The 55,425-nt window shown below is 67.1% G+C and carries 51 protein-coding genes and 2 tRNA genes (2 of these 53 running past the window's edge); 24 read left to right on the plus strand and 29 right to left on the minus strand.

Annotation, left to right across the window (positions count from 1 at the left end; translation table 11 throughout):
• A protein-coding gene (locus tag ACN6PJ_RS07085; RefSeq protein ID WP_427995167.1) for an acyl-CoA dehydrogenase crosses the window boundary here: on the minus strand, positions 1–458 show its start. It extends 1,810 nt beyond the left edge of the window; the window shows 458 of its 2,268 coding nt (coding positions 1–458); the start codon lies at positions 456–458; the stop codon falls past the left edge of the window.
• A gap of 131 nt (positions 459–589) precedes the next feature.
• On the opposite strand from ACN6PJ_RS07085, the gene ACN6PJ_RS07090 reads away from it, so the two are divergent.
• Positions 590–1,819, plus strand: coding sequence for a nucleoside recognition domain-containing protein (locus tag ACN6PJ_RS07090; RefSeq protein WP_427995168.1), 1,230 nt, complete (start codon positions 590–592; stop codon positions 1,817–1,819).
• Positions 1,820–1,856: 37 nt separating this feature from the next.
• Here ACN6PJ_RS07090 and pyk read toward each other — a convergent pair whose 3' ends face one another.
• Positions 1,857–3,299: a pyruvate kinase gene (pyk, locus tag ACN6PJ_RS07095; protein WP_427995169.1), complete on the minus strand. Its 1,443-nt coding sequence runs from the start codon at positions 3,297–3,299 to the stop codon at positions 1,857–1,859.
• 105 nt (positions 3,300–3,404) lie between these two features.
• Between pyk and ACN6PJ_RS07100 the strand changes: the two genes are divergently transcribed.
• Positions 3,405–4,547, plus strand: a complete 1,143-nt coding sequence (locus ACN6PJ_RS07100) for a glycerate kinase (protein ID WP_427995170.1) — start codon at positions 3,405–3,407, stop codon at positions 4,545–4,547.
• A gap of 27 nt (positions 4,548–4,574) precedes the next feature.
• Here the strand turns inward: ACN6PJ_RS07100 and rsmA are convergent, their stop codons facing one another.
• From rsmA to ACN6PJ_RS07115, 3 genes are read right to left on the minus strand one after another with little or no spacing between them, the layout of a single operon-like run.
• Positions 4,575–5,366, minus strand: coding sequence for a 16S rRNA (adenine(1518)-N(6)/adenine(1519)-N(6))-dimethyltransferase RsmA (gene rsmA / locus ACN6PJ_RS07105; RefSeq protein WP_427995171.1), 792 nt, complete (start codon positions 5,364–5,366; stop codon positions 4,575–4,577).
• Between the two features lie 18 nt (positions 5,367–5,384).
• Positions 5,385–6,995 carry a peptidylprolyl isomerase gene (locus tag ACN6PJ_RS07110; RefSeq protein ID WP_427995172.1) on the minus strand — a complete coding sequence of 537 codons (1,611 nt, stop codon included), beginning with the start codon at positions 6,993–6,995 and terminating at the stop codon, positions 5,385–5,387.
• On the minus strand, positions 6,992–9,388 hold the full coding sequence (locus ACN6PJ_RS07115) for an LPS-assembly protein LptD (RefSeq protein WP_427995173.1): 2,397 nt from the start codon (positions 9,386–9,388) through the stop codon (positions 6,992–6,994). Before ACN6PJ_RS07115 ends, ACN6PJ_RS07110 begins: the two co-directional genes overlap by 4 nt.
• Positions 9,389–9,556: 168 nt before the next feature.
• Between ACN6PJ_RS07115 and ACN6PJ_RS07120 the strand changes: the two genes are divergently transcribed.
• The 6 genes from ACN6PJ_RS07120 to ACN6PJ_RS07145 all read left to right on the plus strand — a co-directional run bounded on the left by ACN6PJ_RS07120 (position 9,557) and on the right by ACN6PJ_RS07145 (position 14,548).
• Positions 9,557–10,597, plus strand: a complete 1,041-nt coding sequence (locus ACN6PJ_RS07120) for an aminoglycoside phosphotransferase family protein (RefSeq protein ID WP_427995174.1) — start codon at positions 9,557–9,559, stop codon at positions 10,595–10,597.
• Positions 10,597–11,283: an N-acetylmuramate alpha-1-phosphate uridylyltransferase MurU gene (murU, locus tag ACN6PJ_RS07125; RefSeq protein ID WP_427995175.1), complete on the plus strand. Its 687-nt coding sequence runs from the start codon at positions 10,597–10,599 to the stop codon at positions 11,281–11,283. Before ACN6PJ_RS07120 ends, murU begins: the two co-directional genes overlap by 1 nt.
• 147 nt (positions 11,284–11,430) lie before the next feature.
• Positions 11,431–12,129 (plus strand): DUF6776 family protein, encoded by a 699-nt coding sequence (locus ACN6PJ_RS07130; RefSeq protein ID WP_427995176.1) that lies wholly within the window; start codon positions 11,431–11,433, stop codon positions 12,127–12,129.
• Positions 12,130–12,249: 120 nt separating this feature from the next.
• The gene (locus tag ACN6PJ_RS07135) at positions 12,250–13,872 is read left to right on the plus strand and encodes an FAD-dependent monooxygenase (RefSeq protein WP_427995177.1); all 1,623 of its coding nucleotides are present in this window, start codon (positions 12,250–12,252) and stop codon (positions 13,870–13,872) included.
• Positions 13,869–14,096: a hypothetical protein gene (locus ACN6PJ_RS07140; RefSeq protein ID WP_427995178.1), complete on the plus strand. Its 228-nt coding sequence runs from the start codon at positions 13,869–13,871 to the stop codon at positions 14,094–14,096. The genes ACN6PJ_RS07135 and ACN6PJ_RS07140 overlap by 4 nt, the downstream gene beginning before the upstream one ends.
• Complete coding sequence (locus tag ACN6PJ_RS07145) at positions 14,093–14,548, plus strand: MarR family winged helix-turn-helix transcriptional regulator (RefSeq protein ID WP_427995179.1); 456 nt, start codon at positions 14,093–14,095, stop codon at positions 14,546–14,548. Before ACN6PJ_RS07140 ends, ACN6PJ_RS07145 begins: the two co-directional genes overlap by 4 nt.
• 4 nt (positions 14,549–14,552) lie before the next feature.
• On the opposite strand, the gene ACN6PJ_RS07150 is transcribed toward ACN6PJ_RS07145, so the two are convergent.
• From ACN6PJ_RS07150 to ACN6PJ_RS07160, 3 genes are all read right to left on the minus strand, one after another.
• Positions 14,553–14,879 carry a 4a-hydroxytetrahydrobiopterin dehydratase gene (locus ACN6PJ_RS07150; protein WP_427995180.1) on the minus strand — a complete coding sequence of 109 codons (327 nt, stop codon included), beginning with the start codon at positions 14,877–14,879 and terminating at the stop codon, positions 14,553–14,555.
• 97 nt (positions 14,880–14,976) lie between these two features.
• Positions 14,977–15,624, minus strand: a complete 648-nt coding sequence (locus ACN6PJ_RS07155) for an OmpA family protein (protein WP_427995181.1) — start codon at positions 15,622–15,624, stop codon at positions 14,977–14,979.
• A gap of 127 nt (positions 15,625–15,751) precedes the next feature.
• Positions 15,752–16,408 (minus strand): HAD family hydrolase, encoded by a 657-nt coding sequence (locus ACN6PJ_RS07160; RefSeq protein ID WP_427995182.1) that lies wholly within the window; start codon positions 16,406–16,408, stop codon positions 15,752–15,754.
• A 280-nt stretch (positions 16,409–16,688) separates the two neighbouring features.
• On the opposite strand from ACN6PJ_RS07160, the gene ACN6PJ_RS07165 reads away from it, so the two are divergent.
• The 5 genes from ACN6PJ_RS07165 (at position 16,689) to ACN6PJ_RS07185 (ending at position 21,283) form a co-directional block, all read left to right on the plus strand.
• Positions 16,689–17,057 carry a hypothetical protein gene (locus ACN6PJ_RS07165; protein ID WP_427995183.1) on the plus strand — a complete coding sequence of 123 codons (369 nt, stop codon included), beginning with the start codon at positions 16,689–16,691 and terminating at the stop codon, positions 17,055–17,057.
• Positions 17,054–18,166 carry an FKBP-type peptidyl-prolyl cis-trans isomerase N-terminal domain-containing protein gene (locus ACN6PJ_RS07170; RefSeq protein WP_427995184.1) on the plus strand — a complete coding sequence of 371 codons (1,113 nt, stop codon included), beginning with the start codon at positions 17,054–17,056 and terminating at the stop codon, positions 18,164–18,166. Before ACN6PJ_RS07165 ends, ACN6PJ_RS07170 begins: the two co-directional genes overlap by 4 nt.
• A gap of 116 nt (positions 18,167–18,282) precedes the next feature.
• Positions 18,283–19,050: a FadR/GntR family transcriptional regulator gene (locus ACN6PJ_RS07175; protein WP_427995185.1), complete on the plus strand. Its 768-nt coding sequence runs from the start codon at positions 18,283–18,285 to the stop codon at positions 19,048–19,050.
• Positions 19,051–19,080: 30 nt separating this feature from the next.
• Entirely contained in the window at positions 19,081–19,986 is a 906-nt protein-coding gene (locus tag ACN6PJ_RS07180) for an amidohydrolase family protein (RefSeq protein ID WP_427995186.1), read from the plus strand.
• A gap of 67 nt (positions 19,987–20,053) precedes the next feature.
• A complete protein-coding gene (locus tag ACN6PJ_RS07185) occupies positions 20,054–21,283 on the plus strand; it encodes an MFS transporter (RefSeq protein ID WP_427995187.1) in 1,230 nt (409 codons plus the stop codon).
• A 38-nt stretch (positions 21,284–21,321) separates the two neighbouring features.
• Here ACN6PJ_RS07185 and ACN6PJ_RS07190 read toward each other — a convergent pair whose 3' ends face one another.
• The 8 genes from ACN6PJ_RS07190 to ACN6PJ_RS07225 all read right to left on the minus strand — a co-directional run bounded on the left by ACN6PJ_RS07190 (position 21,322) and on the right by ACN6PJ_RS07225 (position 30,658).
• Positions 21,322–22,044, minus strand: a complete 723-nt coding sequence (locus ACN6PJ_RS07190; protein WP_427995188.1) for an SDR family NAD(P)-dependent oxidoreductase — start codon at positions 22,042–22,044, stop codon at positions 21,322–21,324.
• Between the two features lie 2 nt (positions 22,045–22,046).
• Positions 22,047–23,090 (minus strand): histone deacetylase family protein, encoded by a 1,044-nt coding sequence (locus ACN6PJ_RS07195; RefSeq protein WP_427995189.1) that lies wholly within the window; start codon positions 23,088–23,090, stop codon positions 22,047–22,049.
• 30 nt (positions 23,091–23,120) lie between these two features.
• Entirely contained in the window at positions 23,121–24,719 is a 1,599-nt protein-coding gene (locus tag ACN6PJ_RS07200) for an ABC transporter ATP-binding protein (protein WP_427995190.1), read from the minus strand.
• 3 nt (positions 24,720–24,722) lie between these two features.
• A complete protein-coding gene (locus ACN6PJ_RS07205) occupies positions 24,723–25,559 on the minus strand; it encodes an ABC transporter permease (protein WP_427995191.1) in 837 nt (278 codons plus the stop codon).
• The gene (locus ACN6PJ_RS07210; protein WP_427995260.1) at positions 25,556–26,533 is read right to left on the minus strand and encodes an ABC transporter permease; all 978 of its coding nucleotides are present in this window, start codon (positions 26,531–26,533) and stop codon (positions 25,556–25,558) included. Before ACN6PJ_RS07210 ends, ACN6PJ_RS07205 begins: the two co-directional genes overlap by 4 nt.
• Before the next feature lie 15 nt (positions 26,534–26,548).
• Positions 26,549–28,138 carry an ABC transporter substrate-binding protein gene (locus tag ACN6PJ_RS07215; protein WP_427995192.1) on the minus strand — a complete coding sequence of 530 codons (1,590 nt, stop codon included), beginning with the start codon at positions 28,136–28,138 and terminating at the stop codon, positions 26,549–26,551.
• Between the two features lie 79 nt (positions 28,139–28,217).
• Positions 28,218–29,498 (minus strand): aspartate aminotransferase family protein, encoded by a 1,281-nt coding sequence (locus ACN6PJ_RS07220; RefSeq protein WP_427995193.1) that lies wholly within the window; start codon positions 29,496–29,498, stop codon positions 28,218–28,220.
• Positions 29,499–29,554: 56 nt separating this feature from the next.
• A complete protein-coding gene (locus ACN6PJ_RS07225) occupies positions 29,555–30,658 on the minus strand; it encodes a phosphotransferase (protein WP_427995194.1) in 1,104 nt (367 codons plus the stop codon).
• A 317-nt stretch (positions 30,659–30,975) separates the two neighbouring features.
• On the opposite strand from ACN6PJ_RS07225, the gene ACN6PJ_RS07230 reads away from it, so the two are divergent.
• The gene (locus tag ACN6PJ_RS07230; protein WP_427995195.1) at positions 30,976–31,683 is read left to right on the plus strand and encodes a GntR family transcriptional regulator; all 708 of its coding nucleotides are present in this window, start codon (positions 30,976–30,978) and stop codon (positions 31,681–31,683) included.
• A gap of 223 nt (positions 31,684–31,906) precedes the next feature.
• On the opposite strand, the gene ACN6PJ_RS07235 is transcribed toward ACN6PJ_RS07230, so the two are convergent.
• Positions 31,907–31,982 (minus strand) — tRNA-Lys (locus ACN6PJ_RS07235).
• Between the two features lie 120 nt (positions 31,983–32,102).
• Positions 32,103–32,849, minus strand: coding sequence for a 3-oxoacyl-ACP reductase family protein (locus ACN6PJ_RS07240; RefSeq protein WP_427995196.1), 747 nt, complete (start codon positions 32,847–32,849; stop codon positions 32,103–32,105).
• A gap of 116 nt (positions 32,850–32,965) precedes the next feature.
• On the opposite strand from ACN6PJ_RS07240, the gene ACN6PJ_RS07245 reads away from it, so the two are divergent.
• Positions 32,966–33,592 carry a TetR/AcrR family transcriptional regulator gene (locus ACN6PJ_RS07245; RefSeq protein ID WP_427995197.1) on the plus strand — a complete coding sequence of 209 codons (627 nt, stop codon included), beginning with the start codon at positions 32,966–32,968 and terminating at the stop codon, positions 33,590–33,592.
• An 11-nt stretch (positions 33,593–33,603) separates the two neighbouring features.
• Complete coding sequence (locus tag ACN6PJ_RS07250) at positions 33,604–35,193, plus strand: sensor domain-containing diguanylate cyclase (protein ID WP_427995198.1); 1,590 nt, start codon at positions 33,604–33,606, stop codon at positions 35,191–35,193.
• A 6-nt stretch (positions 35,194–35,199) separates the two neighbouring features.
• On the opposite strand, the gene ACN6PJ_RS07255 is transcribed toward ACN6PJ_RS07250, so the two are convergent.
• Positions 35,200–37,275: an AsmA family protein gene (locus ACN6PJ_RS07255; RefSeq protein WP_427995199.1), complete on the minus strand. Its 2,076-nt coding sequence runs from the start codon at positions 37,273–37,275 to the stop codon at positions 35,200–35,202.
• Positions 37,276–37,626: 351 nt separating this feature from the next.
• Here ACN6PJ_RS07255 and ACN6PJ_RS07260 point away from each other — a divergent pair, with 351 nt between their 5' ends.
• Positions 37,627–39,540, plus strand: a complete 1,914-nt coding sequence (locus ACN6PJ_RS07260) for an LTA synthase family protein (RefSeq protein ID WP_427995200.1) — start codon at positions 37,627–37,629, stop codon at positions 39,538–39,540.
• Here the strand turns inward: ACN6PJ_RS07260 and ACN6PJ_RS07265 are convergent.
• A complete protein-coding gene (locus ACN6PJ_RS07265) occupies positions 39,524–40,129 on the minus strand; it encodes a DNA-3-methyladenine glycosylase I (protein WP_427995201.1) in 606 nt (201 codons plus the stop codon). The genes ACN6PJ_RS07260 and ACN6PJ_RS07265 overlap by 17 nt on opposite strands.
• A gap of 193 nt (positions 40,130–40,322) precedes the next feature.
• On the opposite strand from ACN6PJ_RS07265, the gene ACN6PJ_RS07270 reads away from it, so the two are divergent.
• A complete protein-coding gene (locus ACN6PJ_RS07270; RefSeq protein ID WP_427995202.1) occupies positions 40,323–40,784 on the plus strand; it encodes a YkgJ family cysteine cluster protein in 462 nt (153 codons plus the stop codon).
• Between the two features lie 41 nt (positions 40,785–40,825).
• Here ACN6PJ_RS07270 and ACN6PJ_RS07275 read toward each other — a convergent pair whose 3' ends face one another.
• Positions 40,826–41,605: a helix-turn-helix domain-containing protein gene (locus tag ACN6PJ_RS07275; RefSeq protein ID WP_427995203.1), complete on the minus strand. Its 780-nt coding sequence runs from the start codon at positions 41,603–41,605 to the stop codon at positions 40,826–40,828.
• 105 nt (positions 41,606–41,710) lie between these two features.
• Here ACN6PJ_RS07275 and ACN6PJ_RS07280 point away from each other — a divergent pair, with 105 nt between their 5' ends.
• From ACN6PJ_RS07280 to ACN6PJ_RS07290, 3 genes are all read left to right on the plus strand, one after another.
• The gene (locus ACN6PJ_RS07280) at positions 41,711–42,151 is read left to right on the plus strand and encodes a transcriptional repressor (protein ID WP_427995204.1); all 441 of its coding nucleotides are present in this window, start codon (positions 41,711–41,713) and stop codon (positions 42,149–42,151) included.
• A complete protein-coding gene (locus ACN6PJ_RS07285; RefSeq protein WP_427995205.1) occupies positions 42,148–42,567 on the plus strand; it encodes a hypothetical protein in 420 nt (139 codons plus the stop codon). The genes ACN6PJ_RS07280 and ACN6PJ_RS07285 overlap by 4 nt, the downstream gene beginning before the upstream one ends.
• Before the next feature lie 143 nt (positions 42,568–42,710).
• The gene (locus tag ACN6PJ_RS07290) at positions 42,711–42,998 is read left to right on the plus strand and encodes an MSHA biogenesis protein MshH (RefSeq protein ID WP_427995206.1); all 288 of its coding nucleotides are present in this window, start codon (positions 42,711–42,713) and stop codon (positions 42,996–42,998) included.
• Positions 42,999–43,013: 15 nt separating this feature from the next.
• On the opposite strand, the gene ycaC is transcribed toward ACN6PJ_RS07290, so the two are convergent.
• Positions 43,014–43,640, minus strand: a complete 627-nt coding sequence (gene ycaC / locus ACN6PJ_RS07295) for an isochorismate family cysteine hydrolase YcaC (RefSeq protein ID WP_427995207.1) — start codon at positions 43,638–43,640, stop codon at positions 43,014–43,016.
• Positions 43,641–43,848: 208 nt separating this feature from the next.
• Here ycaC and ACN6PJ_RS07300 point away from each other — a divergent pair, with 208 nt between their 5' ends.
• Positions 43,849–44,769 carry a LysR family transcriptional regulator gene (locus ACN6PJ_RS07300; protein ID WP_427995208.1) on the plus strand — a complete coding sequence of 307 codons (921 nt, stop codon included), beginning with the start codon at positions 43,849–43,851 and terminating at the stop codon, positions 44,767–44,769.
• 51 nt (positions 44,770–44,820) lie between these two features.
• Here ACN6PJ_RS07300 and ACN6PJ_RS07305 read toward each other — a convergent pair.
• From ACN6PJ_RS07305 to mnmD, 6 genes are all read right to left on the minus strand, one after another.
• Positions 44,821–44,896 (minus strand) — tRNA-Lys (locus ACN6PJ_RS07305).
• Between the two features lie 127 nt (positions 44,897–45,023).
• On the minus strand, positions 45,024–45,821 hold the full coding sequence (locus ACN6PJ_RS07310) for a MetQ/NlpA family ABC transporter substrate-binding protein (protein WP_427995209.1): 798 nt from the start codon (positions 45,819–45,821) through the stop codon (positions 45,024–45,026).
• Between the two features lie 39 nt (positions 45,822–45,860).
• Complete coding sequence (locus tag ACN6PJ_RS07315; protein ID WP_427995210.1) at positions 45,861–46,514, minus strand: methionine ABC transporter permease; 654 nt, start codon at positions 46,512–46,514, stop codon at positions 45,861–45,863.
• Entirely contained in the window at positions 46,471–47,559 is a 1,089-nt protein-coding gene (locus tag ACN6PJ_RS07320; protein WP_427995211.1) for a methionine ABC transporter ATP-binding protein, read from the minus strand. The genes ACN6PJ_RS07315 and ACN6PJ_RS07320 overlap by 44 nt, the downstream gene beginning before the upstream one ends.
• Before the next feature lie 247 nt (positions 47,560–47,806).
• The gene (locus ACN6PJ_RS07325; RefSeq protein WP_427995212.1) at positions 47,807–50,032 is read right to left on the minus strand and encodes a glycoside hydrolase family 31 protein; all 2,226 of its coding nucleotides are present in this window, start codon (positions 50,030–50,032) and stop codon (positions 47,807–47,809) included.
• A gap of 271 nt (positions 50,033–50,303) precedes the next feature.
• Positions 50,304–52,187 (minus strand): tRNA (5-methylaminomethyl-2-thiouridine)(34)-methyltransferase MnmD, encoded by a 1,884-nt coding sequence (mnmD, locus tag ACN6PJ_RS07330; protein WP_427995213.1) that lies wholly within the window; start codon positions 52,185–52,187, stop codon positions 50,304–50,306.
• Between the two features lie 148 nt (positions 52,188–52,335).
• Between mnmD and ACN6PJ_RS07335 the strand changes: the two genes are divergently transcribed.
• The gene (locus ACN6PJ_RS07335) at positions 52,336–53,211 is read left to right on the plus strand and encodes an inositol monophosphatase family protein (protein ID WP_427995214.1); all 876 of its coding nucleotides are present in this window, start codon (positions 52,336–52,338) and stop codon (positions 53,209–53,211) included.
• A 10-nt stretch (positions 53,212–53,221) separates the two neighbouring features.
• On the opposite strand, the gene ACN6PJ_RS07340 is transcribed toward ACN6PJ_RS07335, so the two are convergent.
• The gene (locus ACN6PJ_RS07340; protein WP_427995215.1) at positions 53,222–54,919 is read right to left on the minus strand and encodes an AMP-binding protein; all 1,698 of its coding nucleotides are present in this window, start codon (positions 54,917–54,919) and stop codon (positions 53,222–53,224) included.
• A gap of 78 nt (positions 54,920–54,997) precedes the next feature.
• On the opposite strand from ACN6PJ_RS07340, the gene ACN6PJ_RS07345 reads away from it, so the two are divergent.
• Positions 54,998–55,425, plus strand: partial view of a M20 aminoacylase family protein gene (locus tag ACN6PJ_RS07345; protein ID WP_427995216.1) — the start only. Its footprint extends 769 nt past the window's final position; 428 of the gene's 1,197 nt are visible here — the first part of the coding sequence; it begins with the start codon at positions 54,998–55,000; its stop codon lies off the right edge, out of view.

Below are 55,425 nucleotides of genomic sequence, written 5' to 3' on the forward strand. Positions count from 1 at the left end.
CCCGGGCCCAGCGAGTTGGGCACCATGACCGTGACGCCGGCCGTGATGGAATAGGCCGAAATGCGGCGCACGACTTCGGAATGCGCATAGGGAGAGAACCCGAGCCCGCCGTAGCGCCGCGGAATGATCATGCCGAAGAAGCGTTCCGCCTTCAGGAAGGTCCAGACCTCGGGCGGCAGGTCGCGCCGGTTCCAGGTGATGTCCCACTCGTCCAGCATGGCGCACAGGCGGGCCACCGGGCCGTCGATGAAGCGCTGCTCTTCCGGCGTCAGCACCGCGGCGGGCACGGCGAGCAGCTTGCGCCAGTCGGGGTTGCCTGTGAACAGGTCGGCGTCCCACCAGGTGTCGCCGGCTTCGATGGCCTCGCGCTCGGTGGCCGACATCGCCGGCAGCGCATTGCGCGCCCAGCGATACGCGGGTTCCGAGATGCGGCGCCGGCGCCAGGCATTGAAATCCATGAGTGTCTCTCACTGTTATGTGTTATCGCTCTGCGACCAAAGTACCAGAATTGGCGAGCCCGGGCCAAGCTGCGGCTTGCCGGGATGCGACAATGGGCGGCGCAACGAATCGCTATCCGGGCACTTTCCGCATGCTGAACAAACTCTGGCTGGGCTTCTTTCTTACCGCGGCCGCGGCCGCGCTGTACCGCTGGCTTGCCATGGGCGACCCCGAGGTCTTCCGCCTGATGGTGGCCAGCCTGTTCGACATGGCTCGCGTGTCCGTGGAAGTGATGGTGCTGCTGTTCGGCACCCTGACCCTGTGGCTGGGCTTCCTGCGCATCGCCGAAGGCGCCGGCCTGGTGGAAAAGCTGGCGCAGATACTGGGCCCGCTGTTCGCGCGCCTGATGCCCGAGGTGCCGCGCAACCATCCCGCCATCGGCCTGATCACGCTGAACTTCGCCGCCAATGGCCTCGGGCTGGACAATGCCGCCACGCCGATCGGGCTGCGCGCCATGCGCGAATTGCAATCCCTGAACCCCACGCCCGAAACCGCCACCAACGCACAGATTCTCTTTCTGGTGCTGAACGCCTCGTCGCTGACCTTGCTGCCGGTCACGCTGTTCATGTTCCGGGCGCAGCAGGGCGCGGCGGACCCGACGCTGGTGTTCCTGCCGATCCTGCTGGCCACCAGCGCCTCGACCCTGGCCGGCTTTCTTGCGGTGGCGGCCTGCCAGCGCCTGCGCCTGGCGGACCCCGTCGTCATGCTCTGGCTGGGCGGCGCGGCCCTGCTGATGGGAGGCTTCATGGCGCTGCTGGCGGGCATGTCCGCCGCCGCCATTGCTTCGCTGTCTTCGTTGATGGGCAACCTGAGCCTGTTCGGCATCCTGATCGCATTCCTGATCGCCGGCGCCTGGAAAAAAGTGCCGGTCTACGAGGCCTTCATCGAAGGCGCCAAGGAAGGCTTCGACATCGCCAAGAGCCTGCTGCCCTACCTGGTGGCCATGTTGTGCGCCGTCGGCGTGCTGCGCGCGTCCGGCGCGCTCGACTTCCTGCTCGACGGCATCCGCTGGATGGCCCACCACGCGGGCTGGGACACGCGCTTCGTGGACGCCCTGCCCACCGCCCTGGTCAAGCCCTTCTCGGGCAGCGCCGCCCGCGCCATGATGCTGGAGACGATGACGCATTTCGGCGTGGACAGTTTCCCCGCGCTGCTCTCTGCCGTCGTCCAGGGCAGCACCGAAACCACCTTTTACGTGCTGGCGGTGTATTTCGGATCGGTCGGGATCCTGCGCGCGCGCCACGCCGTGGGCTGCGCCCTGATCGCCGACCTGGCCGGCGTGATGGCGGCCATCGGCGTGTGCTACTGGTTCTTCGGCTGAGGCCCGCGGCCGGGATCGCGCCCCGGCCGCCGCGGCGTCAGTCCACCAGCAGGATCTTCATGCCGTTGGTGCCGCCGCTATCGCGGTAGAAATCGCCCTTCGTCAGGATCACCCAGTCGCCGGTCTGCACCAGGCTGCGGCGGCGCAGTTCGTCGATGGCGGCGTTGCTCAGATCGGCGGGCTCGTAGTCCGACGGCGCGAACGGGATGGTGTAGACGCCGCGGAACATCGCCACCCGGTTCTGCGTGACGCTGTGCGGGCTATAGCAGTAGATCGGCACGCCCGAGCGGATGCGCGACATGATCAGCGGCGTATGGCCGCTTTCGGTCAGCGAAATGATCGCCTTCACGCCCGGGAAATGGTTGGCCGCGTACATGGCGGCCAACGCGATGGTCTCGTCGCAGCGGGAGAAGGTCTCGCCCAGGCGGTGGTGCGACTTCGTCGAAGTGGGGTGTTTTTCGGCCCCCAGGCACACACGCGCCATGGCCTGTACCGTTTCCACCGGGTACTGCCCCGATGCGCTCTCCGCCGACAGCATGACGGCATCGGTGTAATCCAGCACCGCGTTGGCCACGTCGGACACTTCGGCCCGCGTCGGCATGGGGCTGGAGATCATGGACTCCATCATCTGCGTCGCGGTGATGACGACCTTGTTCAGGGTGCGCGCATGCTGGATGATGCGCTTCTGGATGCCCACCAGCTCGGCGTCGCCCACTTCCACGCCCAGGTCGCCGCGCGCGACCATCACGCCATCGCTCGCGCGAATCAGCGCGTCCAGCGCTTCGTCGTCCGCCACGGCTTCCGCGCGCTCGATCTTGGCGATGATCCACGCCTGGCTGCCCGCCGCCGCCAGCAGCGTGCGGGCCTCGTCGATATCGCTGCCATAGCGCGGGAACGACACCGCCACGTAGTCCAGTTCCATTTCGGCCGCCAGCTTGATGTCGACCCTGTCCTTGTCGGTCAGGCTGGGCGCCGACAGGCCGCCGCCGCGCCGGTTGATGCCCTTGTTGTTCGACAGCGGGCCGCCCACGGTCACGGTGGTGTGGACCTCGTCGCCTTCGACGCGGTCCACCACCAGCACCACGCGGCCGTCGTCGAGCAACAGCTCGTCGCCCACGCGGCAGTCCTGCACCAGCTCGGGGTAGTCGATGCCCACGATACTGCTCGTGCCGGCCTCCTTGGGATGCACGCGCGACAGCGTGAAGGGCTGGCCCGCCTGCAACTGGACCTGTTTGTCCGTGAAGCGCGCAATGCGGATCTTGGGTCCTTGCAGGTCGCCCATGATGGCCACGAAGCGCCCTTGCCTGGCGGCGATCTCGCGCACCAGCCGGGCGCGCGCGCGATGGTCATCCGCGCTGCCGTGCGAGAAGTTCAGGCGGGCGACGTCCAGGCCCGCGCGGATCATCGCTTCGATGCGCTCGGGCGTCGAAGTCGAGGGTCCCAGGGTGGCGACAATTTTGGTGCGGCGCAATACGGGCATGACGATCCACTCTCGCTAAAACGACGGAAGCGTTATGGTACGCCGCCCGCGCACGCCCGGGTATCATGGGCATCCAGCCATCCCTCAACCAACCCGTTCGAATCCGTGAAAATCGTCATCGCTCCCGACTCTTTCAAAGAAAGCGTTTCCGCGCCCGACGCGGCCGCGGCCATTGCGCGCGGCGTCAAGGCCGCCTTCCCCGGCGCCCATACGGTGTGCATCCCGATGGCCGACGGCGGCGAAGGCACGGTCGAGGCCGTGCTGGCGGCAACCGGCGGCAAGGCGCGGCAGCTGACGGTGAACGATGCGCTGGGCTACAAGGTCGACGCGGCCTGGGGCCTGCTGGAGGATGGCACGGCGGTGATCGAAATGGCCGCGGCGGCCGGCCTGGAGCTGATCCCCCCCGCCCGGCGCGATCCGATGCGCGCCAGCAGCCACGGCGTGGGCGAGCTGATGCTCGCCGCCTTGAACGCAGGCGCCAAGCGCATCATGCTGGGCCTCGGCGGGTCGGCCACCAACGACGCCGGCGCCGGCATGCTGACGGCGTTGGGGGTGCGCCTGCTCGACGCGGACGGGCGCAGCCTGCCTCCCGGCGGCGGCGCGCTCGGGAAACTGGCCAGCATCGACGCCAGCGGGCTGGACCCGCGTCTGGCGAGCCTGCCCATCGATATCGCTTCGGACGTGGACAACCCGTTATGCGGTCCGCAAGGCGCGTCGCATGTCTTCGGCCCGCAAAAGGGCGCCACGCCGGAACAGGTGCTGGCCCTGGACCAGATGCTGGCGAATTTCGCCGACGTGTGCGCGAAGCACCTGGGCGCGGACCACCGCCATGAACCCGGCGCAGGGGCGGCCGGCGGGCTGGGTTTCGCGGCCAAGGCCTTCCTGAACGCCCGCTTCCGGCCCGGCGTGGAGATCGTGGCGGAGCTTGGCGGCCTGGCCAAGGCCGTCGAAGGCGCCGCGCTGGTCTTCACCGGCGAAGGCCGCATGGATGCGCAGACCCTGCGCGGCAAGACGCCCGCCGGCGTCGCGAAAATCGCGCAGCGCGCGGGCGTGCCCGTGGTGGCGCTGGCCGGCTCGCTGGGCGACGGCTATGAAGCGCTGCATGCGGGCGGCATCAGCGCCGCATTCAGCCTGGCGCCCGGCCCGATTACGCTGCAACAGGCCCTGGCGGACGCCGAGAAATTGCTGAGCGATCGCGCCCGCGACGTCATGCAGCTCTGGATGGCGGCGCAAAAGCGCATGCTGTAGGAACCGAAAAGCCCGCTGACGCGGGGCTCAGCCGGCCTGCAGGACGCCGGCGTCGACGAGCGCGTCGGACAGGCGGATATACCGGTCCACCGAAATGTCCTCGGCACGCGCGGTGGGCGGGATGTCCAGTGCCTCCCAAGGCACCTGCGGGGCCCAGTCGGCCAGAACGCGGCGCAGCATCTTGCGCCGCTGCGAGAATGCGCGCGCCACGACCGTCTCGAACGCGCGCTCGCTGGCCGGGCGCAGGCGCTCGGCCGGCAAGGGCACCATACGCACGATCGCGGACACCACCTTGGGCGGCGGATCGAAGGCTTCGGGCGGCACGTCGAAAAGCTTGTGCATGCGGTAGCGCGATTGCAGCATCACCGAAAGCCGGCTGAAGTCGCCCGAGCCCGGCTGCGCCACCATGCGGTCGATCACCTCCCGCTGCAGCATGAAATGCTGGTCGCGGATATGGTCGGCCCATGTCATCAGATGGAACAGCAAGGGGCTGGAGATGTTGTAGGGCAGGTTGCCCACGACCCTCAGCCCGCCGCCGAACCGGGAAAAATCCACGGTCAGCGCGTCCGCCTCGACCACGGTCAGGCGGCTTTCGTCGAACTGCTTGCGCAGGCGGGCGGCCAGATCGCGGTCGATCTCGACCGCGGTCAGGTGATCCAGGCGCTCGAGCAGCGGGCGGGTCAGCGCGGACAGGCCCGGCCCGATCTCGACCACGACGTCGTCGCGGGCGGGGGCAACCGCCCGGACGATCGACTCGACGACGCTTTCGTCGGTCAGGAAGTTCTGGCCGAAGCGCTTGCGCGCCTGGTGTTGAGACATGTAAAGCCCGTAATGCGTTTAGCGGTTGTTCTGCTGGATCTTCTGCTGCTTTTCCAGGCGGTTGTCCACATACGCCTGCGCGCGCAGCTGCTCCAGCCAATCCTCGAAGGCCGGCTGGGCGCGGCGTTCGAACAGCGTCTGGCGGGCCTTCATGCGCGCCATGTCGTCGGAGGCGTCATGCTGGCGGCGCTCTTCCACCTGGATCAGGTGCCAGCCGAAAGGCGACTGCACCGGCTGGCTGATCTCGCCCGGCTGCAACGCGTTCATGGCGGCCTCGAACGGCGGCACGGTTTCGCCCGGGTTCAGCCATCCCAGTTCGCCGCCTTGCGGGGCGGTTGCGTCCTGCGAGTACTGGCGGGCCATGTCCTCGAACTTGGCCCCGCCGCTCACCAGCCGCTGGCGCACCTGTTCCAGGCGCTGGCGGGCCAGGTCATCGCTCATGACGGTGGAGGTCTTGATCAGGATGTGGCGCGCGCGGGTCTGCACGACCTCCACCGGCCCCTGCTGCGCCTGCGGCGCGCGCGCGGCGGGCTGCGGCGCGGGCGCCGGGGCAGGCGCCGGAGCGCGGGCCGTGCGGTTGGGCGCGGGCTGCGCCGTTCCGCGGTCCATCACTTTGACGATGTGGAAGCCGTTGCCGCTCTGGATCAGGCCGCTGACCTGCCCTTTCTGCAGACCGCTGATGGCCTTCACGAACAGGTCGGGCCAGCCGTCCAGCGGACGCACGCCCATGACGCCGCCCTGCAGGGCCTCGGGGCCGTCCGAAGCGGCCGCGGCCAGGCTGGCGAAATCGTCGCCGCGCTTGGCTTGCGCCAGCAGGCCCTCGGCCTTCTTGCGCAGCACGGCCAGTTGCTCGGGCGACGACCCTTCGGGCACGCGCACCAGGATCTGGGCCAGGGCATAAAGCATCGGCCCCGCCGGCGCGGCCGCCTGTTCAGGCGCGGGTTGCGGCTGGGCCTGCGGCTGCGGCTGCGCGGCCGGCGCGGCGGCGAATGCCGGATTGCGCCGCTGGTCCTTCAGGAATGCGTCGACTTCGGCATCGGAAATGACGATGGTGGAGTCCACCGCGCGCTGGCGCAGGCGATCCGTGCGGATCTCGTCGCGCAGCGACTTGCGATAGGCATCCCAGGAGGTGCCGGATTTCTCGATTTCCTGGCGCAGCTGGGCCACGCTGATCTTGTTGCGGCCGGCGATGGTCTGGATAGCCATGTCGACCTGAGCGTCGTCCACGCGGATGCCCATGCGGTCCGCCTCGTGGCGCTGCACGCGCTCCATGATCAGGCGCTGCAGCACCTGATGCTGGAGGGTCTGGTCGTCGGGCACCTGGATGCCGCGAGACTTCAGTTCGCCCGCGATGCGCTGGGAAGCATCGCGCAGCTCGCGCAGCGTGATCACGTCCTTGTCGACGACGGCGGCGATTCCGTCCACGAATTGCTCGCCCTGCGGGGCAGGAGCGGCATCCTTCTGCGCGGGCGAGGCCTTCGCGCCCTTCTGTGCGGAAGCGGCCTTGGCGCCGTTGTTCGAGCCCTTGCCGTTCTGCTCGGCCGCATACGCGGCAGGCAAGCCGGCGCACACGGCCAGCAGCAACGCATTGCGGGAGAGGCGGCGCAAAGAGTGCAACCTACGCATCATTCATACCTTTCAAATGTGGTCCCGGCAGGCACGGGCGGAGTAACGCGCGAGTAGCCGGGGATACTTCTGTTCAGCAGGTTCATCGGGTCGGTTCCCAGGGAACCCAGGCCGGTCAGCTCAAGCTGCAGGAACACTGCGGAGTTGGCGTCCGTCGCCGAAACGGCGTAACGCTGGTAGACCACGCGGCCCACCCAGCAGCAGTCCCCTTTGTACTCCAGGCCGGCGATGGCCTGCGTCACGCGCGGGGATTCCGTCGTGTTGGCGACCGTGCTGGAGGGCCCCGAACGCAAGGAGTAGTCGATACGGCCCACGCCGTACCAGCGCTTGCTGAACGGCCACTGGAGCGCCAGACTGACCTGGTTCTGGCCCTGCGGCTGGTAGGCGACGCCGGGTTGCGGATCGCGCTGGTAGCGGTAGGACAGCGCCACCGTGGTCAGGCGCTGGGGCGTCCAGCGCGCGCTCACCAGCCCGCGCGACCAGTTGTTGTCGTACGGGTTGTATTGCGCCGCGATCTCGGTGGAGAGGGTGTCGGTCAGGGCCGCGCTGGCGCCCACCAGAAAATCGGAGCGCACGTTCTCGCGCGGCGTCTCGCCGGGCAGCGTGACCTTCTGGTCCGCGAAATACAACCGCTGCGCCACGGCCAGCGACATGCGCTCGAAACCGGTGTTGGCGTCCAGCCAGCGCGTGGTCAGCGCGGCCGTGAGCTGGTTCGCGTTCGAGATGCGGTCCCAGCCGCCGGTGTAGATGTTTTCCTCGAAGGCCTGGGAAAAGCTGAAGTCCGCCAGCGAGGTGTCGTAGACGGGCAGCTTGGACTGGTCGCGGTACGGCACGTACAGGTAGTACAGGCGCGGTTCCAGGGTCTGCGTCGAGGCCTTGCCGAACAGCGAGGTATCGCGCTCGAAGATCAGGCCCGCGTCCAGGGACATGATGGGCACCGTGCGCGACTGCGACTGCGGATAGCCGAAGGAGGTGCCGGCGTTCGGCGTGTTGGCATTGAGGCCCAGCCAATCGCGGCCGTACCAGTTGGTCTGGTATTGCGTGTAGTTCACGCCGGCCTTGGGGATGATAAACCAGCCCGGCCTTACGATCGGATAGGAAACGGTCGGATAGCTTTGGAGACGATCGCCCTGCGGCCCCTGGCGGGCGCCCCCCACCGTGGGAATGCTGAAACGCACGGCGGTGGAAGTCCAATCGACGTCGAAGCCGCCCCAGTCGTAGCGCGCGCCGCGCAGGTAGAGCTCAGGCACCTTGTCGTACGGCGGCACCAGCGGCGCGTCGGGATCCTGCAAAGTCTGATACTTGTAGACCTGTGCGTATGCGCTCCAGTACTTGGAGCCCCAGCCCACTCGCGCGCGCTGCGGCAGATAAGTGGTGGACGCCTGGTTCAAGCCCAGCTGGGAAATATCGCGGAAGTAATCGTCGTCCGAAACCTTGGCTACGTCCCAGTCCGCGTAGAACCCATGGGAAAGTATCTGCTGGTGGCGCCACCAGTACATCCAGCGGTCCTCGCCCGTGACGTTGTCATTGGGCAGGTAGGTACCATTCAGCGTGCCACTATAGCTCGACCCCAGATAGCGGAACTCGCCACCCAATTGCAGCCCGCGCTTGGAGAAATAGCGCGGCTGTATGGTCATGTCGTAATTGGGCGCCAGGTTCAGGTAGTACGGCAGCGAAAGGTCGAAGCCGCCCTGGCTGGTGGTGCCGTAGGTCGGCATCAGGAAACCCGATTTCCGTTCCTTCTTGACCGGAAAGGTCATGTAGGGCGACGCCAGGATCGGGACATCCTTGAAGTACAGCACGCCATTGCGCGCCACGCCTTCGTTCTCGTCGAAATCGACGTCGACGGTATTGGCCTTGATGTACCAGGACGGCGTCTCGCAGGAGCAGCCGCTATAAGTCACCGTATGCAGCCGCATCTGCGACTTGCTGAAGATGTCGGCGTGTTCGGCCACCGCGAAGCCGCCCGTGGCGCCCATCCAGAAATTGGGCTTTTCGACTTCGCCCGAATACTTGTCCACATTGAACTTGGCGTTCGGCCCCGTCACCAGGGTGCCGTCGCGCATCATGCGCGCATTGCCCTGGACGTCGACTTCGCCCGTGTCCTTGCGGTAATTGATGCGGTCGCCCTTGATCACGCCGTCGATGCGGCGCACCTGCGCATTGCCGGACAGGGTCAGGTCGGAATCGGGATCGCCCTCGATCGTGTCGGCTTCCATGAAGGCGGGGATGTTGTCGTCCGGCAGGCGATGCATCCGCAAGCCCGGCGATGTGCGCAGCACCGGCGCTTCCGTGGCCGACGAGGCGGCGGGAACGGTGCCCTGGCTGCCTTGAGCCTGGACGGCTCCGGCGGCCATGCTGACAGCAGAGAGGATCAACCACCGAACCTTGCGCACGAGTGAAAACAGCCCTTTTTGACGATGGGGAAACCCGACACCGGCACCCACGAAGGGCCAATGCTAACGGAAACGAGCCGGTATTATAGAGAAGCCGCGCCACAGGCCCAGCCTTAAGTGCGAACGACACAATTTTCTGCAATATTGCCCTACCGACACGGATCTTCCTTGAAAAACGACCACGACCCCCGCCTGGAGCAGATCCGCAACTGGCTCGCCGGCCTGCCCGCCGCCCTGAATCTCGCCGTGGATACGCTGCGCCCGGCGTCGTCCGACGCCAGTTTCCGGCGCTATTTCCGGCTCGACGCCGGCGAGCGGACCCTGATCGTCATGGACGCCCCCCCGGCCCACGAAGACACCCGCCCGTTCCTGCAGGTGGGTCAGCTGCTGGCGGATGCCGGCCTGAACGTGCCCGTCGTGGTCGAAAAGGACCAGGACCAGGGCCTGCTGCTGCTGACCGACCTGGGCGAGCAGACCTATTACCAACGCATCCAGGCCGGGCTGACGGACGGCGAGCTCCAGGCCCTGTACCGCGACGCCATCGCCGCGCTGGTCCGGCTGCAGCAGGCGTCCACCGCGGGCCTGGCCACCTACGACACGGCGCGGCTGGCCGACGAACTGAAACTGTTCCCCGAGTGGTACGTGGGCAGGCACCACGGCGTCACCCTGGACGACAAGACGGCGAACGCGCTGGACAAGATCTTCGCCCTGCTCTCGGCCAGCAACGGCGGCCAGGCGCAGGTGTTGGTGCACCGGGATTTCCACTCCCCCAATCTGATGGTCTGCGACGAGCCGCGATACGGCCCCAACCCCGGCGTCATCGACTTCCAGGACGCGCTGGCCGGCCCGATCACCTACGACCTGGCCTCGCTGGTGACCGACGCGCGCACCACCTGGGAAGAACCCCAGCAACTGGACTGGGCGATCCGCTACTGGGAAATGGCGCGCGCGGCCGGCCTGCCGGTGGACGCCGATTTCGCGGAATTCCATCGCGCCTACGAATGGATGGGGCTGCAGCGCAACCTGCGCATCATGGGCGTGTTCGCGCGGCTCAATCACCGCGACGGCAAGGCGCACTACCTGGCCCATATGCCTCGCATGAACGGCTACGTCCGCCAGGTGGCCCAGCGCTACGGCGTCTTCACTCCCCTTCTGCGCCTGCTGGACAAGCTGGACAATCGCGAAGTCTCCGTCGGGTATACGTTCTGATGCGGGCCATGATACTTGCGGCGGGCCGCGGCGAGCGCATGCGCCCGCTGACGGACCGCCTGCCCAAGCCGCTGCTGTCCGTGGGCGGCAAGCCCCTGATCGTCTGGCACCTGCTGCGGCTGGCGGCCGCGGGCATCCACGACGTCGTCATCAACCATGCCTGGCTCGGGCACGAGATCGAACGCGCGCTGGGCGACGGCAGCGAATTCGGCGTGCGGATCCGTTATTCGGCCGAGCCGGCCGCGCTGGAAACCGCGGGCGGCATCGCCCAGGCGTTGCCCCTGCTGGGCGGCGCCCCTTTCCTGGTGATCAACGGCGACGTCTGGTGCGATTGGAACCCGGCCTCGGCCTCCGGGCTGGCGCGGGGCCTCCCGGAAGGCGGCGCATGGCTGCTGCTGGTGGACAATCCCGTCCAGCACCCGGACGGCGACTTCCACCTGGCGGCGGACGGCCGCGTCCACGCCCAGGGCGAACCGCGTTTGACCTTTTCCGGCATCGGCGTCTACCATCCGTCGTTGTTCGCGGACGTCGTCCGGGGCACGGCGGCGCCCCTGGCGCCCTTGCTCAGGCAGGCCATGGCCCGAAACCTCGCGCGCGGCGCGCGCCACGAGGGCCGCTGGACGGACGTCGGCACGCCTCAGCGGCTGGCCGACCTGGACGCCCAACTCAACGGCCCGGCCCGTTGATGTCCACATATTTCACAATATCAACGTGCGCAACCAGGATTGTCCGCGCACCCAACGCCCCCGGCTAACGGGGTATTCTCTGACGCTTTGACCCGCGCCCACGGGGCGCGGTTGAGCTTACATACAGGAAGTTTTCTAGGAATGGGGATGTTCGGAAGATCACAACGGGCCGTATTCAAGCCCTCCGTATACCAGCCGGGCCAACGCACGCGGCGCATGCCGCGCTGGCTTGTCCTGCTGCTGGTGGGCATTGCCCTTGGCGCCGGCGGCGTGCTCTTCCTCCAGACCAACTACGGCCCTCAGCGGCTGACCGTCGAGCAATCCGAGCAGTTGCACAGCGAGCTCAGCGCGGCCAACCTCGAACGCCAGCGGCTGCAAAGCCAGCTCGAAGAGACCACTCAGCAGCGTGACGCGAACAAGTCCGGCCACGAAAAGCTCACCAGCGATCTGGCCGAGGCCCGCAGCAAGATCGAAACGCTGAACAAGGAACTGGTGCTGTTCCAGGACGCCATGCCCGCCGACCCGCGCGGCGGCAACATCGGCATCCGCTCGGGCACCTTCAAGCGCGCGCCCGGCCAACTCGATTACCAGGTCCTGGTCATGCGCGAAGACCGCCAGGGCGCGCCGTTCAAAGGCACCCTCACGTTCTCCATCGACGGCACGTACTCGAACGGCCGCGCCGCCACGGTCACGCCCGAAGGCCCGGCGCTGAACGTGGACCGCTACGACTACGCGATCGGCCAGTTGAAACTGCCCGACGGTTTCACGCCCAAGGTCGTGGTGCTGCGCGTCATGGACGGCGCGCAGAAGCAGCACGCCATGCGTATCTATTACGTGCGCAACTGATAGATCCTGCCTGCCGGAAACCCGCCCTCATCCGGCGGGTTTTTTTTGTCTGCCGGAAATGGTTGCGTCCACAACCAGCTGGGAATATAGTTGCGCAAACAACCAGATTGCCGAGACATCATGACGCTCCCTTCCCACGTTCCCGTCCTCATCGCCGGCGGAGGCCCCGTCGGCCTGATGCTGGCTGCCCTGCTCGCCGAATACGGCATCGCCTCGCTGACCGTGGAAGCGGACGACGACTATTGCAGCGGCAGCCGCGCCATCTGCATTTCGCGGCGGTCGCAGGAAATCATGGGCTGGGCCGGCGCGGACCGCCCCCTCACGGCCACGGGCCTGGCCTGGACGGGCGGCCGCAGCTACTACCGCGACCGCGAGGTTCTGCATTTCGAGATGCCACACGACCCGCTGCAGCGCTATGCGCCGATGGTCAACATCCAGCAGTACGCGGTGGAGGAATATGCCCACCAGGCCATGCAGCGCCACCCCGAACTGGCCGCGCTGCAATGGTCGGCCCGTGTCGCAGGCCTGCGGGCGGACGCCGACGGCGTGACGGTCGAGGTCGATAGCGAAGGCCGGCGCCAGACCGTGCGCGCCGATTGGCTGATCGCCTGCGACGGCGGCCGCAGCACCGTGCGCGAAGCGATGGGCCTGAAGCTGGAAGGCATGCAGTACGAAGGACGCTATGTCATTGTCGACATCGAACAGGAATCCCAGCGTCCCGTGGAACGCCTGGCCTGGTTCGACCCGCCGTCCAACCCCGGCTCCACCCTGCTGATGCACCGGCAGCCGGGCAACGTCTGGCGCGTGGACTACCAGATCCGGGACGATGAGGATCCCGAGGAAGCCGTCAAGCCCGAAAACGTGCTGCCCCGCGTGCAGAGCCACCTGGACATGATCGGCGAGACCGCGCCCTGGAAACCGCTGTGGATCTCCATCTACAACGCCAAATGCCTGACGCTGGACAGCTATCGTCATGGCCGGGTCCTGTTCGCGGGAGACGCCGGCCACCTGGTGCCGATCTTCGGCGTGCGCGGGCTGAATTCGGGGCTGGACGACGCCGGCAACCTGGCCTGGAAACTCGCCTGGGTGCTGAAGGGCCAGGCGCCCGACAGCCTGCTGGACAGCTACAGCGTGGAGCGCGTCCATGCCACGCGGCAGAACCTGGCCTATGGCGCCAAGAGCACGGAATTCATGGCCCCGCCCGACTATGGTTTCCGCCTGATGCGCGAAGCCGCCCTGCGCCTGGCGCTGGTGGACGACTCGGTCCGTCCGCTCATCAACCCGCGGCAGTCCGCGCCCATCTCGTACGACACCTCGCCGCTGAACCTGGAAGACCGGGCGCCGCTGGCCGGCGCCGCCGCGCCCGGCCAACCCGCGCCGGAGGCGCTGCTGCAGGAGGGCGAAACGCCGCGCCACCTGAGCGAATATTTCGGCGCCGGTTTCGTGGCGCTGGCCTTCTCGCCCGATGCCGCGCTGGGGGCCGGCCTGGAGGCCTTGGCCGCGTCCACCCGGAACACGCCCCAGCCGCTGCGCGTGCTGCGTGTCGGCGCCGGCGGCCTGCGCGACACGCACGGGCAATTGGCCCAGCGGTTCGGCGGCGACGCCGGCACCGTCTATCTGATGCGGCCCGACGGCTATGTGCTGGGCCGCTGGGCCGCCCCCTCGGCCAACGTCTTGCTCGCGGCGCTGAAGCCCTATTACCCCTCGATCGACCTGAACGCCAACAAGGAAGGCCAAGCATGAACAACGACGAACTGGACCAGGCCTACACCGGCATGGCGCAGGCGCTTTCACGCGTCGGCCAAGCGCAGGCGCCGCTCTTCCTGTCCATCCTGGGCCTGTCGCTGCTGGCCCGGCTGCCGGACGCGAAAGAAGCCGCCGCGCTGGTGGCCCAGGCCGAGGCCGCCTGCCTGGCCAACGGCCCTGTGGCAAACTGTCCCGCCGCTTCCTCCGCCAGCCCGACGTGACCCAACCCGACCTCGAACGCTTCCTGACCTATCGCCTGCACGTGCTCAACAAGATCACGGACCGGGACACGAATCGCGCCTACCTGGCCGAATGCGGCATCCCCTTGGGCGAGGCGCGCTGCCTGGCGGCCATCGGCCGCTACGCGCCCTTGTCCGTCAAGGACCTGGCGCGCGCGGCCAACCTGAACAAGGGCCAGGCAAGCCGTTCGGCGCAAGCGCTGGTGGACCGCGGCCTGGTCGAGAAAACCCATTCCGAATCCGACGGGCGCGGCGTGGTCCTGGCGCCGACCCCTGCCGGCGTGGCGCAGTACCAGCGCATCATCGACCTGATCGCCCGCCGCAATGACGAAATCTTCTCTTGCCTGGACGCGGACGAGCAGCAAGCCCTGGGCGGCCTGCTGGACCGCCTGATCGAGCGCCTCCGGGCCGCCGAAGGCAACGAGGAAGACTGACGCGTCAGGCTCCGGCCTTCGGCGCGGTCGCGCCCAGCTGCGCGGCGGCTTCGTCCATGAACTGCGCCATGCGCACGTCCAATTCGGTCACGCCGCCCGCGTCGTGAGTGGTCAAGATCACGTCCACGCGGTTGTAGACATTGGTCCATTCAGGATGATGGTTCAGCTTTTCCGCGAACATCGCCACGCGCGTCATGAAACCGAACGCCGTGTTGAAGCTGACGAAGCGGAAGCGCTTTTCGATGGCGTCACGCGTCGCCACCGCCTGCCAGCCGGACAGGGCGGCCACCGCGGCATCGGTGCCGATGCGGGCGGGAGGGAACATGCTCATGGCGGACTCCGGAAAAAATACGTCCCCGCGAAAACAGAAGACGGCCGCGCAATGCGCAAGCCGCCTCGGACACAGGGACAAGGGCTAACGCCCGGGATTACTGCTTCACCGCATACAGGTAGATCTCCACCCGACGGTTCAGCGCGCGGCCTTCCGCGGTCGCATTGTCGCCGATCGGATCGTTCGGGCCTCGCCCTTCCACGGACAGACGGCTGGCGGCCACGCCCTGCTTGCCCAGGTAGTCCGTCACGCTCTTGGCCCGGTTGACCGAAAGCGTCTGGTTGTGCGCCAGCGCCCCCGTGCTGTCGGTGTGGCCGACCACCTTGGCCCGCAGTTCGGGATGCTGATTGAGAGAACGCGCCACGCTGTCCAGCACGGGCAGCAGCGCGGGCTTGAGTTGCGTCTTGTCGGTGTCGAACGACACACCGCTGGGGATGTTGACCTTCAGGCTGCCGTCGGGCATTTCAACCACGTCGATCCCCAGCGAGGACGCGCCCGAATTCTGCACGTCTTCCTTGACGACCTTCCAGTTGTACCCGACCAGTCCGCCGGCCACCGCGCCGATGCCGGCGCCGATCGCCGCGCCCTTGCCGTGGCCGATCAGGGCGCCGATCCCGGCGCCGATCGCCGCTCCCGCGCCCGTGCCCACGGCGGTATTGGTCTGCTGTTGCGTGGCGCATCCCGCCAGCAAAGCCCCCGATGCCGCGACAATTGCGATACGGTTGAATATTGTTCTTGAACGCATGGCAACCTCCACTTCCTATCGGTACGCCGGGTCATCCCGGCCTGCTCATGCTAGCAAGCGCGGCAGGACGGATCGGCAACATTTTGTACTTCTGAAAAGAGGGAGCATGCGGGGGCGGCATAGCCGCTCAGGCAGCGTTGAATCCCGCAAGCCACGGCAGCGCCTCTTCCAGCCGGGGAGACTCCCGTTCCGGGCGCGCCGCGCCATCCGGCAATGACAGCCCGACCCGGTTGTGCCAGTAGGTGCGCAGCCCCACCTTGCGGGTGCCGAACATGTCGTAGCCTGATCCGGCGATGAATGCGGCCTGCGACGGCGTCGCCTCCAGACGGGCCAGGGCCAGTTCGTACGGACGCGGATCGGGCTTGTAGTAGCCGGCCTCCTCGGACGTCACCACCACGTCCCAGTCCACGTCCAGCAGGCGGGCCGCGCGGCGCCCCAGGCGGTCCGAGCAATTGGTGACGACCGCCAGCCGGCAATGCGGGCGCAACGCCTGCAGCAGTTCGCGCGCGCCGTCCCAGACGGGCAGCTCGTCCCAATGGGCCTCGAGCGCCGCCGGCGCCGCGGCCGGCAGGCCAACCGCGGCGGCGGCCGCTTCCACCAACTGCTCATAGGGCTGATAGGCTCCGCAGCCATAGGTGCGGCGCAGGTACTCCGCGCGCCAGGCACGGCCGGCGGACTCGGACCCCGCCGCTCGATTCCAGACCGTCCAGGAATCGAGCAAGGCGGTAAGCAGATCGAACAGCACGGCGCGGGGAAAGGCAGGCGTAACGGCGGGGCGGAACATGGCGGCGCTCTCTTGGAATGGGAATGAAGCCACTATAAATAGTCCCGCGGCCGCCGTGATTCATTACCCGTTTACCCATGGTTAAGCCAAGCCTTAATGCACGGCGCGCGGCGCAAACCCGACGAGTCCGATATTCAGCGCGCGGGCATCTGTGGTCTATTGCTGATCAAAACCTCGATACCTCCGAATCACTGCGATTGCCATCGCGGCCAGGCCAAGGCGCGAATGGCAGTCCGCCGCGTCGGCAATCGGTTTCGCATTCTTCCCTGGATCAGCATTCATGAAACGTCTCCTCGCCGGCGCAGCCATTCTGTCAGCCGCATTATTCCTGGCAGGCTGCAGCGCCCGCCCCGCCGCCCTCGTCGCCAAGAATGACGGCGCCCTGGACAAGCACCAGCAGTGCTACCAGGAATTTTCCGCACTGAAGCAATTGAACCCGGAGGCCTACGAAACCTACAGGGCCCAGCTTGCCGCCATCAACGAAAACTACGACCTCTACAAATCCAACGCCTCGGCTATCGACGGCAAGGCGGCTGAAGTCATGCAGACCGAAATCGACAGGGTGCTTTCCCTGGTGTGCTTCCGCATCAACAACGCCATCTATTCCAATATGATGCAACGCGCGCAGGGCCTGCACAGCCAGCTATGAGAAAACACATCGGCACCGCGCTGTGCTGCGCGCTCATGTTTTCCGGCGGCAAGGCGTCCGCTTCCGAAACCAGCCTGCTGGACCGGCTGGTGGAAGAGCAGATCATCGGCAGCGATTCCCCCCGGCGCGCCATGCCTGCGCCTGCCCCCGCTCCCTCGCCGCAACGATCGGCCGGGAACGTCGACGCGCTGACCCAGCAACTGAACGACGCGCTGGCGCAGAAGTACGCGCTCGAGAACGAACTTGCCGCCCTGCGGGCAGCGGCCAACAGCCGTCCCGCCCACGATGCATCCGAAGACGGCGCCGGCGCCGCCGACATGGAAATCGCCGGCTTGAACAAGCAGGTCGCCGAGTTGCTCGCGCAAAACCGGATCCTGGCGCAGCAGCGGGAAGAACAGGAACAGGCGCTGGCCGACCTGCGCGCGGCCAGCCAGCAGCGGCAGGCCCAGCAGGCGGCCGGCCAGGCAACGGGCGAACCCGCCGCCCCGGCAGGGCGCGTCACGATCAACGGCGCGGTTCCGAAGGATGTCCGCCTCAGCTACGCCCTGGGCGCCTGGTACGGAGACAGCGCGCCGCAGGAAACGCAAAAGCTGCAGTCCATCGGCAGGAAACTGGACCTGCCCGCGTTCACGCAGGGGTTCAGCGACAGGGTCGCCAATAGCATGCAGCTGCCCCAGGACAAGATTTCCGCCGAGCTTGCCAGCGTGGATCAGCAACTGGATGCCGCCATGCTGTCCAAGAACGAAAAGCTCAGCAAGGTCCTGCTGGCGGAGGCCGCAAAGGAAAAAGGCGCCGTCAAGATGCCGGACGGCACCGTCTATCGCATCCTGAAGAAGGGCAAGCCTCCGATGGCCACCGCCCAAAGCGAAATCCTCTTCGAGCTGGAAGAGAAGCTGGGTTCAGGCGAAGTGCTGTCCACCGGGGAAGAGGCCACCAGCAAGGTCGCGGACCTGCCCCCGGCATTCCAGGCGGCCGTCGCCCAGCTGGGGCTGGGCGGCACCGCCCTCATCCACGTTCCGGCAAAGCTGATTTATGGCGAGCCCGGGCGCGGCGGCATTCCTCCCGGAGCGATCTCGGTCATGACGATCAAGATCGTCGGAATCAAGTAACGGCGATGCAAGGCACCCGGATCTCCGGGTCCAAGGCACACGCGTCGACACGTGATTGCTGAACCTAGGGTTATCCCGGTGTTATATGAAAATCATTGAACGTAAGATTTCGCGGCATGAAGCTCAAACGCGCCCGAAGTCTTACCGCACAAGTACTGGATGACCTGCTCGACCGCATTGCCCGCGGCGAGTACGCGCTTGGGGAACGCTTGCCCACGGGAAAACAGCTTGCCGCCACGTACGGGGTGAGCACGATGGTGATCCGGGAGGTCACCGAACACTTGCGGGCTCACGGGTACATCGAAAGCCGCCAGGGCATCGGCTGCATCGTTCGCGCCATTACGCCCAACTCGGGATTCCTCCTGCCCTCGTACCCGGAACTGGATGCCGCGGAATTGACGGCCATCTACGAGTTGCGGCTGGACCTCGAAAGCGCGGTGGCCGCCTTGGCCGCCGAACGCCGTACCCAGGAAGACGTGGACGTCATGGAAGACATCCTGCGGCGCCTGGAGGCCGCCTTGTGCGACTCCAGCAGCAGCGCCACCGACCAGGAATTCCACGTCCGGATCGCGGCCGCCTCGGGCAACAAGTACCACTTGCAGCTGCTGCAATATCTCAACGCGCAGATCTATCAAACGGTGCGCACCGCCCGCGAACACACGCAACGCGAGGAAGGACTGCCCGAACAAGTGCATCGCGAGCACGTTGCGATCTTCGAGGCCATCGCGGCGCGCGACCCCGTGATGGCGCGCGCGGCGGCCGTATCCCATCTGCTGCGCGCCATGAATCGCCTGGGCTTGCGGCACCGGGCGCCAGACGCCACCAATCCCGCCGCATCGCCGGCCTTCCGTCAAATGCCGGCCGTTCACAAGAAAGGGCGCTGAACCATCGGCGCCTTGCCATTGGAGATGAGCATGACCAGCTTCGAACCGCGCCCGGACGCGGATATCCCCCGTTGCCTTGCCCCGCTGCCCCTGGGCGAGCATGAGCCTCCGGCATTCGATATCCCCGCCGGCGCCGTAGACACCCACGCCCACGTCGTGGCCGGGGACGCCGGCCTCTACCCCATGGTGCCGGAGCGCACCTACACGCCCCCGCCCGCGACCGAGCGGATGTACCTGGACATGCTGCGCAGCCAGGGCATGTCGCGCGGCGTGCTGGTGCAGATCAGCGTCTATGGCACCGACAATCGCTACATGCTGGAGGTGCTGCGCAGGCACCCCGATCAGTTGCGCGGCATCGGCGTCGTCGGCCCGGACGTCACCGACCGCGAGCTCCAGGACATGCATGCCGCCGGCGTGCGCGGCCTGCGCCTGAACGTACTGTTTGGCGGCGGCATCGGTTTCGACGCCATGGAAACCCTGGCGCACCGGATCAAGGACATGGGATGGCACATGCAGTTCCTGATGGACGCGCGCCAGTTGCCCGAACTGCTGCCCAGGATGCGCAAGCTTCCCGTGCCCGGCGTCGTCGACCATATGGGCCACATGCCCGTGGCCGAAGGCTTGCAAAGCGCCGGCTTCCAGGCCCTGCGCCATATGCTGGTCGACCATGGCTGGTGGGCCAAGCTCTCCGGCGCCTACCGCATCAGCACCCGATTCGATGCATACGAGGACGTCACGCCCTGGGCCCGGGCATTGATCGACGCCGCGCCCGATCGCGTCGTGTGGGGCAGCGACTGGCCGCATGTGCACATATCGCCCATGGTCGACACCGGCCGGCTCCGCAACCAGCTGGCCGCCTGGGCGCCCGAGCCCGAATTGCGGCGACGCATACTGGTGAGCAACCCGCAGCGGCTCTACGATTTCCCCGCCGTCTAGGGCCCATTCACCCTCACCCGCGCGCCCGCCGCGGCGCGTCTTGGCAAGAACAATCAGGAGTCGACACATGCAGTGGTACAGGGAAATGAACAAGACCGAGCGCCGGACGTTCATCGGCGCCTTCGGCGGCTGGGCGATAGACGCGCTGGATTTCATGGTGTTCACCTTCGTGATCTCCACGCTCATCAATCTGTGGGGCATCGAAAAGGGCCAGGCCGGCATGCTTGGCACGGTAACGCTGCTGTTCTCGGCGATCGGCGGCTGGCTGGCGGGCATCCTGGCGGACCGCTACGGCCGCGTGCGCATCCTGCAGATCACCATTCTCTGGTTCTCCGCCTGCACGGTGGCCATCGGTTTCGCGCAGAATTTCGAACAACTCCTGATCCTGCGGGCGCTGCAGGGGCTGGGCTTCGGCGGAGAATGGGCCGTCGGTTCGGTGCTGATGGGGGAAATCGTTCGCGCGCAGCACCGTGGCAAGGCGGTCGGCACGGTGCAAAGCGGCTGGGCGGTAGGCTGGGGCGCCGCGGCGATTCTCTACACCATCGCGTTCTCGGTGCTGCCTCCCGAATGGGCGTGGCGCACGCTGTTCTGGATCGGCGTCGCCCCCGCGTTCCTCGTCATCTACATCCGCAAGCACGTCCCGGAACCCGAAGTCTTCCAGCGCGCGCGCGCCCAGGCGCAGAGCTCGGCGGAACGGCCATCCTTCTGGAAGATCTTCTCCCCTTCCCTGCTGAAAACCACGATCGTCACGGCATTGCTGTGCACCGGCGTCCAGGGCGGCTATTACGCCATTACCACCTGGCTGCCCACCTTCCTCAAGACGGAGCGCCAGCTGTCCGTTCTGGGCACCGGCGGCTATCTGATGGTCATCATCGTGGGCTCGTTCTGCGGCTACATCGCCGGGGCGTATTCCGCCGACAAGCTCGGGCGCCGGGCCAATCTGCTGATTTTCTCGGTGCTGTCGGCCCTGACCGTGTATGTGTACACGCTCGTGCCGCTGAGCAACGACGCGATGCTGGTCCTTGGCTTTCCGCTGGGCTTCGCCGCATCCGGGATATTCAGCGGTATCGGCGCCTACCTGACCGAGCTGTTCCCGACGGACGTGCGCGCAAACGGGCAAGGTTTCGCGTACAACTTCGGCCGGGGCATCGGCGCGCTGTTCCCCAGCCTGGTGGGGTTTCTTTCGCAGACGCATGGCCTGGGATGGGCCATCGGCGCATTCGCCACGGGCGCCTACGCCATCGTCATCGTCACGGCGCTATTGCTGCCCGAAACGAAGGGCAAGGTACTGAGCTGACGGCCGGCGCAACCGGCCCGGGCAATGAATGCCCGGGCTCAGAACGCCGATTCCACCTGCCAACTGACCGGAATTTCCGCCACGCTGGCGGTGGCGGGAAGCTCCAGCGCCAGCCGCGCGATCCGGGCCACTTCCTGGGGCTGGGTCAATTGCGATTTGATGGACTCCTCGACGCCTTCGGCCATATCGGTGGCGACGAAGCCAGGGCAGATCGCCGTGCATCGGATGCGATCCGCGACGCCCGCATGGCGGATGCCGTGCGCCAGCATCAGCGCGGCGGCCTTGCTCATGGAATACAGCCCGGCTTCCGCCGCGCGCACGCGCTTGCCCGCCAGCGAGGCGATGACCAGCACCTTGCCCTCCGGCGCGGCCCGCAAATACGGCCAAACCCGCTGCGTCAGGCGCATGGGAGACTTGACGTTGACGGCGAAGATATCGTCGAAGTCCTGATCGCTGGCCTGGACCACCGTCTTGTCGCTCAGGATGCCGGCGTTGTGCACGATGGCGTCGATGCGTCCGAAATGATCGTGCGCCGCCGCCACCCAGGCGGCTTCAGTGGCCGGATCGCGCGCATCGAAAGCCGCCCCATGGCAACGATCCGCCCCGTACTCCGCCAGCGCCGCCACGGGCTGGCGCGTCCCCGCGGACACCCGCCAGCCATGCTCCAGCAGTTCGCGCGCGATGGCCAGTCCGATGCCCCGGCCGGCGCCGCTGATCAGCGCAACCCGGCCCGCGCCGGCCCCGCATGCGGCAGTCATCATGCCTATTCCCCCTGGCGCTTGAGATAGCCGTCGACCAGCGAATTGACGTTGGCGCGCAGCGTGTCCACCTTGTAGCCCCCTTCCTGCACGAACAGGGTCGGCAAGCCGAGCTGGCCGATGCGGTCGCCCAGCACCGCGTAGTCAGCCGTGTCTATATTCAGGTTGCCGAACGGATCGTGGCGGAACGTGTCGTAGCCTGCGGCCACCACCAGCACGCCGGGCGCAAAATCCTTGATCCGTTCGAGCGCCTGGTCGAAGTAGCCGAGATAGCCGCCGATCCCCGTGCCGCCTTCGATGGGCAGGTTGAGGTTGTAGCCCTCTCCGGCGCCGGTTCCGGTTTCGTCGGCATAACCGCAAATGAACGGGAACAGGGTTTCCGGCTTGCCGTGCAGCGACACCGTCAGCACGTCGTCGCGGTCATAGAAGATCTGCTGCGTGCCGTTGCCATGGTGCACGTCGATATCCAGGACGGCCACCCGGCCGAAGCGCTTGGCCAGGCGTTGCGCGGCGATCGCCGTGTTGGCGATGTGGCAGCCGCCCATCGCCAGGTCGCGCATGGCGTGATGGCCGGCCGGACGCAACACCGCATAGGCGCTGCGTTCTCCCGCGATGATCGCGTCGGCGGCCGCCACCGCGGCATCCACGCTGCCGTTCATGTTGGCCCAGGCCCCCTCTACCAGCGGCGACCCCCCATCGCCCAGGTAGCGGCCGGCGAGCGTCACCGGGATGTGCGTGCGCAAGGTCGGAAAGTAGCGATTGGTCGTGATGTAGGGCCGCACTTCGAACGAGGCCCCCGGCGCCTTGGACCACTCGTCCCATGCGGTTTCCAGGTAATGCAGATAGTCCGGCGCGTGCACTTCGAACAGTTCGGCGGGACGTTCGGCCGCGCGCTCGACGTGGCGGCAATCCAGGTGCAGATCGTCCCTCAGCGCGGCAAGGACTTCGAAACTGCGTTCGGCGCGGTCATGGTGCTGCTTGAGCAGCCCACGGATCATGGCATTGCCGAGCCAGGGCACGTCATGGGTCGGAGAGATGAAGGCTTTCACTGCGCGGTCCTATTAGGCATGTAGGGATGTTTACTTCCAGCTGCGTCCGGGCACGGCGGCGATCAGTTCGCGGGTGTACTCGTGCCGGGGTTGTTCCAGGACCTGGGCGGTCGGCCCCTGCTCGACGATCTCGCCGTGCTTGAGCACGATGACGCGGTCGCACAACTGGGACGCCACGCGCAGGTCATGGGTGATGAAAAGCATGGACAACTGCAGTTCCTGCTTCAGCTGCCGCAACATGGCCAGCACCTGGTCCTGGACCGAAACGTCCAGCGCGGAAACGGGTTCGTCCGCCACGATCAGCTCCGGCGTCACGGCGATGGCCCGGGCAAAGCCCAGGCGCTGGCGCTGGCCGCCCGAGAACTCGTGCGGGTAACGGTCCAGCGCGGACGGATCCAGCTTGACCAGCTGCATCAGTTCGCGGGCCCTCGCCATCGCGGCGCCGGCGGACATGCCATGACGGCGCATGCCGCCGGTCAGGATGCGCGCCACCGTATGGCGCGGGTTGAGCGAACCATACGGGTCCTGGAAAATCATCTGCACCGAACGGCGCCGCTCGGGGTCCGCAAACGCGCCTTCGGCCAGCAGGTCGGCCCCGCGCAGCCGCATCTCGCCGCCATCGGCGGGCACCAGGCCCGCCAGCATGCGGCCGATGGTCGATTTGCCCGACCCGGACTCGCCAACCAGCCCCACCGTCTCGCCGCGCCGTATGTCGAACGACACTCCCTTGACGGCCGGGAACTGCTGGGCCGGACCAAACCACTTACCCTTGCGCAGGTAGGTCTTGCGCAGGTCCTTTACCCTGAGCAGGGCATCGGACTGGACTTCGCCGGCGGCCGGCGGCCGGAAGGACGGCACCGCGGCCAGCAGCGATTGCGTATAGGCGGCCTGGGGGGCTCGCAGCACCTGCTGCGCGGTGCCGGACTCCACCACGCGCCCGCCTTGCATCACGACGATGCGATCGGCGATCTCCGACACCACGCCGAAGTCGTGCGTGATGAAAAGCACGGCCAGCCCCTTGCGCTGCTGGATATCCTTGATCAACGCCAGGATCTGCGCCTGCGTCGTGACGTCCAGCGCCGTGGTCGGCTCATCGGCGATCAGTACGTCGGGCTCCAGCGCAAGCGCCATGGCGATCATGACGCGCTGGCGTTGTCCGCCCGACAATTGGTAGGGATAGGAGTCCGCAATGCGGGCGTGGTCCGGCAAGCCGACCGAGGTCAGCAGCTCGGCCACGCGCGCGCTCGTCTGGCGCGCATCGCGCATGCCATGCGTGCGCAGCATCTCGCCGATCTGGCGCCCGCAGCGCATCAGCGGATTGAGCGCGCTGAGCGGTTCCTGGAAGACCATGGCAATGCGCTTGCCGCGCACCTTGCGCAGCTCGCTCAACGGCATGCCGGCCAGCTGCTGTTCGCCCAGCCGGATATCGCCGCCGGCGATCCGCAGGCCGCGCGGCAGCAGGCCCAGCACGGCATGCGCCAGCGTGGATTTGCCCGATCCGGACTCGCCCACCACGCACACGATCTCGCGCGCGTTCAGGGCCAGGCTGACGCCATCCACCGCCAGGGCGCGATCTCCGCCCGCCGGCAGCGAGATCGACAGGTTTTCAATCTGAAGCAACGGCGCCACGGCTCACCCCTTGCGATGAAGACGGGGATTGAGCGCATCATTGAGGCCCTCACCCATCAGGTTGACCGCCAGCACGGTGACGAAGATCGCGATTCCCGGGAACAGGCACATCCACCAGGCCAGGCGCAGGAAGGTGCGCGAGGCGCCGACCATGTAGCCCCAGGTCATCAGGTTCGGGTCGCCCAGCCCCAGGAAGCTGATGGCGCTTTCCAGCAGGATGGCGTTGGCCACCATCAACGACGCCATCACGATCAGCGGCGACACGCAGTTGGGCAGGATCTCGGCGAACACGATATGGGCGCGCGAATAGCCCTGCACCGAGGCGGCCTCCACGAACTCGCTGGACTTCACCCGCATGAATTCGGCGCGCACCAGCCGCGCGATCGGCGGCCAGCTCACCAGCGCCACGGCGGCGATCACCGAACCGAAAGACGGCTGGAATATCGCCACCAGCACGATGGCGAACAGAAAGCTGGGAATGGTCTGGAAGATCTCGGTCAGGCGCATGAGCAGCTCGTCCCAGCGGCCGCCGAAATAACCGGCCGGCACGCCCACCAGCATGCCAATGAAGACCGCCACCACGGTCGCCACCACGCCCACCATCAGCGAGGCCTGAGCGCCGTGCACGATGCCCGCCGCGATGTTGCGGCCCATGGAATCCGATCCCAGCCAGGCCCCGGCCTCTTCGAAGGGGTGCAGGAACGGCGCTTCGGTCGCGTCCCAGGGATTGATGGGATAGAGCCACTGGGCGCCCAGGGCCATCAGCACGATGGCGGCCAGGCAGGCCAGCCCGACCACCGCGCCGGCATTGCTGAAATATCGCTTGATCAATGACTTCATGATTGGCTCTGCATGCGAGGATCGACAAGGCGGTAGATCAGGTCGGTCAGCAGGTTGAACGCCACCACCACCACCGAGGTGCAGAAAAACACCCCGAGCAGCACGGGATAGTCGCGCTGCTGCAGCGCGTCGAAGGCGAGCCGCCCGATGCCCGGCCAGGCGAACACGGTTTCGACCAGCACCGAACCGCCGATCAGCTGGCCGGCCTGCATGCCGGCCAGCGTGATCACCGGCAGCACGGCATTGCGCAACTGATGCACCCACACCACCCGGCCGGACGACAGGCCCTTGGCCCAAGCCGTCTTGACGAAATCGGCGCCCTGGATCTCGTTCATGGACACGCGCGCCAGGCGGGTATAGACCGCCAGGTTGAACCCCGCCAGGGTGACGATGGGCAGCAAGGCATGCTTGGCGATATCCAGCGTGCGCGCAATCCCCGTCAGCGACGAACCCATGGTCTCGTAGCCGAAGGCCGGCAGCCAACCCAGGCTGACCGAGAAGCCCAGCACCAGCAGCAGCCCCACCCAGAAAATGGGCGTGGCGTAGAAGGCCAGCGATGCCGCGGTGATGGCGGAATCCAGCCACGAGCCCCGGTAACGGCTAGCCAACGCTCCCAGCAGGATCCCTCCCAGCAACGCGATGAGAAAGGCCGGAACCGCCAGCACCAGCGTGGCGGGAAGGCGATCGGAAATCATGTCCCAGACGGGACGCTGCTGCCGATAGCTATAGCCCAGATCCAGCGTGGCGATGGATTGCAGATAGCTGCCCAATTGCACCACGATGGGCTGGTCCAGCTTGAACTCCTGGCGCAACTGCTCCAGGAACTTCGCGTCGGACGACCCGGCCTCGCCGGCCAGCACGCTGACCGGGTCGCCGGGCGCCATGTGCACCAGGGCAAAGTTGATGACGGCGACTGCGACCAGCACCGTGACCGACTTACCCAGCACGGAAAGTAAGGGCCGCAGCCATCTCATCATCCGTTCTCCCGCTTACTTCTCGATGTAGGTCGTCGCGAAGCTTTCCGCCACGCCGATGGCGGACGTCGTCACGTTCTTGACCTTCTTGTTGGTGATCGTGGGAAAGGCCAGCTCGACCAGCCAGGCGGTCGGCGCATCCTTGGCGACCTGGCCATAGGCTTGCGAATACAGCTGCTGGCGCTTGGCCGGATCGACTTCCTTCGCGGCGGCGATCAGCGCGGCATCCACGTCCTTGTTCACATAGCCCGACGTATTGGTCCCGTAGCCGCCCTTGTGGCTGTTGTCCGAACGGTAGGTGCGGTCCACGCCCAGCGCCGGATCCGAGTACTGGTACAGGTACTCCACGACGGAATCGAACTCCCAATTGGAATAGCGGCGCGCCCAGCTGCCGGCGTCGGTGCTTTCCAGCACCACTTCGATCCCCACCTTGGACAGCGAATTCTTGACGTATTCGGACACCTTGTTCCAGGTGTCGCCGTACGGCAGGCCCAGCAGCTTGATGCTGGCGCGCTTGCCCGCGGCGTCCGGCTTCAGGCCCATCTCGTCGAGCAGCGCGATGGCCTTCTTCGGATCGTAGTCATAGCGCGGCAGCTTGTCGTCGTAGAAGCGCGTCACCGACGACACCGGCCCCGTGGCGGGGCGCGCGGCGCCGAAGAAGATGCGTTCGGCGATGAACTTGCGGTCGATGGCGTACTGAATGGCCTGGCGGAAGCGCGCGTCGTCCATCGGCTTGACGCGATGGTTGAGTTCGATCGCGGCGTGCGAGCCGGTGAACTCGTAGCCCTTGGTCGTGACCTCCAGCTGCGGGTTGGCCTTGATCTGCGGCAGGAACGCGAAATCGATGTCGCCGAAACTGGCCACCTGCACCGCGCCGCTTTCCAACGCCACCAGCCGGGAATTGGCATCCGGAATCACCTGGAAGTAGATCTTGTCCAGGTACGGCAGATTGGGGCGCCAGTACTTGTCGTTGCGCTCCAGCAGCACGAACCGGCCGCGCTGCCATTCCTTGAACTTGAAAGGCCCGGTGCCGATCGGCGTCTGGTTGGCCGGATTGTTGCGGAAGTCCGTGCCCTTGTAGATGTGGGCCGGCACGATAGGCGCGGACGACACTTCAAAGGCGTTGATGAAGGGCGAGTACGGCTCCTTGAGCGTAATGACGACGGTCAACGGACCGGTCTTCTCGATGCTCGCCACATGGCTGAGGTTGTTGCGGGCGCGCGCATGCACCTCGGGCAGGTATTCCTTGAGCGAGAACAGCACGTCGTCCGCGCCGAACGGCTTGCCGTCGTGCCAGGTCACGCCTTCCTGCAGCTCGAAGGTATAGGTCAGCCCGTCGGGCGACACGGTCCAGGACTTGGCCAGGCTGGGCTGCGGATTGAGCTTGAAATCGTAGGTCAGCAGGCTCTCGTAGATCTTGCCGCCGACGATTTGCGTGGGCGTCTGCTGGTTCAGGCCCAGCATCAGCACGGGCGGCTCGGGGTTCAGAATGACGTTGAGCGTGCCGCCGCGCGTCTGCGCCCAGGCTGCCGTGGCCGCCCCCATGGCGGCGCCGGCCAGCAGGACATTCAGTGCGGTTTTCCTGAAGAAGGTGGTGTTGCGCATGATGATTCCCTTCGTATTCGACGTGGTGGATCGGGATTGGTCTTCTTGTGTAGCGTCTTGTTGTCCAGTCTGCTGCCGCTCAGCGCATCGCGGCGCCGCACTGCTCGTCCAGGGCCCCGGCCAGGAGGCCGACGTGCTCGGCCTGGAACACCAGCGGCGGACGGATCTTGAGCGTGGACGCATTGCGGCCCGCGGTGCCGAGCAGCACGCCGGACCGGCGCAAGCCGTTGACGACGCGCTGGGTCAGGCGAGCGGCCTGCGCCGCATCGCCATCGGGCGCGACGATGTCCACGCCCCAGTACAGGCCATTGCCGCGCACAGCGCCCAGGCAATCGTGGCGCTGCGCCAGGTCCGCCAGCGCCCGCGCCATCGCCAGGCCGGTGCGCTCGACGTGCGCCGGAGCATCGATACGTTCCAGCTCGTCCAGCACGGCGAGCCCGACGGCCGACGACACGGTGTTGCCGCCGAAAGTATTGAAATAACGGCATTGCCGGCCAAAGGCGTCGACCAGGCGCGACTGCGCGACCAGGCCGCCGATTGGATGCCCGTTGCCCATGGGTTTGCCCATGGAAACCATGTCCGGAACCACGCCGTCGCGCTGGAATGCCCACCAGTTGGCGCCCATCCGGGCAAAGCCGCCCTGCACTTCGTCGGCGATGAACAGCCCGCCCCGGGCGCGCACGCGTCCGGCCGCCAGGGCCAGCGCCTGGCTGGCGTCGGCATACATGCCGTCGCTGGCGAACACGGTGTCGACCATGAGCGCGGCCACCGGCGTGCCGGCGGCCTCCAGCTCGTCGGCCGCCGCGTCCACGCACGCGGCGAACTTCGCCGCCACCTCAGCCGGCGTGCCGTCCAGCAGGCACGGCGCGGGGATCGTGCGGACATGCGCGCCGACAGGACGCAGCGACGGCGACACGTCGGCCAGCGCCATGGTCACGCCGTGATAGGCGTTGCCGGTAACGATCACGCCCCGCCGCCCCGTCGCCTCGAAAGCGATGCGCAGCGCCAGATCATTGGCCTCGCTGCCCGTGCACGTGAACATGGCGGTGTCCAGCGCGTCGGGAAACATCGCCAGCAAGCGCTCGGCATAACGCACGACGCCATCGTGGAGATAACGCGTATGCGTATTGAGCACGGAAGCCTGGCGCGACAGCGCCTCCACCACGGCCGGATTGGCATGCCCAACCACCGGCACATTGTTGTAGGCGTCCAGATAGCGCCGGCCGGAGGCGTCGTACAGCCACACGCCCTCGCCGCGCACCAGTTCCACCGGCTCCTCGTAGAACAGACGGTAGGCCGGCCCCAATGCCTTGCGCCGCGCCAACAGGTCCTGCTGCTTATCGTTCCGGTTCACCGTCATTGCATGTCCTTCACTCGATTCTTGCGCTGCTTCGCGCAGCTCCGTGCAGGGCGCGGTCAACGCGTGCCCTGGCTCCATTCGCCGTACAGCTCGTTGAACAGCGCCGTCGCCGCCGCGCGGCTGCGCAGGATGTAGGCGCCATTGCCGGGAAAGCGCAGGGCGCGCCACGACGGAATCGCGATGCGCTGCACCAGCCGGCCCAGCACCAGGTCCAGCACGAGCCTTCGTTCCTGCGGAGTCAACGGCGACACCGACTCGTAACCCGCCACCACCGCCGACAGCACGTCCAGCGGGTCGCCGGGAACCGTCATCTGGTAGGACGCGGCGATGGCGATCTCCGCGATGCGCGGCGCATGCACCATGTCGCCGAAATCCAGGATGCCGGCCAGACCCGTGCCCGCCTCGTCCACCAGAATGTTGCTGGGCGACAGGTCGTTATGGATGATCTGCCTGGGCAGCGCGGCCAGCACCGGCATGACGTCCTGCTCGAACACGTCCAGATAGGCGGCGATGCGGCCCCGCTCCTGCGGACACTCCACAGCCCCCAGCATCGGCCGAACCCGCGCCACCTGGCAGACGTCCCACAGGAACAGGCGATGCGCCGCCGGATGTTCGAAGCCGGCAAGCTGGGCGTCCAGCTCGCCGGCGGCCCTGCCCACCGCCTGCCAGGATCGCGGCCCGGCCGACATCGCCGTTCCCGCCCTGCCGGCCAGGAAGCCATAGGCGCGCACCCGCACCGGCCCGTCGATTTGCGGCACGCGGAAGCTCAGCCAGTCCCGCGTCGCCACGCCGTCGTCGCAACCCGGCCCGATATCCGGATCCGCCAGCCAATCCGCCGTGTCGGCAGGCTGGTGGTGCGGCGCCCGCAGCGCGCCCAGCCCGCTCCGGCGCGCTTCCAGGTGCTTCAGGACGGCGATCTGCATGCGCGTTTCATCCAGGCTTTCCGCGCCGTTGATGAACTTCAGCGTCAGGGACGCGCCGTCCTCCCGGCTGATCCGGAAATTCATGTCGCGTTCGCCCGACAGCGGAACGCACTGCACGTAGCCGGGATAGCAGACCCGGGCCACGCGCTCGGCATCCTCCAGCCTGATGGGCGGAGGCGAATTGACCAGCAGGGCATCCACCGGCGCTTCCTGGCCGGGGGCGGCGTTCAACGGCATCACAAGATATTCCGATTTAAATATTTGATGCATCATGCATCAACTTCAATGCACCGCGACATCGGTGTATTCCCGGAGACAGGGAAATCCCGGCCAAGCCGTTTCAGAACGCTGGTTTTGCCTATAAGACTGATAAAGTAGGGAGTGGGCCGCACAGCCCGCCCGCCGCCCGCCCGGACCATCCCTTCGTGGCGATCCCATCCCTCTTGGCACGTACGTTGATGCATCATCCGAGCGCAAGCCCACATCCCGCCCCTACCGCCGAACCTCTCGCGCCGGCTTCGCCAGCGCCGCAGGCAGAGGCCCGTTTCGCGGCCATGCAGTACGAAAGCATGGGCAACCGGGTCTACACCCGGATCTGCAGCGCCCTGATGGAAGGCCAGCTCCGGCCCGGGGACCGGCTGCGCATCCGGGAGCTGGCGGCCGAATTGGGCACCAGCATCACCCCCGTGCGCGATGGCGTGCTGCGTCTGGTCCAGGATGGCGCGCTCGTCATGCGCAGCGCGCGCGACATCCGGGTAGCGGAAGTCACCCTGCCCGAATACCTGGAAATCCGCGACATCCGGCTGGAACTCGAAGGCATGGCGGCGGCGCGGGCCGCCGAAGTCGCCACCGCGGACGACATCGCGCGCATGGAAGCGCTGATCGAACAGAATGAGCAGGCGCTCGCCGCCGGCGACGTATTGGCCGCCATCAGCCTGAACCAGCACTTCCATTTCGAATACTGCCGCATCGCCAACATGCCGGTGCTGTTGAGCATCCTCGAACGGCTATGGTTGAAGATGGGCCCCTTGATCGCCCAGTGCTACACCGCGGGCGGGCGCGACATGATCGACGGCCACTACTCCCTGCTCACCGCCATGCGCAACCGCGATAGCCAGGCGGCACGGGTGGCCGTCCAGACGGATATCCTCTCCGGCGGCCAGGTGATCCTGGAGTTGAAGAAGCGGTCGGCGCAGGCCGCGGGCAATGCCGATGCCGCGCAGGCAGCCCCGGCAGCGAGGCAGGCACGGCCTGCGGCGTGAGGGCGATGGAGCAACCGGCAACGGAACAACCGGCCCGGGCCTGCAATGCCCCGTGAACCGTCATGGGCACGCAGGCCGCCCGGCAATGAAAGCGAAAGCCGTTGCGCGGCCCATAGCGCCAACGGCGGCGCCACCCCAGCACGGCGATGGCGCGACAAGGCCGCCGGAAAACAAAAAAGCCCACCGGAACCGGTGGGCTTTTTTCTGGTGCTACCAGGAATTCTGGTGGGCTGTGAGTGGCTCGAACACTCGACCTACGGATTAAGAGTCCGCTGCTCTACCAACTGAGCTAACAGCCCTTGCAATTCGCCCAGTCCCGAAACGCGTTTCGTTATGTGCGTAGTGCGAAGAAGCAAGATTATATGTAGCTTTTTTGGTTTGCGCAAGTCGTGTGCGAAAAACTTTTAGCGAGCGGCGCCTCAGGCGGCGTAGCCGCCGTCCACCGCCAGGCTTGCGCCCGTGACGTAGCGCCCTTCGGGGCCGGCCAGGAAGGCCACCATGCCGGCGATGTCGCGGGTCTCGCCGTAGTGCGGCAAGGACAGCACCGCGACCAGGTCCCCCGCCCGTTCGCCATCGGCGGGATTCATGTCGGTGTCGATCGGGCCGGGATGCACGACGTTGGCAGTGATGCCGCGCGCGCCCAGGTCGCGGGCCAGGCCCTGCGTCAAGCCGACCAGCGCCGCCTTGCTGGCGGCGTACAGCGCCACGCCGGGACGGCCGGCGCGGGCTGCCAGGCAGCTGCCGATATTGATGATGCGGCCGCCGTCCGGCATGGACGCCTGGGCCGCCTGGATTGCGACGAAGGGCGCGCGGACATTGACATCCATCGTCCGCTCGTAATCGTCCAGGCTGGCTTCGCCGATCGGGCCCGCGATGAACACGCCCGCATTGTTGACCAGCACGTCCACCGGCCCAAGTTCCGCAACGGCCTGTTCGACCGCCCGGCGGACGGCCCCGGCATCCATGGAGTCGGCCTGGATGGCCAGGGCGCGCCGGCCGTCGGAGGACAGCTCCTGCGCCAGCGCCTGCGCGCCGGCGGCGGAAGACGGGCTCACATAGGTGAACGCCACGTTAGCGCCATCGGCCGCCAGGCGGCGCGCGATGGCCGCGCCGATTCCCCGGCTGCCGCCGGTGACGAAAGCAACTTTCCCAGTCAGGTTTTGCATGGTTGAACTCATATTTGTAGTGATCAGTACAAATATATTCGCCGAGACGGGCCGCGCCCGTCAATGATTTTTTTATCGATCAACACAAAATTTGCGCCGCGAGTAAAATCGTCGCCATGGCAGAACGTGGGCGCCCCCGGAACTTCGACCGGGCCCAGGCCTTGCGCCGGGCCATGGATGTGTTCTGGTCGAAGGGATATGAAGGAGCATCGCTGGCCGACCTGACGGAAGCGATGGGCATCAATTCGCCCAGCCTTTATGGCGCCTTTGGCTCGAAGGAAGGCCTGTTCCGCGAAGCCGTGGAGCTCTACCGCGACACCGAAGGCGGCTCGGGCAGGCGCGCGCTGGAAGACGCCCCCACCGCGCGCGAAGGCATCCAGTCGATGCTGCTGGCTTCGGCCGAACGCTTCACCGCTCCCGGCCATCCGCCCGGCTGCATGATCGTGCTGGGCGCGCCCTCGGGCTGCGTGAATCACGCCAGCGTGGGCGACTTCCTGGGCGACAACCGCCGCGAAATGCAAAGCCGGATCCTGGCTCGCCTGCATGCGGGCGCCGCCGACGGCGAGCTGCCTCCCGGCGCGGACCTCAAGGGCCTTGCCGCGTTCTACACCACCGTGCTGCACGGCATGTCGATCCAGGCGCGCGACGGCGCAAGCCGCAAGACCTTGCAGGCCGTGGCCAGGCAGGCGATGTGCGCCTGGGACGCGCTGGCCGGCTGCCAGCCGGACCGCGCCCGCCCCTGACGGTTCGCGGCATGTTCCGCATCGACCTGCGGCGCCTCATTCTGTGGATCAGCCTGCTGTCGATCATCCTGGTGCTGGCAGGCGGCCTGCATGCCAGCTATCTCGTGCAGCGCGACCTGTTGCTGCGCAATGCGCTGGAGGTCAACCGGGTCTACGCGTCCAAGCTGGCGAGCGCGACCGATTCGTTCCTGACCGATCTGCAACGCTACCTGGCTTACAGCGCGGAAGTGCTGTCCGATATGGAGGCCCATCCGGAACTCATGATCGCGGAGACGCGGCGCCAGGATCGGCAACTGGGGCATTTCAATTCCAGCTTCGTCGTGTCGCCGCAAGGCAAGGTGCTGGCCGAGCCCACATCGTCGCCGCACCTGCTGGGCCAGCATCTGCGCAGCGACGCCTTCAGGGACGCGCTGGACGCCAGACGGCCGACCATCAGCGAGCCCTTCAAGACCCGCAGCGGCCGCTGGCTGATCCTGTACACCCACCCCATTCTTGCCGCCGACGGGCGATATCTCGGCTATATCGCGGGCACGCTTTACCTGCACGGGGACAATGTGCTGGACCGCCTGCTGGGCCAGCACTTCTACCGCGACGACTCCTCGCTGTATGTCGTGGATCGCGACGGCACGCTGATCTATCACCCCGACGACAGCCGCCTCGGGCGCGCCAGCCCCGACAACGAGGCCTTCGCCTCGGCACGGCGCGGCGAAACCGGCGAAATGCGCTACACCGACGACCAGGGCCGCGAGATGCTCGCGGGCTATGCGCCGGTGCCGAGCACAGGCTGGAGCATCATCGCGCAGCGCCCCGTCGACAATACGCTGCAGCCCCTGAGCGCCCTGCTCATGGCCACGGCCAGCAATACGCTGCCGCTGCTGCTGCTTGCCGTGGCAACCATCTGGCTACTGTCGCACCTGATAGCGCGGCCCCTGGGCGAACTGGCCGGCATCGCCAAACACATGCAGAACCCGGATTCCGCGGACCGCATCCGCAGCGTGCGCTCGTGGTATTTCGAAGCGGCGCAGCTCAAGCGCGCGCTGCTCATGGGACTTGCCTCGCTGCATCACAAGATCCACGATCTGCGGCGCGAAAGCACCACGGACACCTTGACCGGCCTGCTGAACCGGCGCGGCCTGGACGAGGCGCTGGCGCTGCTGCAGGCCGAGGACGAGACTGTGGCGATCGTGGCCATCGACATCGACCACTTCAAGACGATCAACGATCGCTACGGCCATGCGGCCGGCGACCGCGCGCTGCAGGAGTTGGCGGCGCTGATGCGCGCAGGCTCCCGCGACGGCGACACGCTGGCGCGCGCCGGCGGCGAGGAATTCGTCATGCTGCTGCCCGGCGCGCCGATGGCCGCGGCGATCGCGACCGTCGAACGCCTGCGCCTGCGGGTGGCTGCGCAGCACGGCATGGCGCCGGGCCCCATCACGATCTCGGCGGGCGTGGCGGCCTACCCGGAGCATGGCGCGACACTGGATGCCGTCTGCCAGCGCGCGGATCAGGCGCTCTACTACGCCAAGAACCACGGCCGCAACGCCGTCTGCGTCGCGGACGACAACACCCAGGCCGGCTCGCGGATCGCGCCGCAGGCCTGAAGCCCCCTACTTCCTGGCCGGAGCGGGCGCCTTCGGCGGCTTGCGCATCTGCTCAAGCATGGGGCCGCACGCGTTCTCGTCGGTCGTGCTGGGCGCCACCAGCGCCAGCAATCCGGCCGCCGGCGTGAGCAGCACGCCCAGGGCCACCATGCCCGCGCCGCGCGCCGCCAGCGGCAGCGCATGCACGCCCACGTCCGGCGAACCGAAGGAGCCTCGCACGTACAGCGGCGAACGCAGCGAAAAGATGCGGAACCCCTTGCTGTCCGGCGTGATGTCCATATCCAGCTTCTCGTTCTTGAAGTCGGCCGTGCCGGTAATGCTGATCAGGGCGTTCTCGGTGTCGAACACGAAGATGCGCGGCGTCATGACGCCGTTCTTCATGCCCAGGTCGGCAGCGCCGCAGTTGATCTTTACCTCGTCGTCGCCGAACAGCTTGGACACGACGTAGTTGCCGACGTTGAGGCCCGCGATTTCCATCAGGCTGCGGCTGATCACCCCATCGTTGACCAGCATCTTCACGTCGCCCGTGGCCGTGCCCAGAAGCGCCGCCACGGAGTTGCCCGCGCCGCTGATGGCCAGGTCTCCGTTCAGCTCGCCCAGCGTCTTCTGCATCGCCGGGGTCGCGGGAAAGAGCTGCTTGAGCCTCAGGCGGCGCGCATGCATCTCTACCCGGCCGGTCAGGGGCGCGCCGGCGCCGTCCAGGCGGATCGTCGAGTTGATGCTCCCTCCCGCCATGCCGAAGCGCAGGGGATCCAGCGTCAGCTTGCCGTCCTGCAGCACCAGATGAACGGAGAGATCCGACAGCGGCAGTTTGCTGTCGTGGACGATGCGGCCGGCCTCCAGCGACACGTCGGCGTCCATGTCGCGCCAGCGGTCCGTGCGGAAGGCCTGGGTGGGCAGCACCTTGCCGCCCTTGGGCTTGGCCGGCGCATCCTTGGCCTTGTCGGCTTGCGCCCCCGCGACCGTGCCCGAGGGCACGCCGATCAGCGGCCCCAGATCCGCCATGCGCAGCTGCTTGGAAGACAGCGTGCCGGTCAGCCTGGGGCGCGGCGCGCCCAGCGCGAACGAGATATCGCCATGCAGATCGCTGTTTCCGACCTTGCCGTTGAAGCCCTTGTAGTCGAACACGGCTCCGCCCGGACTGCGCAGCCTGGCGACCAGGTGTCCGTCGGTGGAATACGGCGGCGTGTCCGGCAGCGTGACGCCGGTCAGCGGATACAGCTGGGCCATCGAAGCGCCCGACAGTTTCAGCCGCAGGTCCAGCGCGCCCAGGTTGACCGGATCGGTCAAGGTGCCGGTAACGGCGGCCCGCGTTCCGCCGATCGCCACGTCGGCCTGCACCGGGAACGGCTGCTTGTCGTCCTGCAGGGCCAGCATGCCGCCGACCTTGCCTTCGCCCTTGGTGGCCAGACCCTTGTACTTTCCCGCCACCTTCCAGCCGAATACGTAATCGCGCGGCGCCGTCTTTGCGCCGCCTTCCTCGGCAAAGGCCGCGCCCGCCACGTCGGCGAACGGCACGGGCTTGCCCAGGGGGTCCACCTGGACGGTCAGGTCGGCCTTGAGGATCTCGTCGACCAGCCCCACGCGGCCCTTGTCGAAACCGATCTCGTTGATGTCCAGGACCCAGGGCGAGGGCTCGCCGGTCTCGGGCAACGTGAACGTCCAGTTCGCCCGGCCATCGGCCAGGCGCTCCAGGTCCGCCGCGGGCTCGGTCAGCTGGATGCGCCGGATCACCACCCGCTGGCGCAGCAGCGGCAAGGGCGCAAGGCTGAATTCGCCGCGCTTGAGCGTGGCGAACTGGGGCGCTTTGGCCCAGGGCGCGTTGCCCACCGAGATATCGTTGGCGATGACGCGCGGCCATGGCACCCAGGCGCGCCAGCCTCCCTCCTCGGGCTGCCGCTGCCACTCGACGCTCAGGTCGCCATTGATGGCGAAGGGGCGCCCGATCGCGGCGCTGACTCGCTCGTTGATCATGGGCCTGGCCCGGTTCCAGTCGAAGGCGGCGATCGCCACCACCAGCACGACCACCAGGAGCGCCGCTCCCCCTACAATCCCGATCGCTATTTTTCTTGAGCGCGTCATGGTTATTATCCTTGCCATTGCGGCCGGCATACCGCAGCCGGCCATCGCTACCTCTAAAGGGTATCGCGGCCCGCAGTGCCGGCCGGGATTGCTGGCCCCATAATGTATGCGGATCTTTCCATGCCCGTTGGTCCCGGTGGAGGCGCGCGGCGCGCGTCGCCCGGCGTTTGCGCAGCATGGCGCGTGCCCGGCCTCGTGGCGGCCGGTTACAAAACGAAAAGGCTCCGGACAGAGAAATACGCAGGACACGCCAGCGCCAGGCGAATTTTCAACGCCGGCGCGGTTCAAATGTCCGAACGCGAGAGACGACCGGCCCGGTCACGTCGGAACGCTGAATAACCTGGAGGCCCGATGCGGCATTCGACCTTGATTTTCGTGGTGGCGGCATTTGCGCTGCTGACGCTCAGCCGCCTGGCGCTGGCCGCCTGGCAGTTCAAGCGCGTGCGCAATGCCGGCGGCCTGCTGCCCCTGCTGCTGGGCGGGCTGCGCATCGACGCCCATCAGATCGGCGTGCTGGCGGCCCTGCCCGCCGTGCTGTCGCCCCTGCTGGGCCATTTCCCCCTGGCCGCGACGCTGGCCGGCTACTGGTACCTGGTCGCCTTCATCCTGCTGGCCTTCCTGGAAGTGGCCACGCCGCCCTTCATCCTGGAATACGACAGCCGCCCCAACCGCCTCTTCGTCGAATACCTCAAGCATCCGCGCGAAGTGTCCGGCATGCTCTGGCGCGGCTACAAGACGGCGCTGGTGGGCGGCCTGGGCGTCCTGGCGCTGATAGGCTGGGGCGCCTACGGCCTGTTTGGCGATGCCCGGCCGGACGCCCAGCTCGTCTGGTGGCAAATGCCGCTCGCCAGCGTGGCGATACTGGCGGCCGTCATCCTGGCCATCCGCGGCACCCTGGGCCACCGCCCCATCAACCCGTCGTCGGTGGCCTATAGCTCGGACGGCATGCTCAACACCCTGGCGCTGAATTCGCTCTACAACGTTTTCTATGCCGTCTACAGCATGAAGAACGAGAAGTCCGCCTCCGCCGTCTACGGCGGCATGGACGACGACAAGATGCACGGGCTGGTGCTGGCGCAGGCCGGCCTGCCCGTTCCGCCCGCCAACCCGGACTATCCCAGCCTGCACCGCCAGCCGTCCAGCCGCAAGACGGCGCGGCCGCTCAACCTGGTGATCATCCTGGAGGAAAGCCTGGGCGCGCAGTACAGCGCCGGCCTGGGCGGCGCCGACCTGACGCCGGAGCTGGATGCGCTGGCGCGCGAGGCCTGGACGTTCACACGCGCTTACGCGACGGGCACCCGCTCGGTGCGCGGGCTGGAGGCGGTGGTCACCGGCTTCCTGCCCACGCCCGCCCAGGCCGTGCTGAAACTGCCGCGGTCTCAGCGGGGCTTTTTCTCCCTGGCGGACCTGCTCGGCCGCCACGGCTACCATTCGCGCTTCATCTACGGCGGCGAGTCGCACTTCGACAATATGAAGGGCTTCTTCCTGGGCAACGGCTTCAGGCAGATCGTGGATCGCGCCGATTTCGTCGACCCGGCATTCGTCGGCACCTGGGGCGCCTCGGACGAAGACATGTTCAACCAGCTCGACCGGCTGCTGCGCGAAGACGGCGACCAGCCGACCTTCACGCTGGCCTTCAGCGTGTCGAACCATTCTCCGTGGGAATACCCGGCGGGCCGCATCCAGACCGAGGGCAATCCCGCCACCGTGGAAAACACCGTCCGTTATGCGGACTGGGCGCTGGGCCGCTTCTTCGAACGCGCCAAGGCCTCGCCCTACTGGGAAAACACGGTATTCCTGGTGGCCGCCGATCATGATTCCCGGGTCTTCGGCGCCAGCCTGGTGCCGGTGCGGCACTTCCATATCCCGGCCGTGATCCTGGGCGCCGGCATCCAGGCGCGCCGCGACGAGCGCCTGATCAGCCAGATCGACCTGCCCCCAACCCTGCTGTCGCTGATAGGCGTGGACACCGAGCATCCGATGATCGGGCATGACCTGACCCGCAGCACGCCCGGCCGGGCCATCATGCAGTACGACAACACCTACGGGTATCTGAAGGAAGACGAGCTGCTGGTGCTGGCGCCCAACAAGACGCCGGTGCAGTACCGCTACACCGCGCCCGAGGACTACGCGCCGGTGGCCCTGAACCCCGCCCTGGCCGCCGAGGCGCTGGCGCATGCGCTGTGGCCCAGCTGGGCCTACCGCGAAGGACGCTACTGCCTGCCTGGAGCCGCCGTCCCGGAACAGGCTACGCCGGCCGCCTGAACGCCTTGCGCGCCTTCTCGCTGGCCGCGTAGCAGTGGCAATCGGGGCTGTGATCGTTCACCATGCCGACCGATTGCATGAACGCATAGACCGTCGTGGGCCCGACGAACTTCCAGCCCAGCTTCTTCAGCGCCTTGGACAAGGCCTCGGACTGCTCGGACGTGGACGCGCCATAGGTGGACGGCGCGCCGGCCGGGGCTTCGAAGCGCCACAGATAGGCGGCCAGCGACCCCTCGCGCTGGATCATCTCAAGCGCGCGGGCCGCATTGTTGATCACGGCCTCGATCTTCCCCCGGTGGCGCACGATGCCGGAGTCGGCCAACAACGCCGCCACCTCTTTTTCGCCGAATCGCGCCACCCGGGCGGGATCGAAATTGGCAAAGCCGCGGCGGAAGGCCTCGCGCTTGGACAGGATGGTGCGCCAGCTCAGCCCGGACTGGAAGCCTTCCAGGCAAAGCTGCTCGAACAGCGCACGGTCGTCGGCTTCGGGGTGGCCCCATTCTGTATCGTGATAGGCCATGTACTCGGTGGAAGTGTCCACCCAGCCGCAACGGGCGAGGCCGTCGGGGAATTCGGTCTTGGCGTTCAATTCTGGCTCCTGGCCGCAGTCGGGTCACCGATGCTACCGCAGCAACACACTCGAAAAAAGTCGTAGCGGCCGCCACGGATATCCAGCTAATATTTGCAACCCTGATCCCGCGCCGGCCGTGACCGCGCGCTCCGGCGCCCCTTGCGGGTTTTGCGTACCTGCCGGGGCCGGACAGGTTTACGCACTGCGCGCCATGTCCCTGCTCGACTCATCCCTTGTCACTTTCGTCTCGCCCGCCGTCCTGGCAGGCGACGACCCGGCGGCCAACCCCTGCCTGGACTGCGGGGCATGCTGCTCCCATTTCCGCGTTTCGTTCTACTGCGGCGAACTGGCCGGAGAAAACGGCGGCCACGTGCCCGTGGAACTCGTTACCCAGATGAGCCCGCTGCGCGCCTGCATGAAAGGCACCGAAACCGGCGGCGGCCGCTGCATCGCGCTGCGGGGAGAGCTCGGCCGGCCCGGCATCCACTGCGCCATCTACGAAAACCGCCCCACGCCCTGCCGGGAATTCGACATCTGGATGCCCGACGGTTCGCCCAACCCCGATTGCCAGCGGCTGCGGCTGCGGCTGGGGCTGCCGCCGGTACCGCCCCGGCCGGACGCCGAAAACGATCCGCAGGGCCCCATGCATCCGAATCAGCCGGCCGCAGCCTGAGACGGCGGCACCCCCGGCGGGCGCGAGGCCGGCGGCTTCCCCTAGCCGCGGCCCGCCAGGTAGCGGGTGGGCGTAGCGCCGAACGCCGCGCGGAAACTTCCGATGAACGCGCTGGTGCTCTCGTACCCCACCGAAAGCCCGGCTTCGGTGACGGAACCGCCGCGACACAGCAGCTCCAGGGCTCGCAGCAAGCGGGCCTGCTGGCGCCACCGCCCCAGCGTCACCCCGGTTTCCTGGCGGAACCTGCGCATCAGCGTGCGCGACGACATATTGAGCCGCTGCGCCCATTCATCGATGCCCGCGGTGTCCTCGGGCGTATCCAGCAGCGAGTGGGCCAGGTCCTGCAGGCGCGGATCGGCCGGCATGGGCAGCAGCATGGGTTCGTGTTCGCGGTGCCTGAGCTCTTCCAGCAACACGTCGAACAGCTGCATCTGGTAGGCCGGCGACACGGCCTGCGCGCCCGCGCCGGTGAAGCGGTCCATCAAGGCCTCGATCAGCTTGGACGAGGGCCACGACCGGCAACTGGCCGGCAGCCGCTCGCAGACGTCCTTGCGCACGTACAGGAACGACCCGCGCGCCTCGCCGAACCAGCGCGCGCCATGCCGCACGCCCGGCGGAATCCAGCCCAGGCTGCCCGGCATCACGGTCCAGACCTCGGTGCCCGCCTGCACCATCACCAGCCCTTCGTGCACCAGCACCAGCATGCCCTCGTCATGGACATGCGAAGGCACGGAGATCCCTTTGGATTCGCGGCGGCCCTGAACGCTGAAAGGCGTCAGCAGGACATCCGGCAAGGCGGGCGCGATGGCCACATGAAGCATGGTTGGCAGGTTTGAGCTACTGATTGACGGTTTCCGCGGAGCGCGGCTCTTTGAAAATGTACATCATTCTCATCAGGACATCAGCCCCCCTGAAGGAGCAACCTCATGGACCACTCTCGGCTGCGCCACGCCGGCATCAAAGCCACCTTTCCCCGGATGAAGATCCTGGACATCTTCTACCAGCATGCCGATCTGCACATGAGCGCGGCGGACGTCTACCGCAACCTCGTCTCGGACCACAGCAGTATCGGCCTGGCCACGGTCTATCGCGTCGTCACGCAACTCGAAAGCGCCGGCCTGCTCAAACGGACTCAGCTCGATACGCACACCACCGTGTACGAGCTCAACGACAAAGGACACCACGATCATCTGGTCTGCACCCAATGCGGACGGATCCTGGAATCCAGCGACGCCACCATGGCGCAATTGGTAAGAAAGATCGCCAGGCGCAGGGGCTTCCGGCTGGATTCCTACAGCTTGGTGCTCTACGGCGGCTGCGGCTGCCGCCAGGGCGCGCCCATCACTCCCCAAGGAGAATTCGAATGAACCGCGAACAGTTTTTCTTCCACGATCTATCCCAGTTTCCCATCGTCACCGCCCGGCACGGCGGCGCGCCGGACGGCTACTCGTCCACCTGGATCCGCGAAATGGAAATGCTGCTGGACAATCCCCAGACCTTCGTCATGGTGGTGCCCGACATGCGGCAGGAAGCCGGCCCCGCGGACCGCAAGGCCATGATCGAATGGCAGACCGCCAACATGCCGCGCCTGAAGGCCCGCTGCCGGGCGTTCATCGCCGTGGAAAGCAACGCCGACGCGCTCGAGAAGATACGCAAGCGCGGCGAGAAGATGACGCGCGCGTTCGGCATGCCGTTCCTGGCGGTCGCGACCCCGGGCCAGGCAACGCAGTGCGCCCGGGAATTGCTGGGCCAGTCCGGGCCGGGCGGGTTCGTGGTGAATTAGGAAGCCGTTCCTCCGCAGCGTCTGGCGCCCCCCCCCAGCCCGGGGGGGCTTAAGAGTTCGCGGGCCGCGCCGTTGTTGATGGCAGGGCACCGGTATCCGCGGCGTCCGCGCTCCCTCCAACCCGCTGATGAGCCGCCAGACGCATGAACCTCGCACTCGCCTGTATATTCTGCCGATCGACGCTCTCCCAGGGCGCGCCGCTGCTGGAGAAAAACGGCGCGGCCATCTGCAAGGCCTGCGTCGACAGCTTTGCGGCCCTGTTCGCCGAACGCGCCTGGGTCATGGCGGCGACCCTGGAAGAACAGCTGGACGTGCTGCTGGAAGAGAGCCAGCGCGCCCTGGCGCACAGCGAATCCCTGTCGGTGCGCGCCCGCAGCTGCGGCCTGAGCCTGCATGAGCTGTCGGCCCTGCCGGCGCGCCGGCCCTCCTGACGGGGAGCCCAGGCCTTACTTGCCGGCCTTGACCGTCGAATACGAGGCCATCAGGTTGCGATAGTCCGGAATGTGGTTCGCGAACAGCGTTCCCAGGCCTTCGATATCGTTGCGCCAGTCGCGATGCAGTTCGCAGGCGACGCCGAACCAGCTCATCAACTGCGCGCCCGCCTGCTCCATGCGGCTCCAGGCGGCATTGCGGGTCACTTCGTTGAAGGTGCCGGAAGCATCGGTGACGACGAACACGTCGAAGCCTTCCTCGAGCGCCGACAGCGCGGGGAACGCGACGCACACCTCGGTGACGACGCCCGCGATGATCAGCTGCTTCTTGCCGGTGGCTTTGACGGCCTTGACGAAGTCCTCGTTGTCCCAGGCATTGATGTTGCCGGGACGCGCGATGTAGGGCGCCTGCGGGAATTTGTCTTTCAGCTCCTGCACCAGCGGGCCGTTGGGGCCATCTTCGAAACTGGTGGTCAGGATGGTGGGCAGCTTGAAGTACTCGGCCAGATCGGCCAGCGCCAGGACGTTGTTCTTGAACTGGTCCGGCTGGAAATCCCTGACCAGCGAGAGCAGGCCGGTCTGATGGTCGACCAGCAGCACCGCGGCCTGGGTCTTGTCGAGTTTCGCATAGGGCTTGGCCATGAATTCCTCCAGGAAAAAGTTGGCTCCGAGCAAGAGTAGTCCAGCCACGCGGCGCTGGGGAGGAATATGGGTTTCCTTCAGCCGAACATGATATTCGCCGGTACCGAACGCGAAGCCGAGCATTGCGCGCCGGGGCGCTTCGCCCCCTGTCGCGGCAGTACACTACCGGCCTTGTTCGCACGAACGCCTTTGACCCAAGGAAGGAACCATGCAATGGCGATACGACGACATGGAAACCTTCGTACAGGTGGTCCGATGCGGGGGAATAACGGGCGCGGCCACGCATCTGAAGCTGACCAAATCGGTGATCAGCAAGCGGGTCCGCGACTTTGAACTGGCCCTGGGGCTGCAACTATTCCAGCGGCTCCCCGGCAGGCTGGAGCCCACGGAGGCCGGCGAAGCCCTGTACGACCGCATCGCTCCCCTGCTCGGCGAATTGCACGAGGCCGTGGAAGACATGCAGCCGGACAACGGTGACTCACTGCGCGGCCGCCTCCGCATTTCCACGCCGATGTCGTTCGGCATCCTGCATCTGGGGCCGGTCATCGCCGATTTCGGCCGGCGGCATCCCGGCCTCGAAATCGCGGTCGACTATGACGACCGCCCGGTCCAGCTCGCTCATGGCGGCTACGACGTCGCCGTCCGGATCGGACACTTCGAGGATTCGTCCTTGAAGACGCGCACCCTGGGAGAATGCAGGCGGCTGATCTGCTGCAGCCCCGACTATGCCCAACGCCGCGGAATGCCCGATCGGGTGGCCGATCTGGCTGAGCATGACGCGATCGATTACGCCTTGGTGCACGCCAGGCGCTTCTGGCAGTTCGAGGGCCCGCAGGGGGAGCCCGTCACCGTGGCGATGCGGTCGCGGATCCTGGCCAACAATGGGGAAGCCATCCGGGACATGGCGATTGCAGGGCTGGGCATCGCGTCGCTGCCGGAGTTTCTCGTGGCGGAGGCGATCCGCGAGGGCCGGCTCATCGCCATTCCCCTGGAGTTGCAGCAGCGCCCCTACACGATGGCGGCGCTGTACCCGAATACGAGGCATGTCCCTGCCAAGGTCCGCGCCTTTATCGACCATCTCGTGCGGCGTTTCGAGCAGCGCCCGCCGGAAGTTTCGACGGCCCAATGAAAAAACGCCGCTCATAGAGCGGCGTCGCTTTCAGTACTGCGGAAATCGGGGTGGTGGGCTGAGCGAGACTCGAACTCGCGACCAACGGATTAAAAGTCCGCTGCTCTACCGACTGAGCTATCAGCCCGACCGAAGCCAGAAATTATGGCGCACTTGGGCTCGTTTGTCAAAAAAGGTCGTGCCCGCCCGGCTCGCGCCCCAGTCTCCAATGAAAACGGCCGCCAGCGGCGGCCGTTCACAGGAATGGCGCAGGCTTACCAGGCGGCTACCACGGCGCCCTTGTACTTGGTCTCGATGAACTGCTTCACGGCCGGGCTATGGTAGATGCTGACCAGCTTGGCGAACTCGGGACGGTCCTTGTCCTTTTCACGCACGACCAGCACGTTGGCGTACGGCGAGTCCGGCGATTCCTGGGCAATGGCGTCCTTGGCGGGGTTCAGGCCGGCTTCCAGCGCAAAGTTGGTGTTCACCGCCGAGGCGTCGGTGTCGTCCAGCGAACGCGGCAACTGCGCCGCGTCGAGCTCGATGAAGCGCAGCTTCTTCGGGTTCTCGACCACGTCGATGGGCGTGGCCTTCAGGCCGGTGTCGGGGCGCAGCTTGATCAGGCCGTTGGCTTGCAGCAGCAACAGGGCGCGGCCGCCGTTGGTCGGATCGTTCGGCAGCGCGAAGCGCGCGCCTTCCTTCAGCTCGGACAGAGACTTGATCTTCTTGCTGTAGATGCCGATGGGGAAGATCACGGTCTTGGCGATGCTGACCAGCTTGTAGCCGCGGTCGGCGTTGGCGTTGTCCAGATAGGGTTGGTGCTGGTAGCTGTTGGCATCGAGGTCGCCGGACGCCAGCGCCACGTTGGGCTGCACGTAGTCGGAGAACTCGATGACCTCGATCTTCAGGCCCTGCTTGGCGGCTTCCTGTTTCACCACGTCGAAGATCTGGGCGTGCGGGCCGGCGGTGACGCCGATCTTCAGCGGCTTGTCCTGCGCCAGCGCAGGCTGGGCGAATACGGCGGCGCCCAGGGCGAACGCGGCCAGCGACTTCAAAACCTTGATGCTCATGTTGCGGATATCCCGAATGTCGGAAGTGGGGAAAAAAGGTCAGCGATGCGAGATGCGGCGCACGTAGCGGTCGCCCAGGCTCTGGATGACCTGTACCAGAACGATCAGCACGATGACGACCGCGGCCATCACGTCGGACTGGAAGCGCTGGTAGCCGTAGCGGATGGCGAGGTCGCCCAGTCCGCCGCCGCCGATGGCGCCGGCCATCGCCGAATAGCCGATCAGGCTGACGACCGTCACCACCGTGGCGGCCACCAGGCCGGGCAAGGACTCGGGCAGCAGCACCTTGAGGATGATCTGCATGGGCGATGCGCCCATGGCGCGCGCGGCGGTGATCAGCCCCGGATCGACCTCCCGCATGGCGTTCTCGGCGATCCGGGCCATGAACGGGATGGCAGCGACCGACAGCGGCACGATGGCGGCGGTGGTGCCGATCGAGGTTTGCGCCACGAAACGCGTGAAGGGAATGATCGCGACCATCAGGATCACGAACGGCACCGAGCGCGTGGCGTTGATCACCGCGCCCAGCACATGGTTGACGGACTGGTTCTCGAGCATATTGCCACGGGCGGTCACGGTCAGGACGACGCCCAGCGGAATACCGGCCACCACGGCGATGGCGCTGGCCACGCCCACCATCAGGAGGGTGTCAAGCAGCGACGTAATAAGCAGGTCGATCAGTTGCGGGCTCATGAGCGATTTCTTCAACGGTGATGTCACGGGCGGTCAGGGCGGCAATGGCCTCCTTCACCGCGGCGGGCGCGCCCTGGGCCAGCACGAACATCGTGCCGACGGCCACGCCCTGGATGTCTTCGACGCGGGCCTGGACCAGGTCCACGTCCAGCGAGAACTGCTTGTACAGGTCGGACAGGAAGGAGCCCGACGCGTCGTTGCCGGTCAGCGACAGGCGCAGCAAGCGCAACGCCAGCCCCGGCTTGGCCGCGGCCAGGGTATCGATGCGCTGCCTGACCGCGGCCAGCGTGGCGTCGGTCAGGTCGGACGCGGTGGCGGCCGACACCATGGCGCGGGTCACTTCATGGCGGGGCTGCGCGAACACTTCGCGCGTGCTGCCCAGTTCCACCACTTCGCCCTGCGACAGCACGGCGACGCGGTCGCAAACCTCGCGCACCACTTCCATCTGGTGCGTGATCATGACGACGGTCACGCCAGTCTTGCGATTGATGTCGCGCAACAGGGCCAGGATGTTGTGCGTGGTTTCCGGGTCCAGCGCGGACGTGGCCTCGTCGCTGAGCAGCACGTCCGGGTTGTTGGCCAGGGCGCGGGCGATGCCGACGCGCTGCTTCTGGCCGCCGCTGATCTGGCTGGGATAGCGGTCCCGCAGGTGTTCCAGGCCCACCAGGGCCAGCAGGCGCTCCACGCGGGCCGGGATCTCGGCCTTGTCGACGCCCGCGATTTCCAGCGGCAGCGCCACATTGCCGTACACCGTGCGGCGCGACAGCAGGTTGAACCCCTGGAACACCATGCCGATGCGGCGGCGCTGGGCCCGCAATTGGGCTTCGTTCAGGCCCGTCAGGGGCTGGCCGCCGATGGCGATCGTGCCTTCATTGGGCCGCTCCAGCAGGTTGATGCACTGCACCAGCGTGCTTTTGCCGGCCCCGCTGGGGCCAATGATGCCGAAGACCTCGCCCTGCTCGATGTGCAGGTTGATGCCCCGCAGCGCCTGGAACTGGCCATGCGGCGTGGCGTAGGTCTTGGATAGGTTCTCGATGTGGATCATGGCAAGCGATTTTGTATCTTCTCTCTTCTAAAGAGAACGACCGTTTTTTCCATTTTTAATAACTTTAAGTAATATACAGGCCCGTGTTCCGCCTGCCCGCCTCGCCGGAAGGCGCCAGCCATAACGCGGAAATGGGCAGCCGGGAGGGTAGGCCCTCCTGACTGCCCATCTGGTCCCTCCCCGGCCTCGCGCCCACCAGGTGGGCCTCGCAAGGGGTGCCCCTGCCTCCAGGAGCTCGGTACGGCGCTTAACGCGCCCGCGAGATCCGGACTTCAGCGCCGCGGCGCTTGACCTCGAGCCCTTCGGACGGTGAGATGCGCAAGCCTTCCAGCCCCTTGATGTAGCTGGAACCCTGCATCTGCATCACGCGGATCTTGTTGCGCATGACCACCGGGTTATGCACCGGCATGCCGAACATCCAGACCTCGTCCAGGATGCGGGCCGAATTGAACTCGCCCGTGTGCTGCGCGGCCGGTCCAAGACAGAGCATGTGCCCTTCACGGCCGAACACCGGGAACTGGCCGAGCTCGCACTCGATCGTCCAGGTGGTGCCGCCTTCGTAGCGGTGCCCCGTGTTCAGGTCCCACCAGGCCTCGCCCTTGGGCAGGTACACGCGCACCTGCTTGCCAGGTTCGGTGACGGGAGCCACCAGCAGCGCCGGGCCCAGCAGGTATTGCAGGTCCCAATCGTGCGCATGGGGATCGTTCGGGAACGACAGGGCCATCGAACGCTGCACCGGCAGGCCGGTACGCGCGGAATCCTCGATGGCGCCCAGCACATAGGGCACCAGGCGATAGCGCCATTGCAGCCAGGTCTTGGCGTGCGCCAGGGTTTCTTCGCCGAAGTCCCAGGGCATCAGGCCTTCCACGCCCTGGAACGAGAAGTTCGACGAGAACACGCCGGCGGTCAGCCAGCGCAGGTAGAGCTCGGGCGTCATGCCCGCGCGGTCGCGCGAGGCCGAGCCGATATTGTGCACTTGCACCGGCAGGCCGCTGGCCCCGATCGACAGGGCGGTGCGCAAGGTGTGGCGCAAGCCTTCCCAGCTGTTCTCGACCTGAGGCCCCACCTGCCATGGCAGGCGCTGGGCGGCCGGGAACAGGTCTGCGCTGGGCACCACGCCCTCGGGCGGGACCTTCAGGCCGGCGACCGCGTCGAACAGCGCGCGGCGCACCAGCAGCGGATACATGCTGCGCAGCGCCGGGCCGGTTTCGCCGTTGCGGGCGGTCACACCGTCGGGAATGGCGATCTGGGCATCGCACGCGGGCGCGTCCAGGCCGTCTTCGACCAGTTGGCGATGACGCTCCACCCACAGGTTATAGATGTCGCGGTAGGTCAGGTCCAGCAGGCCATAGGGCTGCCCCGAGGTGGCGGCATTGCCGTCGAACACCTGGGCCGACCCGTCATCCTTGGTCAGCAGCCAGCCGCGGTCTTCCAGTTCCTCGAACAGCGGGCTGGTCTTCAGCACGCCCGGGAAGCCGGAAGCGGCGACATGCACGTTGTGCTTGTGGAACAGCGCCAGCATCTGCTTGGCATCGGGGAAACGCTGGGCATCCCATTCGAAAACCGTCTTGTCCGCCTGGAAGCCCCAGGCCACCGGCTGCGCCAGCGTCACGGCGTCGACCGGGATCTGGTTCTCGCGCATGCGCGACACCAGGGCGACCGTCTCGGTGGGCATCTCGCCCGCGGCCTGCTGCAGCCACGCGCCCATCGCCCACAGCGACGGCTGGCCGGCGCGGCCCGTCAGCGCGGTGTACTGATTGAGGATTTCACCGGGCTCGCCGACGAACAGGAACAAGTCGAGGACCGCGTCGTCCACGGTCAGCACGTATGCGGAATCCGCGGGCGCCACGCCCACGGAATGCTCGACGCGACGCATCGTGTTCACGTAGACGCCCCAGCCTCGCGGGCTCCAGGCCAGCGGCAGCGCGCGGTGTTCCGGATCGTCGGACACCACCGATTCCTCGCGGCGGTTCAGATCGCCCGGAGTCTCGCCCAGGCCGAACACGCGCTCATCGGTCTGCAGCCCGAAACCCACCGTCCAGACGGCGTCGTCCGCCTGATCGAGCGCGTTGTGCCCGAACGCGGGCGTGTGCGCCGACACCTCGGATTCGAACACGCGTTCGTCGTTGCGGTAGAGCGCCACGCGCACGGGGCCGGATTGGATTTCCAGGACGACATCGCCCTGGGCGATCCGCCAGCCGTCCCCATCCTCGCGTGGAGCAATGGTTGCCTCGCCCACGGCCTCCTGGCGCGCGAGCAGCATTTCCGCCACGGCGCGCGCGCGCGCGCCGGGCTTGTCATCGGTAAGGTGGTTCGCCTCGCCGCAGCGCAGGCGAAAAACACCAGGCGCATGCGCCTCGACTACCAGGTGCAACCCATCGCCCGCGTCGAAATCGATGCGACTGGGGCGGGACGTCAGCAGCTCGATGGTGTCGAGCTGGGTAGTATGGGCAAAGTCGAACTTGGGCGGCACAGAGCATCCCCCGGCTTAAGCCAAAAACCATCAAAAGACGCTATTTTGACGGATTTGGGCTTTGAAATAAACTCGGTCCCTCTTTTGGACGGCCAACTCATCCATAAAAGGGGTCTAAAGCCCCCGGCCATCGCCCATGGGCGCGGATGCCTGCCGGGCCGCCGAAACACCCGGTCCGGCACCAATTCAGGCCCAATTGGCGCCAAATCCAGGCAATTCCTGCATTCTACGCCACCTGGGGCCCCTTCCCCGCTCTCCGTCCCGGCTTTTTTCAGCGGGGAGAAACCAATCTGGCCAAGTCCGTTTCAAGGGGCGAGGGTTCGCCTCGCAGGCGCGCGGCGATCACGTCCCCCATCAGGGCCGACCACGACAGGCCGCGCGACGCATACCCCACGGCAAGCCAAAGGCCGGGCGCATGCGGCAATTCGCCCACGGCCGGCAGGCGTCCCGGCAACACGGCCCTCCATCCTGCCCAGCCCGGCAGACTGCCGGGAGCCAGGGCGTCGAAATCCGGATGGCGGCCGCCCAGCAGGCCCGCCGCCTTGTCCAGGGTGACGCGCTGCCCCTCTGCGCCCACGCGGGCCTCGCTTGCGCCATGCACGTACGTACTGCCCACGACGCAACCTTCGCCCGTGTCCGGCAACAGGTAGCCTTCTCCGCCGACGATGCACCGCGGCCCGCCCGACAGGGCCGCCGCAGGCACCAGCGTCACTTCACCGGCCAGCGCATGCATTTGCGCCACGCGCGGCAGCGGATCCAGCAGGCCGCTCGCTGACAGGACCGCCTGGGCGCCCGCCGCGTTGGCCAGGATGACGGTATCCGCGCTCGCCAGCTCGGCGCCCGAGGCATCCCGCACGCTCCAGCCCTGCCCGGCCCCCTGCCCGGTCCGTTCGACCCGTTCCGCCCTCCCCGGCAGGACCGTCACGCCGGGGACCGCCAGCAGCGCCTCTATCAGGCGGCCGGGCCGCACCAGCATGCCCCGCGCAAAGAACACGCCGCCGCGCGCCAGCGGCAGGCCTGCAATCGCGCTGGCTTCGTCCCGGCTCACCTGGCGCACCCACGCCTGCGGGAACGCCAGCGCCGCCAGGGTGCCGGCCATCGCCGCGGACCGCCCCGCGTCGCGCTCCAGCTGCACGGTGCCGCAAACCCGCGGCGCCGCGTCCGCCGGCAGCCCCCGCCATCGCGCCAGGGCCCGCTGGCTGCCCGCTCGCGACAAGCGCGCCCGCGCATTGTCGTCGCGCGCCACCACGGGCGTCAGCGCCGCGGCGATATGCCCCGCATGCGCGGGCGCGCCCTGCGCCCGGCTGGCGTCGATCACGGTCACGCGCCATCCGCGCATGGCCAGCGCCTGGGCGATCCCGCCCCCGGCCAGCCCCGCTCCCACCACGACGGCATGCCCGCCAGCCGCTGGACGCAGCGCCGCGGCCACCCGTCCCTCCGCGGCCGCTTCCCCCGCCGTCATGTGCCATTTGCCGCCATAGCCCGGGGCGCGCCGCACGTTGAACCCCGCCTCCTGCAACGCCCGGCGCAGGTCTCCGGTGCAAGCCCACGTCGCCACCGTGGCGCCAGGCGCGGCCAGCGCCGCCAGGTCGCGCAGCAGCGGCGCAGCCCACATCCGGGGATTGCGCTCGGGCGCAAAACCGTCCAGGAAGAACGCATCCACCCGCGCGCTCAGCCGCGGCGCCAGGACCTGGGCATCGCCGAAGCCCAGCGTCAATGTGACGGCGCCTCCCTCGAACTCCAGGCGGTGCAGGCCCGGCAGCAGGTCTGGCCACTGGGAGGCCAGCCGCCGCCCCAGGTCCGCCAGCGGCTCGGGCGCGTAACGCTCCAGCAAGGCGGCCAGGTCCTCGCGCCCGAAGGGATGCCCTTCCATCGACACCACGTGCAACGCCGAGGAACGCTGGGGGTCGTCCCGCCAGGCCTTCCAGAGCGCCAGGAAATTCAGCCCAAGCCCGAAGCCGGTCTCGCAGACCGTGAACGCCTCGCGCCCGCGCCAGCGCCCGGGCAGGCCGTTGCCACGCAGGAACACATGCTCCGCCTGCCCCAGCGCACCGGATGGCGAGTGATAGACGTCGCCGTAGACGGCACTGTACAGCCGGCCGTCAGCATCGAATTCGGCCACTGCGGGGATCAGGGGGGCAAAGGTAACGGACATGGATGCGGCAGGCAAAAGGCAAAACAGCAAGGGAACGAGCGTGAATTATCGGATGGCGGGCGGCGCTGCGTTGGTTGGACGCCACGCGGCAGGGCGGTTTCGGGCGCGTGCCACGGCGTTGACGCATACATGGGCTTACACTGGTTTCATGGATACTTACGATCAGCCCCGTTCGCTGGCCTCGCCCATCGACCTGTGCGCCGCGATCGACGCGGCCGTCACGGCAGCCCATGCCGGCGCAGCCATCCTGCAATCCTACGCGCATCACCGCGCGGATCTCGTGATCGACCGCAAGGCGCGCAACGATCTGGTCTCCCAGGCGGACCGCGAGGCGGAAGCCGCGATCATCCAGGAGCTCCAGGCCCGCACGCCCAAGTTCGGCATCGTCGCCGAGGAAACGGGCGGCAAGGCGCAGGGCGCGGCCACCTGGTACATCGACCCGCTGGACGGCACCACCAACTTCCTGCACAACATCCCGCACTACGCCGTATCCATCGCGCTGATTGCGCACGCGGGCACCGCCGTCTCGGGCAGCGAAACGCTGACGGAGGACACGCCCGTGGTAGGCGTGGTCTACGATCCGAGCCGCGAAGAACTCTTCACCGCAGTCCACGGATTGGGGGCCTGGCTCAATGGCCGCCGCATCCAGTGCTCGCGCACGCAGACGATCGAAGACGCCGTCCTGGCCACGGGCTTCCCCTTCCGGGACTTCTCCTTCGCCGCGCAATACATGCCCATGCTGCACGACGCCATCAACCGTGCCCGGGGCGTGCGCCGCATGGGCGCGGCCGCGCTCGACCTGGCCTGGACCGCCTGCGGCCGCTACGACGGCTATTGGGAAATGGGGCTGGCTCCATGGGACGTGGCCGCCGGCACGCTGATCCTGCGCGAAGCGGGCGGCGCCTGCTCGGACATGCACCAGCAGGATCCCTGGCCCATCGGCGGGCGCGTCGTGGCGGGCAACCGGGCCATCGAACGCGCCTTGCACGAGATGATCGCCCCGCACCTCGACAAAAAAGGCTGACCTCCGGCCCTCATGCCGCCGTGCCCGTGCCGGGCGCGGCGGCGTCGGGCCGCAACTCCCGGCGCAGGATCTTGCCCACGTTGCTCTTGGGCAGTTCGTCGCGGAATTCCACGAAGCGCGGGCGCTTGTAGCCGGTCAGGCGCTCCCGGCACCAGTCCTGGATCTGCGCCTCCGTCAGGGACGGGTCCTTTTTCACCACGAATACCTTGACCGCTTCGCCGGAGTGCTCGTCCGGCACGCCGATCGCCGCGCACTCCAGCACGCCCGGATGCTGCGCCACGGCGGCCTCGACTTCGTTCGGATAGACCTTGAAGCCGGACACGGCGATCATGTCCTTCTTGCGATCGACGATGCGGGTGTAGCCCTGCTCGTCCATGATGCCGATGTCGCCGGTGCGGAAGTAACCGTCCGCCGTCATCGACTGCCGGGTTTCCTCGGGCTTCTGCCAGTATCCCAGCATGACCTGCGGCCCGCGGATGCTCACCTCGCCCCGCTCTCCGAGCGGCACTTCGCGGCCTTCGTCGTCCAGGATGGCCACGTCGGTGGACGGCAGCGGCAAGCCGATGGAGCCCGAGTACGCCGTCGCGTTGGTGGGATTCACCGTCGCCACCGGCGAAGTCTCCGACAAGCCATAGCCTTCGACCAGCGGCCTGCCCGTGATTTTCAGCCAGCGCTCGGCCACCTGCCGCTGCACGGCCATGCCGCCGCCCAGGGTGAGGCGCAGCGCGGAGAAGTCCAGGCGCGCGAAATCCTCGTTGTGCGCCAGCGCGTTGAAGAGCGTATTGACGCCAGGGAAGATATTGATGGGCGTCTTGCGCCACGCGTTGATCAGCGACGGCTGGTCGCGCGGATTGATGATGAGCACGTTGCGCATGCCGGCGTACAGGCCATAGAGCCCGCAGACGGTCATGGCGAATACGTGGTAGAGCGGCAGCGCGCTGATGATGGTGAGCTGCTGGCCGGCAAGGTCATGGACGACGGGCTGCGCCACGGCCTCGGTCTGCAGCACGTTCGCCGTCAGGTTGCGGTGCGACAGCATGGCGCCCTTGGGCACGCCGGTGGTGCCGCCCGTGTACTGCAGCACCGCCACGTCGTCCATCGACAGGGCCGGCGGCGTGAACGGCAGGTTCGCGCCCTCGTGCAGCACCTTGGACAGCATCCGGGCGCCGTCGATGTTCCAAGCGGGAACGATCTTCTTGACGTAGCGGGCGGCCAGATTGACCAGCGGCGCCTTCAGGCCGCCGAGCAGGTCGCCGGGGCCGGTCACGACGATGTGCCGGAGTTGCCCGCGGTCCGCCACGCGCTGCAGCGTATGCGCGAAATTCTCCAGGATGACGATGGCGGACGCGCCGCTGTCCAGCAGTTGCCGCTCCAGTTCTTCGGCCGTGTACAGCGGGTTTACGTTGACCACGACGTGGCCCGCGCGCAGCGTGCCCAGCATGCTGACCAGATAGGCGGGCACGTTGGGCATCATCAACGCGACCCGCGAGCCCTTGGGCAGGCCCAGGCTTTGCAGCCAGGCGGCGAATGCCCGGGCATGGGAGTCCAGTTGCGCGTAGGTGATGTCGCTGCCCATCGCAGTGCATGCGATGCGCGTGGCGTATTGCTTGCAGGCCCGGTCCAGCAGGTCGGTCAGGGAAGCATATCCCTCGGTCGATATCTCGGCCGGAACGCCTTGCGGGTAATGGGCAAGCCACGGACGCGTCATGGTATTTGTCTCCATTTAAATTGGTTTTTGATTGATGATACCCTTGTTGCGTTCCCTTATTTCGCCCGAGCGCCCCCCATGAAACTCCTCGAACCCATCGTCGCGTGGCATCACGACATTTCCAAGATTCGGCGCGACATCCACGCGCATCCCGAACTGGCGTTCGAGGAGTTCCGCACGGCCGACGTGGTAGCCGCGAAGCTTGAGGAATGGGGCATCGAAATCCATCGCGGACTGGGCGGCACGGGCGTCGTCGGCATTATCCGCGGCAACCGGCCCGGCGACCGCGCCGTGGGCCTGCGCGCCGACATGGACGCGCTGCCCATGCAGGAGGTCAACACCTTCGCGCATGCCAGCAAGAACGACGGCAAGATGCACGCCTGTGGCCATGACGGCCATACCGCCATGCTGCTGGCCGCGGCGCGCTACCTGTCGCAGCACCGCGACTACGCCGGCACGGTATACGTGATCTTCCAGCCCGCCGAGGAAGGCGGCGGCGGCGCCAA

The sequence above is a fragment of the Achromobacter sp. genome (genome assembly GCF_050285585.1).
Classification (GTDB): Bacteria; Pseudomonadota; Gammaproteobacteria; order Burkholderiales; family Burkholderiaceae_B; genus Achromobacter.

What these genes read in the sequence shown, in the direction of transcription:
- ACN6PJ_RS07275 (WP_427995203.1), bottom strand. Translation starts at nt 41,605, where the DNA reads ATGCTTCATGTGGCCATCGCGCCCGCCTTGCCGGATGTCCTGCTGACG.
- ACN6PJ_RS07130 (WP_427995176.1), top strand. Translation starts at nt 11,431, where the DNA reads ATGTTCGGAAGATCACAACGGGCCGTATTCAAGCCCTCCGTATACCAG.
- ACN6PJ_RS07140 (WP_427995178.1), top strand. Translation starts at nt 13,869, where the DNA reads ATGAACAACGACGAACTGGACCAGGCCTACACCGGCATGGCGCAGGCG.
- ACN6PJ_RS07340 (WP_427995215.1), bottom strand. Translation starts at nt 54,919, where the DNA reads ATGACGCGTCCGTGGCTTGCCCATTACCCGCAAGGCGTTCCGGCCGAG.
- rsmA (WP_427995171.1), bottom strand. Translation starts at nt 5,366, where the DNA reads ATGTCTCAACACCAGGCGCGCAAGCGCTTCGGCCAGAACTTCCTGACC.
- ACN6PJ_RS07205 (WP_427995191.1), bottom strand. Translation starts at nt 25,559, where the DNA reads ATGAAGTCATTGATCAAGCGATATTTCAGCAATGCCGGCGCGGTGGTC.
- ACN6PJ_RS07150 (WP_427995180.1), bottom strand. Translation starts at nt 14,879, where the DNA reads ATGAGCATGTTCCCTCCCGCCCGCATCGGCACCGATGCCGCGGTGGCC.
- ACN6PJ_RS07135 (WP_427995177.1), top strand. Translation starts at nt 12,250, where the DNA reads ATGACGCTCCCTTCCCACGTTCCCGTCCTCATCGCCGGCGGAGGCCCC.
- ACN6PJ_RS07090 (WP_427995168.1), top strand. Translation starts at nt 590, where the DNA reads ATGCTGAACAAACTCTGGCTGGGCTTCTTTCTTACCGCGGCCGCGGCC.
- mnmD (WP_427995213.1), bottom strand. Translation starts at nt 52,187, where the DNA reads ATGTCCGTTACCTTTGCCCCCCTGATCCCCGCAGTGGCCGAATTCGAT.
- ACN6PJ_RS07190 (WP_427995188.1), bottom strand. Translation starts at nt 22,044, where the DNA reads ATGATGACTGCCGCATGCGGGGCCGGCGCGGGCCGGGTTGCGCTGATC.
- ACN6PJ_RS07320 (WP_427995211.1), bottom strand. Translation starts at nt 47,559, where the DNA reads ATGATCCACATCGAGAACCTATCCAAGACCTACGCCACGCCGCATGGC.
- ACN6PJ_RS07220 (WP_427995193.1), bottom strand. Translation starts at nt 29,498, where the DNA reads ATGACGGTGAACCGGAACGATAAGCAGCAGGACCTGTTGGCGCGGCGC.
- ACN6PJ_RS07160 (WP_427995182.1), bottom strand. Translation starts at nt 16,408, where the DNA reads ATGTTCCGCCCCGCCGTTACGCCTGCCTTTCCCCGCGCCGTGCTGTTC.
- ACN6PJ_RS07285 (WP_427995205.1), top strand. Translation starts at nt 42,148, where the DNA reads ATGAACCGCGAACAGTTTTTCTTCCACGATCTATCCCAGTTTCCCATC.
- ACN6PJ_RS07240 (WP_427995196.1), bottom strand. Translation starts at nt 32,849, where the DNA reads ATGCAAAACCTGACTGGGAAAGTTGCTTTCGTCACCGGCGGCAGCCGG.
- ACN6PJ_RS07245 (WP_427995197.1), top strand. Translation starts at nt 32,966, where the DNA reads ATGGCAGAACGTGGGCGCCCCCGGAACTTCGACCGGGCCCAGGCCTTG.
- ACN6PJ_RS07225 (WP_427995194.1), bottom strand. Translation starts at nt 30,658, where the DNA reads ATGCCGTTGAACGCCGCCCCCGGCCAGGAAGCGCCGGTGGATGCCCTG.
- ACN6PJ_RS07110 (WP_427995172.1), bottom strand. Translation starts at nt 6,995, where the DNA reads ATGATGCGTAGGTTGCACTCTTTGCGCCGCCTCTCCCGCAATGCGTTG.
- ACN6PJ_RS07215 (WP_427995192.1), bottom strand. Translation starts at nt 28,138, where the DNA reads ATGCGCAACACCACCTTCTTCAGGAAAACCGCACTGAATGTCCTGCTG.
- ACN6PJ_RS07250 (WP_427995198.1), top strand. Translation starts at nt 33,604, where the DNA reads ATGTTCCGCATCGACCTGCGGCGCCTCATTCTGTGGATCAGCCTGCTG.
- ycaC (WP_427995207.1), bottom strand. Translation starts at nt 43,640, where the DNA reads ATGGCCAAGCCCTATGCGAAACTCGACAAGACCCAGGCCGCGGTGCTG.
- ACN6PJ_RS07165 (WP_427995183.1), top strand. Translation starts at nt 16,689, where the DNA reads ATGAAACGTCTCCTCGCCGGCGCAGCCATTCTGTCAGCCGCATTATTC.
- ACN6PJ_RS07290 (WP_427995206.1), top strand. Translation starts at nt 42,711, where the DNA reads ATGAACCTCGCACTCGCCTGTATATTCTGCCGATCGACGCTCTCCCAG.
- murU (WP_427995175.1), top strand. Translation starts at nt 10,597, where the DNA reads ATGCGGGCCATGATACTTGCGGCGGGCCGCGGCGAGCGCATGCGCCCG.
- ACN6PJ_RS07255 (WP_427995199.1), bottom strand. Translation starts at nt 37,275, where the DNA reads ATGACGCGCTCAAGAAAAATAGCGATCGGGATTGTAGGGGGAGCGGCG.
- pyk (WP_427995169.1), bottom strand. Translation starts at nt 3,299, where the DNA reads ATGCCCGTATTGCGCCGCACCAAAATTGTCGCCACCCTGGGACCCTCG.
- ACN6PJ_RS07300 (WP_427995208.1), top strand. Translation starts at nt 43,849, where the DNA reads ATGCAATGGCGATACGACGACATGGAAACCTTCGTACAGGTGGTCCGA.
- ACN6PJ_RS07280 (WP_427995204.1), top strand. Translation starts at nt 41,711, where the DNA reads ATGGACCACTCTCGGCTGCGCCACGCCGGCATCAAAGCCACCTTTCCC.
- ACN6PJ_RS07270 (WP_427995202.1), top strand. Translation starts at nt 40,323, where the DNA reads ATGTCCCTGCTCGACTCATCCCTTGTCACTTTCGTCTCGCCCGCCGTC.
- ACN6PJ_RS07310 (WP_427995209.1), bottom strand. Translation starts at nt 45,821, where the DNA reads ATGAGCATCAAGGTTTTGAAGTCGCTGGCCGCGTTCGCCCTGGGCGCC.
- ACN6PJ_RS07185 (WP_427995187.1), top strand. Translation starts at nt 20,054, where the DNA reads ATGCAGTGGTACAGGGAAATGAACAAGACCGAGCGCCGGACGTTCATC.
- ACN6PJ_RS07180 (WP_427995186.1), top strand. Translation starts at nt 19,081, where the DNA reads ATGACCAGCTTCGAACCGCGCCCGGACGCGGATATCCCCCGTTGCCTT.
- ACN6PJ_RS07170 (WP_427995184.1), top strand. Translation starts at nt 17,054, where the DNA reads ATGAGAAAACACATCGGCACCGCGCTGTGCTGCGCGCTCATGTTTTCC.
- ACN6PJ_RS07155 (WP_427995181.1), bottom strand. Translation starts at nt 15,624, where the DNA reads ATGCGTTCAAGAACAATATTCAACCGTATCGCAATTGTCGCGGCATCG.
- ACN6PJ_RS07335 (WP_427995214.1), top strand. Translation starts at nt 52,336, where the DNA reads ATGGATACTTACGATCAGCCCCGTTCGCTGGCCTCGCCCATCGACCTG.
- ACN6PJ_RS07315 (WP_427995210.1), bottom strand. Translation starts at nt 46,514, where the DNA reads ATGAGCCCGCAACTGATCGACCTGCTTATTACGTCGCTGCTTGACACC.
- ACN6PJ_RS07260 (WP_427995200.1), top strand. Translation starts at nt 37,627, where the DNA reads ATGCGGCATTCGACCTTGATTTTCGTGGTGGCGGCATTTGCGCTGCTG.
- ACN6PJ_RS07175 (WP_427995185.1), top strand. Translation starts at nt 18,283, where the DNA reads ATGAAGCTCAAACGCGCCCGAAGTCTTACCGCACAAGTACTGGATGAC.
- ACN6PJ_RS07210 (WP_427995260.1), bottom strand. Translation starts at nt 26,533, where the DNA reads ATGAGATGGCTGCGGCCCTTACTTTCCGTGCTGGGTAAGTCGGTCACG.
- ACN6PJ_RS07230 (WP_427995195.1), top strand. Translation starts at nt 30,976, where the DNA reads ATGCAGTACGAAAGCATGGGCAACCGGGTCTACACCCGGATCTGCAGC.